Genomic DNA, 57,671 nt, shown 5'->3' on the forward strand with positions numbered 1-57,671 from the left:
GGCCAGCACATCCGCGTAAGTGGTGTCGCCCATTGGCCGGGGGTGGGGAGTGTAACTACCATCTCCGTAGATATACGGCCAGCCGTAGAAAGCCCCCTGCTTGATCTGGTTCAGTTCTTCTTTTTGCTGATCATCGCCCAGCCAGTCGATACCGTGGTCGAGGCCCCAGAGTTCTTTCGTTTCCGGATGCCAGCCAAAGCCGATGGTGTTGCGCAGACCGCTGGCGTAGACAATCCGTCCACTGCCGTCGGGATTGGCCCGCAGGATGGTGGCGTGTTCGGCGTTCGGTTCGGCACAGGCATTACAGGTACTGCCTACGGTAATGTACATCAACCCGTCGGGACCAAACCCGATGGTCCGGTTGGGGTGCTGCCCGCCGTCGGGCAGGTCGTTGATCAGCTGCTGCGGGGTTCCCAGCGTCCCGTCCGAATTGATATCGGCCCGGTAAAGTTCTTTCACCGCCACCAAGTACATTTTATCCTGATGGATCGTCAGACCGTGTACGGCTTTGATGTTGGCAACTACCTGACTGGCATCGGCTTTTCCGTCGCCGTTGGTATCACGCAACAGGGTTACCGTGCCCGCTTCCCGGCTGGTTACGTACACATTCCCGGACGCACTAACTGTCAGCATACGGGGTTTCCGGAGCTGATCGGCGAATTTGGCAATTCTGAAACCCGCCGGAAGTTTGAGCTGGGCCACCCGCTCGTCGGTAGCGTCGACGAGGGCAGGTTCAAATACATTTCCCTGGATGCTGGCTGATGTCGGCTCCTTATTGGTTTCGGGGATTTTAGCACCAACCAGGTGGTCTTTCGTGCACGAACTCACTGCACCCAAACCCGCTAAACCCACCAGCAGGGACGTCATGCGTAATTTTTTCATTAACAGAATAGTAGATAGGTGTGAGACTAAATTGTGGCAAGCGATTCTCTGCGGAGAGTCGATCGAACGAAGTCTATAACGCTGTAAGCCGTCGAGGGTTTAGGCAAAATCAGCAAGCAGGAAATTATTTCTGTTAAAACTATCTCGTGGTCCAAACAAAGGCTTGGGAGTCTGTTGACAAGGAATAATGGATGGTCTGGCGGCTTGTGTTCAGGGAAAGCGATTACGGCCTAGCGCTGATTTTAATTTCACCAGTTCGCCCAGTAAGTTTGTTTCCGCGACTAAATGCTCCAGGTGCAGGTTTCTGGCAATCCGGACAATCTCAGCGTTTAAGGTTTCTATTTCGGTGGGCCGCTGATTACGAATGTCCTGCAAGGTCGAAATGAGTTGCCCGTCCGACGTCCGGCTGATCAGCAAAAGGCTTTCCAGAACCTCTTCCGGCTCCAGCAAAATGCCCTTCTGGCAGGCAACAGCGGTGCATTCCCGAATGATACGCCAGGCCATTGCAAGCGCAGGCTCTTCCCGGTGAAAAATGCCGTTGTCCACTTCCAGCAGCGGACAGATGGAATTGAAAACGCTGTTGATGATGGCTTTCTTCCAGATGACGGGTTGAATATCCGCTTCGGCTCTGAATGGAAAGAGGGGAGTGGTGAGGTGGTCGACCAGCGAAAGCAAGTGGGTGTTGTTTCTCCGGATCACACCGATGGGCGAAACCGATACGGGTTTGAACCGGACGGTGTGGGCCGCAACCGGCTGGCTGGTAACAAAAAGTACACCCCGGTAAATTTCGGGAAAGGCATTGTCCAGAAAAGCCTGCTCGACGCCCAAACCGTTTTGCAGAATGACCAAAGGGGAGTTGCCAGCCTTATCTTTCAGGCTTTGGGCCAGCTTTTCGTTGCCGTATGATTTGCTGGTCAAAACGACACTACCGTTCAGTGCGGAGAAGCTGCGCAGGGAGCGAACCTCAATTTTCGCTTCCAGTTCGGTTTGCTCATCAGCGATGACCTTAATTGTTTCGGTGTACGGAGGCTGGTCATCTATGCTTCCGCGCAACAGCAGGACGTTTTTGTTGTCCTGCTTCAGCGCAACGGCCAGCGCTTTGCCGATGGCGCCCACACCAATGATATAAACCGCATCGTTCATTGTCTTCCGGTCTTGCTTTGTCGAGAAATCAGCGGGCGATACCGCGCTATCAGGGCGCTTCTCCGCCTTCGGGGCCGTAGAAAATCACCCAGGTTGCAAAGTCGTCGGTGAATTGCTGAAACCGGTGTTGGGCGCGGGCAGGTACAAAAAAGAAATCACCGGGCCGGAAGGGGTACGTCGTTCCTGCCAGGTCAAAAATCCCTGAACCGGAAATGATGAAATAAACTTCGTCCCGCTCGTGGGGCAGTTGACGGTCCTGCCCCACGGGTTTGTAGACCTCCAGCGAAAGCGTGCCGTACCCGAACAGCTCCAGAAATTCTTTTCCGGACGCCTGTAATTGCCGCAGTGCCTGTTCAGCCGGTTGGTGCATGGTTTACGGAATTTTTAATTCAAACAAACTGAACGAACCCTGGTGGTAATGGGCGGGTAATTCAAAGACGTTCTCGAGCTGAAATACGCCCAAATGCATAAAGCCGCAACTGACGTAGTAAGCATTGAGCTTTTCGTTGCCGCTGTGGGTGTCGAGCCGGACAAATTGTTTGCCGTTCGCTTTAGCGTATTGCTGCGCCCAGGCCACAATGTGTTTGACGTACTGCCCACCCCGAAACCGTGGGTTGGTAGCGATGCGGTGGAGGTAAACGGCCGGGTCGCGATCTTTTTCCTGCCAGATAAGCGGGTCTTGCCAGGCAATGACAAATACGCAGGCGATTTCACCGTTTTCTAGAATCTTCCATTGCCGGTTTTCCCGGATTTCGGATTCAACCAGGCTACGTTCAAAGCCCAGCCAGTGTCTGGCCCCCATCTCTTTCTGATAGGAGGTGGCCACGTCGTAAAGGTGGAATAAAGTCGGAATGTCTGCTTCCGTACAGGTGACGATTTGCATTGGTATTGAAGTAATGTTGTTACCGTTTGCCGGTAGCGGACCGGCGCACAAAACTCCGCTTAAATTCAACAGCAATACAGATACAATTTTGTAAATAAGAAGGGGTACAGTGGGTGGAAATATTATCGGCCACCGCCCAGGTCAATGAAGGTACCCGTGCAGTAAGACGCTTCATCGGACAAGAGCCAGAGAATGGCGTGGGCAACCTCCTTGGGCGTGCCACCCCGTTTCATCGGAATACCGTCTTTCAGACGATCTACGCGGTTGGGTTCACCCCCGCTGGCGTGAATATCGGTATAAATAAAGCCGGGTCGGACGGCATTGACCCGGATGCCTTCGTCGGCAACCTCCTTCGCCAACCCGAGCGTGAAGGCGTCAACGGCTCCTTTGGAAGCGGCATAATCGACGTATTCACCCGGCGAACCGGTGCGGGCCGCCACCGACGATACGTTGACGATGCTTCCGCCGATTCCGCCCCGTTTCATCGACATCCGGCTAACGGCTTCCCGGCAGCACAAAAAGCAACTGATGACGTTGCTGGTCAGTACCCGCTGCCAGCGGTCCACGCTCATTTGCTCCACGCGCATCTGATGCTCCAGAATACCGGCGTTGTTGACCAGCGCCGTGAGTGGACCCAACTGCCGGTCGATGGTTTGAAAGAGCGTAATCACATCGGATTCGGAAGATACATCCGCCTGCTGACAGATGGCTTTTCCGCCGTTCCGGTTAATGTCGTCAACTAGTTCCAAAGCTGCCTGCTGGTTCACGAGATAATTAACCACGACCCGATACCCCTGGTGGGCGGCCAGTCGGGCGGTTGCAGCGCCAATGCCCCGGCTGGAACCGGTAATTAAAACGGTTTTTTGCATTGCTTGGTAAGATATGGGTGTACGGACATTATGATGACACACGATTGGAAACCGCTCTTTTACAAGTATCGGTGTAATTTTGGTAGCTATACAGATACAGTTCTGCAAAATTCGATGGATACAGTCAAGCCAAATCAATTGACCGTTCAGCAGCCTGAACATTTGTACCTCCGGATTGCCCGGGGCATTGAACAGCAGATCCGGGATGAGGTCTTGCGGGTGGGCGACAAGCTCCCGTCGATCCGGACCATCTGCCGCGAGCAGGGCGTCAGCATGAGTACGGCCACTCAGGCCTATTTTGAACTGGAAAGCCGTTCGCTGATCGAATCCCGACCCCAATCGGGGTATTATGTCAGCCGCTCTCCCCGCAAACAACTCGCTGTTCCGCAAACCAGCCAGCCTCCGGAGGAAGCCACCCAGGAAAGTCAGGAGGTTATTATTCAGCGGGTTTACAGCAACATCAACAACAGCGCCATTGTTCGGCTTTCGTTGGGCGTCCCCGCCGACGAACTACTGCCCATCGCCAAACTCAACAAAGGGCTGGTGCAGGCCATGCGCGAACTGCCGGCCAGCGGAACGGCTTACGAGGAGATTCAGGGCAACGAAAAGCTTCGGCGCCAGATTGCCCACCGGTCGTTTACGTGGGAGGGTCGTTTATCGGATAAGGATGTGGTAACAACGGCGGGTTGCATGAGTGCGCTGTCCTTTAGCCTGATGGCGCTTACCCAGCGCGGAGACACCATTGCCGTGGAAAGCCCCGTGTATTTTGCGGTCCTGCAACTAGCCAAAAGTCTAGGATTAAACATTCTGGAATTGCCCACCAATCCGCAGACCGGTGTGGAGATGGAAGCTTTTCAGAAGGCATTACCCAAGGTTAAACTGGCAATCCTGGTGAGTAACTTCAACAACCCAATTGGAAGTTGTATGCCCGATGAGCACAAACGGCAAGTGGTACAATGGCTACAACACTACCATGTTCCCCTGATCGAAGACGATTTGTACGGCGATGTCTATTTTTCCGAAAGTCGCCCAAAATCCTGCAAAACGTACGACGAGAGCGGGCTGGTTCTGTGGTGTGGATCGGTTTCCAAAACGCTGGCCCCCGGCTACCGGGTCGGGTGGGTGGCCCCGGGGCGGTTTACCGAGCAGATTACCCGCATGAAGCTGATGCACTCGGTTTCGTCTACCACCCTTACGCAGGAAGTTATTGCCAATTTTCTGGAAAATGGCCGGTACGAAAACCACCTGCGAAAGCTACGCCGGACGTTACACACCAACAGTCTGCAATACAGCCGGGCCATCGCCGACTACTTTCCGGAAGGAACCCGCGTCAGCCAGCCGCAGGGCGGTTTTTTTCTGTGGGTAGAACTCGACAAGCGCATCAATACCGTTGAACTGTACAACAGGGCGCTCAGACACGGAATCAGCATTGCGCCCGGGCGCATGTTTACGTTACAAAATCAGTTTGACAACTGCATGCGCCTGAGTTATGGTCTTCCCTGGAACGAAAAATTGGATCAGACCCTCAAAACCCTCGGAACACTGGCAAAATCCATCTAATAAGATTGGAACGGAAAGCTTGTGAACCGCCAGGAAACTGATTTTCGTCAGTTTCCTGAAGAAATGAACACTTAAGGCATTTTTGAAAATTGCTGGCACTAAGATTGTTACTAGTAATGTAAAATCGCTAAAAGGCTACACAACCCCAAAGCGTTTTTTTAGACTCACCGTAACGAATACTTACTTACCGTAACAAAGAAAGCCTGAAGAGCCGGGCAAATTAGAGAGACAATGTGTATGCTTTGAGAAAGATACATCTTTGGTTGAATGTGAATGAACTGGTTAACAACAACGGCCCGGTAGCGAAACTACCGGGCCGTTGTTGTTGAAACCTGCTAGCGAAATCCGGTTCAATAACGGGATTGCCGCAAAAAAGCAAGCCCGCTGATTCATGATGAACCAGCGGGCTACACGTGTTGTCAGTTGCCGGAGAAGGATTCGAACCCTCACAAACAGAACCAAAATCTGTCGTCCTACCCTTAGACGATCCGGCAATTGCGAGTGCAAAGGTAGCGGTTTCCTGAACAAAAAAGCAAGAAAGCTCAAAAAAAATTAAGATTTAATCAGCAAGCGTGAAGAATTAAAAGCGCTGCGTCAGCTAACTCTTCACGCTTAATTCTTCATTCCTAATTATTTACGCCCTGCGTTTCGGCCGTAGGAAGAATTTTTTTGACCAGCCCCTGCAGCACCTTGCCCGGTCCGCATTCGATGAATACCGTTGCGCCGTCGGCACCCATGGCTTCTACCGATTGCGTCCAGCGGACGGGGGCGGTGAGTTGGGCAATCAGGTTGGCTTTGATGGTATCCACGTCCGTCGACGGTTTGGCGTTTACGTTCTGGTAGATGGGGCAGCGCGGCTGGCTAAACGGTGTTGTGGAAATGGCCTGCGCCAGTTCGGCCCGCGCGGGCTCCATCAGCGGGGAGTGAAACGCTCCACCGACCTGCAAAGGCAACACCCGTTTCGCACCGGCTTCTTTTAATTTTTCGCCCGCCAGCCGAACTCCTTCGAGCGACCCCGAAATCACGACCTGGCCCGGGCAATTGTAGTTGGCCGGAATAACCACTTCCTTGAAACCGGATTCAGCGGCTACCTGAAGGCAAATCTGTTCGATGGTTTCGTCGGGCAGACCCAGCACGGCAGCCATCGTTGAAGGATTCAGCTCGCAGGCTTTCTGCATGGCGCTGGCTCGCTGCGCCACCAGCCGCAGACCGTCTTCGAACGACAAGGCACCAGCCGCCACCAGGGCCGAGAACTCGCCGAGTGAGTGACCGGCGACCATGGCAGCATCGAACCGGTTAGCTGCAAAGTCCTCAACGCTTTGGGCCAGAATGACGGAGTGCAGAAAGATGGCCGGTTGGGTAACGTTCGTTTGCTTCAGCTCCTCGTCGGTGCCTTCAAACATTACCTTCGTGATTTCGAAACCCAGGATATGGTTGGCCTGCTCGAAGAGGTAGTTGGCTTTTTCAGATTGCTGATACAGTCCCAGGCCCATGCCGGTAAACTGCGCCCCCTGACCGGGGAAGATATAGGCTTTTTTCATGATCAAACATAAGGTCCAGAAGCAGAATTAAGCGGCTAAAAAAGGCACCGGAATCTAATTTGTGCAGCCTTCCGGCTAAACCTTGGGTCCGCCTGATTCCTGTTCAGAACAGGGTCAGTTCAGGACAAAGAAAGGGGCTACCGTCAATTATTCCAAAAACACGCTTTTAACGCCGGAAAGAGAGCCGGTATTACCTATTGGTTTTTACTTGAAATAATACCATTCAATGGGTAGCAAAAAGAACAAAATCATTCAGCAATATGTTGCTTAATAGGGATAAACCTTCACCTTTTATTGATTCCAAATAAGCGTAAAAAAATAGGGTTTTTTTGGTTCGAATTGCTTTGTGCAGTAGTTTTGACGTCTACGAATCGGTTAATTTTCAAGCCGGTTTACTAAACAAAATTTTCTGATTTTAGAATATGTCTTGGGTAACAACATCACTTTCCAGCTCCCTTGGCCGCAAGGTTGTTATGTCGCTGACGGGGTTGTTTTTGTGCACGTTTCTCGTTGTCCACTTAGTTGGAAACCTGCAATTGTTTAAAGGAGATGAAGGACAGTCCTTCAATGAGTACAGCTACTTTATGACTCACAACCCGCTCATAAAGACGATTTCTTACCTGCTGTATGCTTCTATTATCGCTCACGCTGTGATGGCGCTGGTCCTGACCCGCCAAAATCAGGCTTCGCGTCCCATCAAATACGCGTATGCCAGACCGGAAGCCAATAGCCACTGGACTTCACGGAACATGGGAATCCTGGGAACGATCATTCTGATCTTCATCGTGATTCACATGCGGACGTTCTGGTACACGATGCACTTTGGACCCATCACGCTGGCCGGGGAGGAAATTCAGGCGGGATCCATTCCGGAAGTAACCTACGACGGCGAACCGATCAAGAACCTGTACGCAGTTACGACCTTTGCCTTCTCGTACCTGTGGTATGTGTTGCTGTACGTAGCTTCTATGGCGGCTTTGTCCTTCCACCTGGTGCACGGTTTCCAGAGTGGTTTCCAGACCTTGGGGCTTCGTCACAAGAAATACTCTCCGCTGATCGAAAAGGTGGGGACGTATGTGTTTGGCATCCTTATTCCGGCGCTGTTTGCGGCTATGCCGGTATACATCTACCTGAAAGTGCATCATATTCTTTTTTAATCAGAACAGGGTTTATCACTGAGCATTGAACCGCATCTGTCTATGATCGACGTACTAGAAGAACAAGAAACCGGAATCAAACTAGAGTCAAAGAGTCCGGAAGGCCCGCTGGCAGAAAAGTGGGCAAAACATAAATTTAATCTGAAGCTGGTTAACCCGGCTAACAAGCGGAAATACGAAGTTATCGTTGTTGGAACGGGTTTGGCGGGCGCTTCGGCGGCTGCTACGCTGGCGGAGTTGGGGTACAATGTTAAGGCGTTTTGCTTCCAGGATAGCCCCCGCCGGGCACACAGTATTGCGGCCCAGGGCGGTATCAACGCAGCTAAAAATTACCAAAACGACGGCGACAGCATTTTTCGGCTGTTTTACGATACCATCAAAGGGGGCGACTACCGGGCTCGTGAAGCCAACGTACACCGGCTGGCCGAGGTGAGTGTCAACATCATCGACCAGTGTGTGGCGCAGGGCGTACCGTTTGCCCGTGAGTACGGCGGGGCACTGGCCAACCGCTCCTTCGGGGGGGCGCAGGTTTCCCGGACGTTCTACGCGCGGGGCCAGACGGGTCAGCAGTTGCTGCTGGGTGCCTACAGCTCCCTGAGTCGGCAGGTGGCCAACGGAAAAGTGAAGCTGTTCCCGCGGACCGAAATGCTGGACCTGGTGGTGGAGGGCGGAAAAGCCCGCGGCATCATCACCCGCAACCTGATTACCGGTAAGATCGAATCACATTCTGCCCACGCCGTTCTGCTTTGTACGGGAGGATACGGAAATGTATTTTACCTGTCAACCAACGCGATGGGCTCGAATACGACGGCCATCTGGCGGGCGCACAAGAAAGGTGCCCTGTTTGGAAATCCGTGTTTTACCCAGATTCACCCGACCTGTATCCCGGTGAAAGGCAACTACCAGTCGAAGCTGACCCTGATGTCGGAATCGCTGCGGAATGACGGACGGGTGTGGGTGCCGAAAACGAAAGAGCTGGCTGAGAAAGTCCGTAAGGGCGAAATCAAGGCGAAAGATATTAAGGAGGAAGACCGCGATTACTTCCTGGAGCGCCGGTATCCATCCTTCGGTAACCTGGTACCGCGCGACGTGGCTTCCCGGAACGCCAAGATGGTTTGCGACGAAGGCCGCGGTGTAGCACCGACAGGACTGGCGGTTTACCTTGATTTTGCCGACGCCATCAAACGCGACGGACGCAAGGTGATTGAAGCCAAATATGGTAACCTGTTCGAGATGTACGAAAAAATCGTAGATGATGATCCGTACGAAACGCCGATGAAAATCTACCCGGCTGTTCACTACACGATGGGCGGTTTGTGGGTTGATTACAACCTGATGACGAACATTCCGGGCTTGTACGCCCTGGGTGAAGCGAATTTCTCCGACCACGGTGCTAACCGGTTGGGTGCTTCGGCGCTGATGCAGGGATTGGCCGACGGGTATTTCGTTATTCCTTACACCCTGGGCGATTACCTGGCGACCATTGGTCCGTCAGACCGGCTGCCGGTCGATCACGCAGCCTTTAAAGAAGCCGAAAAAGGTGTTAATGATACCATCAACCGGATGCTGTCGATCAAAGGGGAGAAAACCGCTGAAGAACTGCACCGGCAACTGGGACACATCATGTGGGAATACTGCGGTATGGCCCGGAATGAACAGGGGCTGATCAAGGCCCGGAAATTGATTCAGGACTTAAAAGAGGAGTTCTGGAGCAATCTTCGAATTACGGGCACCGACCAGGAACTGAACCCGGCTCTGGAGCAGGCATCCCGCGTGGCCGACTTTATTGAACTGGGCGCGCTGATGGTTGAAGATGCCCTGAACCGGAACGAATCCTGCGGAGGACACTACCGGGAGGAATATTCAACCGAAGACGGCGAAGCCAGACGTGACGATGAAAATTACACGTACGTGGCCGCCTGGGAATTCCGAGGGCATAATCAGCCAGAAAAACTGCACAAGGAAAATCTGGTTTTCGAAACCGTTAAGCTGACGCAACGGAGTTATAAATAAGGTTTAAAGGTAAAGTGGGCGGTGTCATACGTTGTGCTGTCCACTCAGACGCCAAACGAAATGAATGTTACACTGAAAGTCTGGAGACAAAAAAATAGCCAAACACCGGGCCAAATGGTGGAATATAAACTGTCGGATATCTCCCCGGATATGTCTTTCCTGGAAATGTTCGACGTGTTGAACGAACAACTGGCGCACAAAGGCGATGAGCCCGTTGCGTTCGATCACGACTGTCGGGAGGGGATCTGCGGGATGTGCTCAATGTACATCAACGGCCGCCCCCACGGCCCGCAGACGGGTACAACCACCTGTCAGCTGCACATGCGGAGCTTCAACGACGGCGAAACCATTGTTGTAGAGCCCTGGCGGGCCTTGGCTTTTCCGGTCATTAAAGACCTGGTGGTGGATCGGGACGCCCTGGACCGCATCGTACAGGCCGGTGGATATGTGTCGGTCAACACCGGTTCGGCACCGGATGCCAACGAAATGCTGATTCCGCGGGAGGTGGCCGAAGAAGCCATGGACGCAGCCCAGTGTATTGCCTGCGGGGCCTGCGTGGCCGCTTGTAAAAACGCGTCGGCGATGTTGTTCACGGCCGCTAAAGTTTCGCACCTGGCGGTATTACCGCAAGGGAAAGCCGAGCAGAAACTGCGGGCCGAACGGATGGTTGCTCAGATGGACGCTGAAGGATTCGGAGCCTGTTCGTTTACGGGAGCCTGTTCGGTAGAGTGTCCGAAATCAATTTCGCTCGACCATATCGCCCGCCTGAACCGCGAGTATCTGGGGGCTAAATTGACATCGAATAACGTCTAAGTGTTTTGCAAATTGATCAACGAACGCCCGGCCCGACAGGTCGGGCGTTTTTTATGACGTTCAACCTCAGAAATATTGGTACTTTTACGAAAAAATCCTGCTTAGCTGGCGGTGAGTTCTACCGTACCAGTTTGCATTTGGCAGCAATATGAAGATTGATTTTAATAAAAATACCGATGGCCTGGTGCCCGCCCTCATTCAGGACGCCGAAACTGGCAAAGTGCTGATGCTCGGTTACATGAATCAGGAAGCCTACGACAAAACCCAGCAGGAAGGTGTGGTTACGTTTTACAGCCGCAGTAAACAACGGCTTTGGACCAAGGGAGAAACCTCCAATAATTTTCTGCACGTGAAGGAAATTCTGGTGGATTGTGACGGCGATACCCTGCTGATCAAAGCGCAGCCGGCGGGACCAACCTGTCATACCGGGGCGGATACTTGCTTCAACGAAGTAAATCAGGGCAAGGGGCTGTTTCTCAATTATCTACAGGGCGTCATCCACGACCGCCGGCAAAATCCGACCGAAGGCTCTTACACGGCTTCACTTTTCAAAAAAGGCGTTAATAAGATTGCTCAGAAGGTAGGAGAGGAGGCTGTTGAACTGGTTATCGAAGCCAAAGATTCCAACGACGAGCTGTTCAAGAACGAAGCAGCTGACCTGCTCTACCACTACCTGATCCTACTCGAGCAGAGAAATATGGGTCTGGACGACATCATTGCGGTATTGCAGCAACGACACGCAAAGTAAGATGCCAAACAATGCGCAGAGGTTTCCGGTTTGAAGATTGAAGTTGCCTGTTTTTTCATACAACTTTAATCCTCAAACATTAAACACAAAACGCATTATGGGCCTTATCATACGCATTCTTATTAGTGCCGTGGCAGTACTGATCGCCAGCTATGTCCTGAGATCATTCGGCGTGTATGTCGACGGTTTTGGCACAGCAGTCATCGTCGCCATTGTACTGGGTTTATTGAACGCCGTCCTCAAGCCAATTTTAGTTGTCCTGACGATCCCTATCACCATTCTTACCCTAGGTTTGTTTTACCTGGTCATCAACGTTCTGATGGTCTATCTGGCGGCTTCACTGGTGGGTGGTTTCCGGGTCGACAACTTTCTTGGGGCGTTGTTATTCAGTGTCATTGTGTCGGTGGTCAGCAGCATCATCGGTTCCATTGTTGACTAAACAACACCGGATGGATTGAGCAAAGCCAGGCCCCTGTGGTCTGGCTTTTTACATGAGTCACAAACCGTATTTTAATAACCTTTTACAGAACAACGGGTTTATTTCTCAAAAACCGCTCTCACGATGAAACGTCTTCTTGTTCCAATATTTGCTTTATCACATGGCCTTACAACCGCTTTCGGGCAATGTAATCCGCCAACTCCGGCGCAAAATGCCGCCTACGAAAAGGTGGTGAAAGAACTACAAAACCAATTCCGGAATAATCCTCCGGCGGGCGATTGGCAGGTATTCGATGAGCGCAGTTCCTTGGGCAAACTGGAGTTGAGCGACGAGTACGGCAAGATTTTTCGAATCTGTGGCGATCGCTACGACCTGACGTTCCAGCGGACTTCGGCGGCCAACCAGCAGAAAGCCCGTGCCGACAGCGCCAAGGCCATTGGCGACACCACCACCCAGCAGCAGCGTTCGCTGGTGATGAGTACGGATTCGGTTTATCGCGAAGCCGATCCAAGCCGGGCCAGCGATCTGTCGAAATCAACTGTCGATATAAATGTGGAGATGAACGCGGGCAATTACCGGCTGGAAGAACCCATCAGCAACCGGTTTGTAGATTCGTACAAAACCATTGCTGTCAACGGTGCCCCGCTGGCTCTCCAGATTACGCTGAAACCCGGTGAAAATGGTGTAGCCGCCCGGCCTGAAACCGTTGTGTTGCTGGGCAATTGGAAGAACAACCTTCAGAAGAATCCGAAAGGGGATAAGCTGTACCACTACTCGTACAAAAAAGGCGGTACGATGATCGAAAACCTGGTGGTTACCATAAAAGCGCCTTTCGACGTTGCGAGCGAAATTGTGAAGAAAATTGATTGGAAAGCCATCAATGCCACGTTGGCCAAATAGATAAATTGAAATGCAGATTTGCCATCGTATTTTAGCAGTATGAAAAGTATCGTCGTCTATTGCGGTTCGAGTCCCGGATTCAACCCGGTTTATAAAGAAGCTGCTCAGGAATTGGGCGAAAAATTTGCGGAGAAAGAGATCCGGCTCATTTACGGGGGCGGCAACATTGGCTTGATGGGCGCCATCGCCGATGCTGTGCTGTCGAACGGCGGGGAAGTAACCGGTGTGATCCCGAACTTCCTGGCCGCGCTGGAAGTAGCTCACAACACCCTGACGGAACTTCACTTTGTGGAAACCATGCACGAGCGGAAGTTCAAAATGGTGCAGCTGGCCAAAGCCGTGATTGCCCTGCCCGGTGGATACGGTACATTTGACGAGCTATTTGAAATCCTGACCTGGAGTCAGCTCCGGCTTTACGAAGGCCCCATCGGACTGCTTAACGTCAACGGCTTTTATGATTTATTGCTTCAGCAACTGGATCGAATGGTGGATGATGGTTTCCTGAAAGCTGAAAATCGGGAATTACTTATAGTCGGGGAGACAAGTGAAGAGCTGCTGGCGAAGATTGAAGCGTATTGGGAGCAGGAAGTTTAGATGTCGTAATCGGTTGGGCTGGCAAACTGTACGAAGAGAAAAAACAGAAAAACAGCCAGGAATAACCACCCTAGAATCAGGCCCTTGGTCAGGTAATCGAACCCAACCACCAGCCCGAGCAGGCACAGAAGAACGTTAACGACCCGATGAATCAAATCGCGGTAGGAAGACACGGCAGGAAGCGAAAGTGGCTTCTTCTTCCTTTTTCTGAACGGGACCATTGTAGTAGCAAAAATTACGGATATAAATTTGGCGAAATTATTTGTATATAAAGGGCTTGCCTGACCAATTATAGAAATATTTTGTAGCAAAAAATAGGCCGATTTGCGAGTGTGGCATCCGAATTGAACGCATTTCTGGTAAATAATCCGTAGTACTTCTACGTTCTTACTCTATTAACCTCTACGCCGTTGTCAATGAACCTTCGGATTTGTACGCTGACCGGATTTTTGGGGCTGATTATGCCATTAGCCTTTGCTCAGCAGAACGCTCCGTCCAAAGTCGAAAACCTGGGAAACCAGATTAACTCGGAATACAACGAAGTCAATCCCGTTATCTCGCCCGACGGACGGACTTTATATTTTGCCCGTATTAGCCACCCGCAGAATACGCACGGGAACAAAGGCAGCCAGGACATCTGGTATTCCGAATTACTCCAGGGAGATCGATGGAGCCCGGCCCGCCGGATGGGCGCTCCCCTCAATAAAGACGAGTACAACTGCGCCTACAGCATTACGCCCGATGGCAACACGATGCTCATCAAGGGTGCCTATACCAACGGTAACTACGAAACGCGCGGCTTTTCGACCAGTAAACGAACCGCCGGAGGGTGGTCAGCCCCGCAGAAACTGAACATTCCCAATTACGAGCGTCTAAGCAAAGGGCAGTACGACTGCGGTTACCTGTCGGCCGACGGAAAAGTGCTCGTCATGGCGTTCAGTGAAAAAAAGAACAGCAAGGAAGATGATATTTACGTCAGCTTTCGGCAGAAAGACGGTTCCTGGAGCAAACCGCTGAGCCTGGGGCCGGAAGTAAATACCGATGCTACCGAAACAACGCCTTTTCTGGCGGCTGACGGCGCGACCCTGTACTTTTCGAGTGATCGGCCCGGCGGCTCCGGCAGCAACGATATTTACGTTTGCAAACGGGTTGATAAAACCTGGAAGCACTGGTCGAAGCCGGTCAACTTGGGCCCCGCCATCAACACCGACGGCTATGACGCCTATTACTCGGTGGCAGCTTCGGGTGAATATGCCTACATGACAAGCTTCAAGAATACGCTCGGCAAGGGAGATATTGTGCGAGTCAAACTCCGCGACGAATCAAACCCGGATGATAAAACTGTTCCCGAGGAAGTGCGCCCCGATCCGGTGGTGCTAGTGAGCGGTAAAGTTATCGATCAGAAAACCGGCAAACCCATTGAAGCCCGGGTGGTGTATCAAACCCTACCCGACGGTTCCGAAGCCGGTGAGGCCACGTCGGACCCGGTAACCGGTGAATACAAAATCGTTTTGCCCTACGGTAAGAAGTACAGCATGCGGGCCGTTGCGCCCAATTTCATTGCGGAAGGAGGCAATATCGACCTTACCGAAACCAAAGGTTTTCAGGAAATCAAAGGCAAAGAGCTGAATCTGATTCCGATTGAAGTCGGACGGGCTGTGCGGCTGAACAACATTTTCTTCGATGTGGGTAAAGCCACGCTGCGCGATGAATCGTTCCCCGAGCTGGATCGGATGGTGAACACGTTCAACGAAAATCCCAAAATGACCGTTGAAGTGGGCGGGCATACGGATAATACCGGATCAAACGAAATCAACCTGAAATTGTCGCAGGACCGCGCCGATGCCGTTCGTGAGTATTTTATCGGCAAGGGCATCGAGCCCGACCGGGTGGGCAGCAAAGGGTACGGTGAGGCCCGGCCCGTGGCAACCAACGACACCGATGAAGGGCGGCAGACAAACCGGCGCGTGGAGTTTGTTATCAAGAAGAAATAGCTTAAGTCTTCTGTAATCGCTACTACTGAAAACAGAATTGCCCGGTTTGCCGGGCAATTCTGTTTATGATGAAGCTATGAGGATCAATCCAGTCCCGGCCGCTGAAAATTTCGGGCTTCCGGAAACGTTTCTTCCATGTGCCGCCGGATGCGATCGAGCAGTACCAGCATATCGAGCACATCATCGGTCTTTTCGGGGTAATTCTCCAGCAGCGTGTGCCAGGCCAGCAGCGACTGATCGACGCTCACCAGAACCAGTTTGGCTTTTCCGTTGAAATAGGCTTCCAGGGTCGGAGTGCGGTTCAGGCCGTTGTTGATCTGCAATGCCGATACCACTTTAACCGGGATCAGCGTACGGTACCATTTAATGATTTCCCAGGCATTTTTCAGGTTATTGAGCAGCGAAATGGCTTCCTCTTCCGTACGCACGCCCAGATTCGTTTCGAAGGCTTGTTGGTGACCGGCCTGCTCCAGAAGGTCTTTTTCCTGCTTCAGCCAGGCCGCCGTTTGACGGAGGTAGTCATCGCACAACGTCGTCAGCGGATTCCGGGCGGAATCTTCGGCGGGGGCAACGGCTTTTGTTTCTTCTTCGATGGCCCGGTGCTCCGGTAACAAACGTTGCTGGCGGGCTTTTTCAACGTAGTTTTTCGTTAATTCCAGCGTTTCCATCAACCGGCTTACCAGCGTTTCCGCATCCATACTCGATTGCTTTAAACCCTCCGGATGCTGCATGGCAAAGTTCTGGCACCGTTTGGTAAAAGGACAGCGTTCACACCAAGAATCGCAATAATTGTAAATGTTCGGGATCGGCTCCACTTCCTCTTTCATGATTTACAGGTAGTTACGGTTTTTTGTGAATATGCTAAGACGCTAATTGAATATGGTCGAGTCATATCTGTCTGTGAATTTACGATTTTTGATATAAAACACAAATAGTGGGCCAGTTTTGTGGTTTTATATTCTGTTGCTGAGATTAAATTTTGATAAAAGTTTGGTGTGAGATTCAGAGGTGTTCCACGTGCAAATGGAACTTTGCCAAGGTCTGAGTGATAAACAGCCAGATGGGCTGGCAGGGGTAGTATTAATAAGGGAGAAAAGCTATTTTTGAGAACCCCAATTCCACCTCTATGAACTACTTGACCTTCCTGCTGCTGCTGATTGCGTTTTCGACAGTGGCTCAAACTCCGGAGACCGTCCCGCTTGATTCGTTAACAGAAACTTCCAGGCAGTATTTTAATCGTCAGCAAAACGACTCGCTCTACGCCCTGATGGGCGATGCCTTTCACGCCCAGCTCTCGGCAGCTCAGTTTTCCCAGATTTCACAGGGCTTGAAAGCACAGCTGGGAACCTGGCAGTCGGCCGAGCACCGAAGTATCAAAGACGGAGTGGCCCGTTACAAGGCAACATTCGAAAAAGGCTTGATTGACTTTTTCATCAGCCGCGATAAAGCCGGTAAAGTCCATACATTCCTGTTTAGGCCCTACGAGGCCGATGTGCCCAACAAAACCGAGGCTGTTCCAACCAGCAATCCGCTCAAAACGGCATTCGACAAGCAGGTCGACGCGGTAGCACAGGCGTACATCAAAAAGGCGAATACCGTCGGGCTCAGCATTGGAATCCTCCGCAACGACAGCCTGTTTACGTATGGCTACGGCGAAACCGCCCGGGGCAACGGACGCCTACCAGATGCCAACACTTTGTTTGAAATTGGTTCGATCAGTAAGACGTTCACGGCAACGCTGCTGGCCGATGCCATTCAGCGCGGGCTGGTCAAACTGGAGGATCCGGTTAACAAGTATTTGCCCGATTCCATACCTGCTTTACAAAAAGACGGCATTCCCGTCACGCTGAAGACGCTGGCCAATCACACCTCCGGATTGCCCCGACTACCGACTAACCTCTTCACGGCGGCCACCGATATGAACAACCCGTACAAACACTACGACCGCCCGTTGCTGTATGCCTACCTCAAAAAAGCCACGTTGGCGCGCCAGCCGGGGAAGGAATACGAATACTCCAATCTGGCGGTGGGGCTGCTGGGTACTATTCTGGAAACGGTAAACAAAAAAACGTACGAAGAACTTATAAAAGAGCGCATTGCGAAACCGCTGGGAATGACGCATACCGTACTGGTCCTGAATGAGCAGGACAAAAAACGCTTTGCGCAGGGGAATGACGCTAAAGGTAATCCGGCTTCGTCCTGGGAGTTTCAGGCGTTGGCGGGTGCGGGCGCGCTGCGGTCTTCGGTCAACGACCTGGTTCCGTACCTGAAAGCCGAGTTGGGGAAGGGACCCAAAAAACTGGTTGAAGCCATGAAAACCACCCAGCAAACCACCTTTACAAACGGCAACACCGCCATTGGCTTAGGCTGGCACCGACGCTCGGAGGAGGTACGGCCGTGGCTCTGGCACCAGGGCGGCACGGGCGGTTTTGTCACGTACGTTGCCTTTAATCCATCGCGGCAGACGGCGGTTGTTCTGCTGACCAATAGCCAGAATTCCATTGAAGATTTGATTGCCGGATCGCATAAACTCGCTGAAGCATACACCAAATGAAGATAGAAACCGTCAGTATTTTAGGATGCGGCTGGCTGGGTTTTCCGCTGGCTGAGCGGCTGCTGGACAGCGGCTACGGGGTTAAAGGAAGCACGACCTCCAAAGAAAAGCTTCCCATTTTCTGGAAACGGGGACTAAAACCCTACGAACTTCACCTGACCCCAGGGCTGGAGGGTGACGATTGGACGGATTTTCTGACGACCGACGCCCTGATCATCAACGTTCCCCCCAAAGCTGGACAACAAGGTGACGACTTTCATCCCCAACAGATTCGGGCCGTGGCTTACGCGCTGCGGCAAACCGGAGCGAAGCTGCCGTACACGATTTACGTTAGCTCGACGTCCATTTACCCCGATTTAAACCGGGAAGTGGTCGAGGACGACGTTGTGACGCCGGATCAGTCGATCTCGCCGGCGTTTGTTGAAGCGGAGCAAACCGTGCTGGGGCTGGGCAATTCAACCATCTTGCGTTTTGGCGGTTTGCTGGGCTATAATCGGATTCCCGGGCGCTACGTGGCCGGGAAGCAGGGGTTAACCACCGGTTCCATTCCGGTCAATTACATTCACCGCGACGACGGCGTTGGAATCATCACGGCTTTGCTGAGCAATCCGCAGCCGGGCCAGACCTTCAACGTGGTGGCCCCCGGACATCCGACCCGCCAAGCCGTGTACCGGAAGAATTGCGCTGACTTTGGGTACGAAACTCCGACGTTTACGGAGCCGTCGGAACCTGCCCCTTTCAAAATTGTCAGCCCGGAGAAACTGATCAGAACCATCGACTACACGTTTCAATACGCCGATCCTCTGGAATTTTACTACACTCCCTAGAACGTCCACTTCAGCCGTACGGAGGCATTGCGGCCCGGGTCGTCGGCGTAGTACCGGAAGCGGTTCAGGTAATCGCGGTATACCGTATTGAACAGATTCGTAACGGTGAGCCCCACGTCAATCTGGCGTTTTTCCGAAACCGGAATGGCAAAGCCCGCGGTTAGGTTCCAGAGCGAATAAGCGGGTGGGGGCGGAACAAAGTCGCTGTTGGCCGGAACCCGGTTTTGCCGGGCCACCCACAGATTACCCGCACCCACAAACACATCCTGTAAACCGGCCCACTCGCCCAGGTCGTAGCGCAGGCTGTTTTCCCAGCGGTTGGGCGGAGTCATCACAATGGGTTGGTTAAGAATTTGGTCCTGCACGTGCAGCAGCGACAGTTTGGAAGTTCCGCTGAGTTTAGGCAACAGAAGCGCCGTCAGGCTGGCATCCAGCCCCGCGTAAAGCGCGTCGGTTTGCGTGTATTTAAAAGCCGGAAAGGCCCCCCGGATGGTCAGAACCGGTTCAGCCTGAGGCTTCAGGTAGATGTAATCCCGAATGGTGTTGTAAAACAAGCCAAGCTCTGCCTGTACCCTCTTGCCCGTATATTCGGTGTTCAGGCTCAGATTGAAGGCCATTTCGGGTTGCAGCGTCCGGTCGCCGAGTTCGTAAGCCGCGGCACCGTGGTGAACTCCGTCGCTGAACAGCTCGCTCACGTTGGGGGCGCGCCAGGAGGTTCCGGCGTTGAAGCGCGTTGTCCACTGGTCGCTCATTGAATACATGGTGCCGACGGTTCCCGAAAAGTTCTGAAACACAAACAACGGTTTTTCCAGCACCCGGTTTTCATACCGGAAGACCTGCATATGCCGGTAATCGTAGCGCAGCCCGGCTTCGTATTCCCAGCGGTTGAGTCTGAGTTTTTCAATCCAGAAAATGCCGCCGTTGTACGTCCGGAAATTGGGGATCAACGGGCGGCCGTTCATGATATTAAACTGGTAAAAACCACTGACGCCCACGCTGCCGGTTAACCGGTTGGCAACGGGCTTGTGTTCGAAGATCAGGTCGCCGGTATAGGTGGTGAGCCGGAAGCGGAGTTCCGGGCGGTTCAGAGCCGCCAGCGAATCGTTCCGGGGGCGGTGCAGGTCATATTCCATCCGGTCGTCAAACTGCCGGGCCAGCGTCAGGCTCCAGGTGCCGCCCGATGCCGGTTTCCAGTCGGTTTTCCACTTCAGTAAGTCGTGGGCAGTTTGTTGGTAAGGCCGGTTGATGGCGTATGAGAAACCGGACTTGATCATCGGTTCGCCCTGTTCAAGCACGGCCTGTAGGTCGCTCAGGCTGCCAATATGAGAGCCCGAAAAGATGCCCAGCCGGGTCGCAAAACGGCTGTAGTAGAGCTCCGAGTGAATCCGTGACGACCGGTAACCTAGCGAAGCCGAAAAATTCTGCTCCGCAATACCGGTATTGTCCAGAAAATACCGGGGAGTACGGATGTTACCGCCCCGTTTGAGCGTTCCCTGCACCCGCCAGCCGAATCCTTTCCCGAAGCCGCCTTCCGTTTGCAGCGATGCCACACCCTGCCGACCATTGGTGAAGCCCACCAGATTCAGTTCACCGTGAACGGCTTTGGCCGTGGGAAGCGGAGCCGGTTCCACCAGAATAACCCCGCCGATGGCATCAGAGCCGAAACGAACGCCCGCGGCCCCCTTGATGACGGTAATGCGGCTAGCAACGAACGGATCGATTTCGGGCGCATGTTCAGAACCCCACTGCTGGCCTTCCTGCCGGATACCGTTGTTCAGGATCAGGACGCGGTTGCTGTGCATACCGTGAATGACGGGTTTGGCAATTGATGAACCGGTTTGCAGCGTGGTTACCCCCGTCACGTTCCGCAGGGCGTCGCCCAGCGACTGGCCACGGGTTTGGTCGAGTGCCTTGCCTTCCAGTTGCGAAACCGCCTGGCTGTTGAGCGCCGTAGTCCGTTGTGCCGTTACGTTCACATCCTGCAAATGAATATCGTCTTCGGTCAGCAGCACATTTTGTTCGGCGGTGTGAACTAACTTAACGGATTGGGAAACCTCTTTATAACCTAAAATGCTGCTAACCACCGTATATTGGCCTTGGCACAGTTGATCGATGCGGTAATTCCCATTAGCGTCAGTCAGGGTTCCTTTTTGCAGCTCTTTAATAAATACGGCTGCACCAGGGATGGGTTGACGGTTATCCTTATCCAGTACCACCCCTTTTATAAAACAGTCGCAGGGATTCTGGGCAGAAGTGGGGAACAAGATTCCCACTACCAGTAAAAGAAGAACGAATAAAGAAAAGAATAAATGATCAGGCTTCACTTTCAAGCAGTTACAAAATTTCTGAGTGAACAAAGTTACATTATTTTGCAACGTGGTTGCAGATTATTTCAGTTTAATTCTGGGAATTATAAACCTGAAAAGCCTCAATAAAGCCGTCAAAAAGCTTGTTTTCGATGTTTGTTTAACTAAATTTGGCCAAAGCTTAAACAAAGTGTGGCGTGTGGTTCCACACATTGTAGAAAAAAGACCACAAATTGCTCTTTGATATCATCTGGCACACGTGTTCCACTTTCTCATTTATAAAATTGCAAACTCCTGTAAGTGAGCAGTTTAAGGCGAGTTATGACGGAAGTAATTAATTAAGTCGCGGTTTTGGTTGCATTGTTGTCTAATAGGTAAGCAGACTTGGTTCAACAATAACGACTTAACGACTTATAGATCATGACAGCTCTTGAATTTACCTACAACATTGGCAAAGTTTCTAAGTCGCTAAAGCCATTTGCGCTGCGTTTGACGAAAGATGTTGAAGATGCAAATGACTTATTACAAGATACTTTGTTGAAGGCTTTCACAAATCGTGATAAATATACGGATGGTACGAACCTCAAAGCGTGGTTGTATACCATCATGAAAAATACGTTCATCACCAACTACCAACGGATGGTGAGAAAAAACACTTTCATCGATACAACGGATAACCTGCACTACATCAACTCGACGGAAAGCAGCACCGACAACCTGGCGTACTCATCCTTCGCTCAGGATGATATCAACCGGGCCGTTAATGCCCTGGAAGATACCTACCGGACTCCGTTCATGATGCACTTCCGGGGCTTCAAATACCACGAAATTGCAGCCCGCTTGGACATCCCCATCGGGACGGTTAAAAACAGAATCCACATCGCCCGCAAAGAGCTGAAAGACAAATTGAAAGTCTACGCTTACCAGGGTTAATAATAAAGATACTAGAGGATAGACAAGAGATGAAAATATAAGTCTAATACTAGTCTTTTATCTCTTGTCTCCTTCTAACATCTTGAAAGATATTTGATTGAGTAGTTTTTGGTTAAAAAAGAGGAAGGTTCCGAAAAGTTAGATGGTTTCCGTCTAACTTTTTTGGTTTGGACAGGAGACGGATTTTTCAATCCGTCTTTTTTGTGTGTAAGGACTCGTCAACACTTCCGGACTTGCAGAAGGGGTAGAAATCATCACTTAAAATCCTCTAAGAGATTAGGGGTTAATATGTCAAAAAAAGTCATTGTTATTGGAGCCGGATTCGCGGGCTTGTCGGCAGCTACTAGCTTGGCCGATAAGGGATTCGACGTGACGATTCTGGAAAAAAACGATCAGGCTGGGGGACGGGCGCGGGTGTTTCGACACAACGGCTTCACCTTCGACATGGGACCGAGCTGGTACTGGATGCCCGACGTTTTTGAAACATATTTCGGCCGTTTCGGTAAGAAACCGTCGGATTATTACAAGCTGGTTCGGCTTGACCCGTCGTACAACGTCATTTTTGGCCCTGATGATGCTGTAAGCCTACCCGCGGGTCTCGACAAATTGCAGGCGGTTTTTGAAACGATGGAGCCCGGCGCCAGTCGACGACTGCTCGATTTTCTGAAACAGGCGGCTTACAAATACGACGTGGGCATCAACCAGTTTGTCTGGAAGCCCAGTCGACGCGTAACCGAATTCATGAGTTTGAAACTGCTACAGGATGTGATGCGGCTGGATGTGTTTCAATCATTTGCGACCCACATCCGCAAATATTTCAGCAATGAGCGCCTGTTGCAACTGATGGAATTCCCGATTCTGTTTCTGGGTGCGACGCCCCAGAACACCCCGGCGTTGTACAGTCTGATGAACTACGCCGAGATTTCGCTGGGCACCTGGTATCCAATGGGCGGTATGCACGAGATCGTGAAAGGCATGGTGAGACTGGCGGAAGAGAAGGGGGTGAAAATAGTATTAAACCATCCGGTCAAACAAATTGGTGTAACAAATGGTATAGCCAACAAGGTCGAAACGTACCAGGGAACTTTTGAAGCCGATATCGTGGTAGCCGGGGCCGATTACCAGCACGTTGACAGCAAATTATTGGCTCCTGAATACCGTAATTACGACGATCGTTATTGGAACAGCCGGGTGATGGCACCGTCGTCGCTGTTATTTTACCTGGGCATACGAAAGCGGGTGCCCCGTTTGCAGCACCATAATTTGTTTTTTGACGAGGATTTCGGACGGCACGCGTTTGAGATTTACGAAAAGCCGCAGTGGCCCACCAAGCCGCTATTTTACGTGTCGGCCCCGTCGAAAACCGACCCGACTGTGGCACCGGGCGGTATGGAGAATCTGTTCATTCTAATTCCAGTAGCGCCGGATCTGAATGATCCGGAAGAAACACGGGAACATTATTACAACATCGTGATGGACCGGCTGGAAGCTTACGTAGGCGAAAGTATCCGTAATCACGTGATTTTCAAACGAAGTTACGCCCATAGCAATTTTGTTGCGGATTACCACGCCTTTCGGGGCAATGCCTACGGGCTGGCCAACACGCTACGGCAAACCGCAATCTTAAAGCCGGGATTAAAGAACAAACGGGTAAACAACTTGTTTTACACGGGCCAATTGACCGTTCCGGGTCCGGGTGTACCGCCCTCGCTGATTTCCGGATTGGTGGTGGCCGATGAAGTGAAAAAAGAATTTGGATAAGAGACGTGTTGTATAAATGGAATTACTAATTGCTGTATCCGACCTCGTTGGGAAGGAGCAGCTCAGCCACTAACCCAATGATCGAACTATTCAATCGCACCTCGGTAGAATGCAGCAAACTGGTCACAGAATACTACAGCACCTCGTTTACGCTGGGTATTAAAACGTTAGACCGAAAATTCCATTACCCCATCTATGCCATCTATGGTTTTGTTCGCTATGCCGACGAAATTGTGGACACATTTTACGATTACGACCAGAAATATTTGCTGGAGAAGTTCAAGGCCGATACGTACGAGGCTCTCAGGGAGGGAATCAGCTTAAACCCAATTCTGCACGCGTTCCAGCGGGTCGTTAAGGAATACAACATTGAGCAGAAGCTGATCGATTCGTTTCTGAAAAGCATGGAAATGGATCTGTATTATAACGAATACAGCGAAAACCGTTACCAGGAGTATATTTACGGCTCGGCGGAAGTCGTGGGGCTGATGTGTCTGCGGGTGTTCTGCGAAGGTGACGCGGCCATGTTCGACCGGCTGAAAGAACCGGCCTGCAAACTGGGAGCGGCTTTCCAGAAGGTAAATTTCCTGCGCGATCTGAAAAGCGATTTTGTGGACCGGGGCCGCGTTTATTTCCCGGGAGTTGATTTCAGCGACTTCAGCCGGGACGCCAAACGGTTAATTGAAGAAGACATTCAGCGGGATTTCGACGACGCGTACGTTGGCATCATGAACCTGCCGCGCGGGGCCCGGATGGGCGTGCATCTGGCTTACACGTATTACCGGACGCTGTTCAACAAAATCAAACAGGTACCGGCTTCCCGGATTCAGGAAGAGCGGGTGCGCGTGCCGGACGTGAAAAAGATTGCCCTGTTGGCCCAGACGTACGTACGGTTTCGCTGGAGCAGCATTTAAGCGGGTCAATCGGCGGTGACAATGGTCATCTGCAGATTAGAATCGTAAACGCTAGCAAGAACCAGCAGGTATAAGTCCTGATCAGCTTCAAAAACGGCTGTTTTTACAAACGTTGTTTAAATACAGGTAGCTCCACAAAGTCCAAAAAAACGGCCAGATGATCAGCATCCGACCGTTTCTGCTTTTCTTTTCCTCAATTGCGGTCCAGAATCACCCTTTTGAATTTGGTTCTAATATCAAACTGCTGCGACACCCGGGTTGTGCCCGAGCGCACCACAAAGCTGTAGGTGCCATCCTGTAAAGTGGAAAGGTCAAACGTAGTAACGCGCAATTCGTGATGCGAATATTTGTTGGCGTACAGAATTTGCTGATCGTTGCTGATGATAAAAACATCAATGTTCCCGTGTAGAAGCATCAGGGGCTCAGTTACTTCCAGTCGGAATTTAAGATTGCTGATTTCGTGAAACGATAATTGAAGACCGGGTGTATCCTTCGTATTTTTCAGGTCTTCTTCCGGCGTTTGAGCATCCGCCGGACCCGCCAGCAACAACCCGCCCAGCACCATCGCCAGCCAGCCTGGTTTCCATTTCCCGTGCGTGTAAATTTTCCTTTTCATGGTTGTATTAAATTTTGATAACTAGACAGAGTACAATTTAATAATTGCTATTTCGGGGTTTTTAGTTACCGTTTATAGCGACAATTAAATTTATAACTTGTTTTCGTACAAAGTATTACCGTTTACTAGCCTTCCCAAAATTTGTTTTTTTAGTGACGGTTTGTGTTAGAATCTTTCAATAAAAACCGCTTTTTTACAAGGAGTCCCTAGAATAGTGAAATGAGATTTTAACCCTATCTTTGCAGCTTAGTAACTTCATTTCTAATACAATACAGGTTCATGGTTTCTGAAACAGCTGAAAAGACGGTATCCGCGGAGGTGCTGGCCAAATACGAGCTGGTGATTGGTCTGGAAGTACATTGCCAACTCCTGACGGCGACGAAGATTTTTGCCGCCGATTCCAATCAGTTCGGCAGCGAACCAAATACAAATATCAGCGTCATTACGCTGGGGCACCCGGGCACCCTGCCCAAGCTCAACCGCAAAGCCGTTGAACTGGCGGTCCGGATGGGGCTGGCCTGCCGTTCGTCCATCACGCAGTACACGGTTTTTGCCCGTAAAAATTATTTTTACCCCGACCTGCCCAAAGGCTACCAGCTTTCCCAGGATAAAACTCCGATTTGCGTTGGGGGCGAAATACCGGTCAAGTTCAAGGATGCCAGCGGACAAACCGTTGAGCGGGCGGTTCAACTGCACCACATCCACCTGGAGGAAGATGCGGGCAAAAGCATTCACGACAGCGACTGGAACACCCTGCTGGATTATAACCGGGCCGGAACGCCCCTGATTGAAATGGTAACCGATCCGGTTATTCAGAGTGCCGAAGAAGCCGCGGCCTACCTGACCGAAGTTCGGCGGCTCGTGCGCTACCTGGATATCTGCGACGGGAACATGGAAGAAGGCTCGCTGCGTTGCGACGTCAACATCTCGGTGCGCCTGTGGGGGGCTAGGGAGTTCGGGACCAAGGTGGAAATTAAAAACATGAACTCCATCCGGAACGTACAGCGGGCGATTGAAACCGAACTACGGCGGCAGGTTGAGACCATCGAAAAGGGCGGAACGATTATCCAGGAAACCCGGATGTTCGACGCCAACACGGGCCTGACGCACGGGATGCGGGTGAAAGAAACCATGAACGACTACCGGTATTTCCCCGATCCGGACCTGAGCCCGGTCGTGATTTCCGACGAATGGCTGGCCGGGATTCGCGCCCAAATGCCCGCCCTGCCGAAAGAGCGGTACGAGACACTACTAAACCAATACGGTTTGCCCGAGTACGATGCCGCTTTACTGGCCGATGCCAAAGAACTGGCCGATTATTTTGAAGCGGTTAGCCAGAAAACAACGCATTATAAAGCCGTTTCCAACTGGATTATGGGGCCGGTCAAAGCGCAGTTGACCGAAAAAGCGCTGCGGGACGGGCAGTTTCCGGTTCCGGCCGAAACACTGGCCGACCTCATCAACCTGGTGGATTCCGGAAAAGTGAGCTTTTCGACGGCCAGCCAGCGGATTTTCCCGGTGCTGATTGATCAACCCGGCAAATCGGCGGAGCAGGTGGCGCAGGAGCAGAATTTGTTGCAGAACAGCAATACCGATACGTTGCAAACGTTGGTAGATGAGGTGCTGGCAGCGTGGCCCGATAAAGTAAAAGAATACAAAAAGGGCAAGAAAGGACTGCTGGGCTTGTTTGTGGGTGAGGTGATGAAAAAGTCAAAAGGCAGCGCCGACCCCAAGCTAACGAATGAGCTGCTTCAAAAATCGTTATCTTCTCCGTTATAACTGTACAGGTAAGATGAAAAAAAATCGGATTGGTTTCGCCGTTTTGATGGCTTTGGCCCTGCCGTGGTCGGCTTCGGCGCAGGAAGCCGGCAAAGAGTTTACGGTTAGCGGTACGGTACAGAACTTTAAGCCGGGCAGCAAGGCCTACCTGGAAACGAATGAGCAGCTTCCCAAAAAGCTGGATTCGGCCCAGATCGACGCGGAAGGCAAGTTTGCCCTGAAAGGGCGCGAACTCAACGGCGGGAGTTTTTACAAACTGAATCTGGCTAACGAACAGGTATCAAGCTTGCTGGTCGATGGCGGAGAAAAACTGACTGTTACGGCTGACGCCAAAGACAAAAGTAAGTTGCAGGTGACGGGCTCCGTCAACATGGAGTTTTACCCGAAAATTGTGGCCATTGACGTCATGATGCGGGAAAAACACAAGGCTTGGCAGAAGCGGGCGGCTGCGGCTGCTTCAAAAAACGACTTCAAAGCGGGGCAGGCTATTGATCAGGAAGTGGTTACCGAAAACCAGAAGATCATCGAAACCGTCAAAGCGATGATTCCGCAGATGGGTACTTCGACGGTTGCCATGATCTCGCTCAAGTACCTCGATCCGAAAGAGCATTTCGCCATGTACGAATCGCTGGCCCAGAAAATGCAACAAGAAGGGGTGAAGGGCAAACAGGTTCAGGCGTTCATCAACTTCGTGAACATGACCAAGGCCGAAATGTCGGCCCAGGCCAATCAGGTAGCCATTGTAGAAGGAGCCCTGGCGCCGGACGTTACACTGGAAAATGCGGAGGGCCAGTCGGTTAGTCTTTCGTCGTTGCGGGGAAAATACGTTCTGATCGATTTCTGGGCGTCGTGGTGCGGTCCGTGTCGCCAGGAAAATCCGAATGTAGTTCGGGTATACAACAGATACAAGGACAAAGGTTTTGAAATTTACAGCATCTCGCTCGACGACAGCCGGGATAAGTGGCTGAAAGCCGTGCAGGCCGATGGCATGGTCTGGACCAACGTGCTGGGTAAAAAGAATGGAAGTTCGCCCGTCGCTCAGCAGTACGCCATTCAGATGATTCCCACGACGTATCTGCTCGATAAGGAAGGGAAAATCATAGCGAAAAACCTGCGGGGGCAGGCGCTGGAACAAAAGCTAAGCCAAATTCTGGACAAATAAATCACGCGTTTACGGTATTCGGTAACCGGGGCCCGCAAAAGCCTGACCTGCCGGATACCGTACATTTTTAAACCCACCAAGGACACATGAAGATTGCTATCGTCGGTTGCGGCAACATGGGAATGGCGTTTGCCAAGTCTTTTTTGCAGTATGATCTGGTAAAAAAAGAAGACCTGTTGCTCATCGAAAAAAGTGCGAACCGCTGCGAATCCCTGAAAGCTGAGAAAACAGGCGTGGTGGTCGATACCATCAGCTCCCGGATTTCCGAAGTTGATCTAATTATTCTTTCCGTCAAACCGCAGGATTTCAACAGCTTGCAGGACGCGTTGCGGGAAGCTATTCAACCGCAGCAAATGATTTTGTCCATCATGGCCGGTATTCCGATTGCAACCATTCAGGAAAAGCTGAACCACCGGCTGGTAATCCGCGCCATGCCAAACACGCCCGCCATGCTGGGCATGGGCATTACCGGTTTTACGGCGGCCAAGGAAATTGACCTGACCAATTTACGGAAAGTAGAAAACCTGATCAATGCCACGGGTCGGTCGATCTTCCTGGAAGACGAAGCCCTGCTGGATGCCGTGACGGCGCTCAGCGGCAGCGGGCCGGCTTATTTCTACTACCTCGTCAAAGCGATGGTCGAAGCGGGCAAGCAAATGGGCTTTGATGAATCCGTTGCTTCGCTGCTGGTCAAACAAACAATGCTCGGTGCTTTTCACCTGATCAACACCGCCGACAAGTCGCTGGACGAGCTGATTCAAGCTGTCGCGTCCAAAGGCGGTACGACCGAAGCGGCCCTGAAACGGTTTGAAGATGGAGAGTTGGCCGATACCCTGATTGCGGGCATCAAAGCCGCCCAGACCCGGGCTACGGAACTCTCGAAAGCCTAGGAACTCCACAAATAAAAAGTCCGGTCCACTTCACGCGGACCGGACTTTTTGCTTTACAGGCCCGTGTAATTGTAGGGTGTAATGGCTCGTAATTCTTTTTTGACCGCTTCCGAAACGTTCAGCCCGTCGATAAACCGGGCAATGGCCTCGGCGGTGATTTTCTCGTTCGTGCGCGTCAAATCTTTCAGTGCTTCGTACGGTTTGGGGTACCCCTCGCGCCGGAGAATGGTCTGAATTCCTTCCGCAACGACGGCCCAGTTTTCCTCCAGATCGGCCTGGATGGCGGCTTCGTTGAGTTGAATTTTGCCCAATCCTTTCAGGAGCGACTTCAATGCAATAATCGAGTGGGCAAACGGTACGCCGAGGTTGCGCAAAACTGTGGAGTCGGTCAAATCCCGTTGCAGCCGCGAAATAGGCAATTTGGCAGCCAGGTGTTCGAACAATGCGTTGGCAATCCCCAGGTTCCCTTCCGAATTTTCAAAATCAATGGGATTAACTTTGTGCGGCATTGCCGATGAGCCCACTTCGCCCGCTTTGATCTGCTGTTTAAAGTAGTTCATCGAAATGTAGGCCCACATATCGCGGTTCAGATCGATCAGGATCGTGTTCAGGCGCTTGAAAGCGTCGAGGGTGGCCGCCAGCATATCGTAGTGCTCAATCTGGGTCGTATGTTGGCTGCGTTCCAATCCCAGTTTTCGCACAAATCCGTTCCCGAAGGAATTCCAGTCAATATCCGGGTAGGCAACGTTGTGCGCGTTGAAGTTGCCGGTCGCTCCGCCGAATTTGGCCGCTGCCGGAATGTCGGTCAGCATGTAAAGCTGCTTTTCAATCCGTTCGCAGAACACCAGAATTTCCTTGCCCAGCCGGGTCGGAGAAGCGGGTTGACCGTGGGTGCGGGCCAGCATCGGGACGGTTTTCCATTGCTCGGCCAGCTCCTGCAATTTGACGTAAACCGCCCGGTACTGCGGTTCAATCTCCATGTCGAGCGCATCGCTCAGGAGCAACGGCGTAGCCGTGTTGTTGATGTCCTGCGACGTCAGCCCGAAGTGGATGAATTCCAGGTGATCCGCAATGTTCAGATCAGCCAGTTTTTCTTTGATAAAATATTCGACGGCTTTAACGTCGTGGTTGGTTTCCCGCTCAATTTCTTTGATGCGCAGCGCGTCGGCTTCCGAGAAGTTTTCGTAGAGGGCCCGCAGCTTCGGAAAAACCTGTGGATCGATGTCTTTCAACTGGGGCAGGGGGAGCTCGCAGAGATCGATAAAGTACTCAATTTCAATTCGAATGCGGTACCGGATCAGCCCCCATTCCGAGAAGTAAGAGGCCAGCGATTCAACTTGACGGCGGTAGCGGCCATCAATCGGCGAAATTGCGGAAAGCGCAGAAAGTTGCATAAGCTTAAAAACGAAAACGCAAAGGTAATCGAACCGCCCGAATCCGCTCTTTATAAATCCACTACAGAATGAATATTTTGCATCGGACGCGAATATTCGCTCTGTCGATGAATGCTAATAAATATTGCTTTATATTGGCAACTTTGTAACAGAACGAATATTTTATTGGCTTTTACGCTTTACTCCTAAACCCACCTCTTTGCTATGCAACTGTCTCCCTTCCTCGGTGAACTGGTAGGAACGTTGGTCTTGATCTTGTTAGGCGACGGTGTAGTCGCGAATGTTATCCTGAAACAAACCAAGGGCGAAGCCGCCGGCTGGATTGTGATCACCACGGGTTGGGCTTTTGCCGTTACCATGGGTGTGTTCATCGCCAAAGCGTTTGGCAGCATCGACGCGCACCTGAACCCGGCCGTCACCATTGCCTTTGCCGTGGCTACGAGCGATTACAGCAACCTGGCAAGTTACATTCCGGCGCAGTTAATTGGTGCTTTTCTGGGCGCGGTGCTGGTCTGGCTGCATTACCTGCCACATTGGGCCGCCACGCCCGACCCTGGAACCAAACTGGGAGTTTTTGCCACGGGTCCGGCCATTCGCCAGCCCGCGGGCAACGTGATCAGTGAATTCATCGGGACATTGGCATTAATCATCGGAATTGCGGGCATTTCAGCGAAAGCCCTCGGAACCATTGCCATCGGGTTGGGGCCGTATCTGGTTGGGGTGCTGGTCTGGAGCATTGGCCTTTCGCTGGGCGGCACCACCGGCTACGCCATCAATCCCGCCCGCGATCTGGGCCCGCGAATTGCCCACGCCTTGTTGCCCATCCCCGGCAAAGGTTCGTCGGACTGGAGTTACGCGTGGGTTCCCATCGCCGGGCCCGTGATCGGCGCTGTGGTGGGCGGACTGCTGATCAAATGGTACGCACTATAGACTGCTGGCGGGTTGTTGATCAAGGTATTTCAGCAATTTTTCGACGGCTGCGTACACCGTATCCAATTGCTCGTCGGTGATGCAGTAAGGCGGGAAAATGTACAGGACATTGCCCAGCGGCCGCATCAGTACGCCCTCGTTAAGCAGAAAATTGTAGGCAACATCCCGAATCGTACTGAAGTAAGAACTGGTTTGGCCGTCCGCCCCCAGATCGAACGCCAGGATGGTGCCGCGTTGCCGCATGTTTTTAATTCCCGGTTTCTGCCTTAACGCTTCGGCAAACGCTGCGTGTCGCTGGACAATGCGTTGAATTGCCGCCTGGGTTTCGTCGGCGAGCAGCAGATCAAGGCTGGCAAGCGCGGCTGTACACGCCAGCGGATTGGCCGTAAACGAGTGTCCGTGAAACAGCGTTTTGTACCGGTCTTCCGACAGAAAGGCGTCGTAAATTTCCTGCGTACAGGTCGTAACGCCCAAAGCCATCGTGCCGCCGGTCAAGCCTTTCGACAGGCTGATCAGGTCGGGCTGTTCCCGCAGGTGATAGGACGCAAACAGTTTGCCGGTCCGGCCAAAACCCGTCATAACTTCGTCGGCAATGATCAACACACCGTGACGGCGGGCCAGGCTGATGAATTGATCCAGCACGTCCGGTTCGTACATGACCATTCCGCCCGACCCCTGCACCAAAGGCTCTACGATGAAAGCCGCAACCTCATCGCTCAACCGCGCCTGCAGTTGGTCCAGGGCGGTTTGCTCCTGTCCTGCAACCGGAGTCGGGATGTATTCAACATCGAACAGAAACGGCACAAACGGAGCCGTGAAGGCACTGCGCCCGCTTACGGCCATCGCTCCGAATGTATCGCCGTGGTAAGCCCCTTCCAGCGCAATCACTTTCCGGCGCGGTTGGCCGATATTGTGCCAGTACTGAAAGGCCATTTTGAGAGCCACTTCAACCGCTGTCGAGCCGTTGTCGGAGTAAAAAACCTTGCGCTGGTTGTTTGGTAAAAGCGGTAACAGCCGTTCGGCCAGCTCAATGGCGGGCTGGTGGGTAAAACCCGCAAAAATGACGTGCTCAAGCGTTTGAAGCTGCTTGTAAATCCGCTCGGCAATGTACGGATGGCTGTGCCCGTGAATGGTAACCCACCACGACGAAACCGCATCAATGTAGGCGTTTCCGTCTTCACTGAACAGCACCGCCCCTTCGCCCCGAACAATCGGGATGGGCAGCGGAGCCGTCTGCATTTGCGTGAACGGATGCCAGATTACGGCCTGGTCGCGCTCCCTCAGACTGGTTTCAACACCGACCGACCGGTCGGGCTCGTTATTTGGATAAGCTTGCATCATGTTCTTCCAATAAATGTTTTACCTGAGCCGCATTCCGGCTTACAAATTCCCGGTTGACTTCTCCACCCCATTCTATTCGTCCGAAACTCTTCAAACCGGTGTACTGGAGGATGAAGTCCTCCGATGCCGGGGTTTCGGGACCGTTGAAAATAAGTCCCAGAACAGGAATGCCGCGCCGTTGCAGGGCTTCCACCGACAACAGGGTGTGGTTAATGCTGCCCAGATAATGTTTGGAAACCAGCAAAACCGGTAACTGGAGTTGCTGCACCAGGTCAATGTTTAGATCGCGGTCGTTCAGCGGAACCATCAAACCGCCCGCCAGTTCGATCACCAGATGGTTGTCGGTTTGGGGAACGGAAAACGCAGAAAGGGCGATCTGGACCCCATCAATGGCCGCGGCTGCGTGGGGCGACAACGGCTCCCGCAGCCGGTAAGCTTCGGGATGGAATCGGGAGACGGTGTTGGAAATCAGCCGCCGGACGGTTTCAGTATCCGAATCTTCCAGCGCGCCGGACTGCACCGGTTTCCAGTAGTCGGCCTGCAGCGCTTCCACAACGATGGACGACACCACGGTTTTGCCGATTTCGGTACCGACACCGGCAAGAATAAATTGCAAAGGATTACTCATGAACATACATAATTTCCTGTAAGGTCTGCACCAGCCGATCAATGTCGCTTTCGGAGTTGAACGCGTGCAGACAGATTCGCAGCCGTTCGCGACCCGCCGGAACCGTCGGACTCAGGATGGGCCGGATGTCGAAACCGGCTTGCTGAAGTTGCGTGGCGGTGGCCCGGCAAGCGTCATTTCCCGGAACAACCAGCCCTAAAATCGGGCTCTGGTCGGAGGTCCATTCCGTCTGGGGCAAGTGCACCCCGATCTGCTCCTGAAAATAGGCGCGTAATGCGTGCAGTTGCCGAATGAGCGCCTGACACTGCGGTAAAAACCGGTAAACGCTCCGAATCGCCAGCAGGCTGTGCGGGGGCAAAGCCGTCGAATACACGAACGGGCGGGCAAAATTAATCAGAAACTCCCGTAGGACCGCCGAACCCACGACCGTTGCACCGTGAACGCCGAGGGCTTTCCCAAAGGTATGCACCCGCGCAAACACCCGTTTTTCCAAACCGAGCGCCTGCACCAGCCCTTCGCCGTTTGTTCCAAAAACGCCCGTTGCGTGGGCTTCATCCACGATCAAAGCGGCTTCGTAGCGTTCGCAAAGGTGAACGAGTTCAGGCAGCGGTGCCAGGTCGCCGTCCATCGAGTAAACCGATTCAATGGCTACGTAAACCGCACCGGTCGCGCTTTTCAGACGGTTTTCCAGATCGGACAGATCGTTATGACGGAATTTAAAGCGGTTTGCCAGGCTTAGCCGGGCGCCATCGATCATGCTGGCGTGAATCAGTTCGTCGGTGAGCAGGGTATCCCCGCGTTGGGGCAGACTGGCCAGTAAACCAACGTTGGCGTCGTAGCCGGAATTAAAAACGAGGGCCGCTTCGGCGCCGTGGAAGTGGGCAATTTCACTTTCCAGTTCTTCGGCCAGGGCTGAATTCCCGGCCAGTAGCCGGGAGCCGGTCGATCCGTTCAGCAGTGCCGGGTACTGGAAAACGGCCTGTTGAATCTGCTGGCGCAATGCGGGTGAGCGGGCCAGACCCAGGTAATCGTTGGAACAAAAATCAATCAGGTCGGTCGGTTTTTTCAACGAGCGGAGCAAACCGGCCGAACGGCGTTTTTCCAGTAATTTCTGGAGGGTATTATCAGCTTTTGTCACCTCTCTGTTGGCTAATTAGCAAGGCCGTTTGAGTATCCGGTCATAGCACATAATGTGGAAAAATGGTATTAAAATAAGGAGTTATCCACAGTGTAATGTGGATAACTCACTCTGTTTTAGCTTTTTTATGGTTTAAAAAGTTAGTAAATGGTCCTAGCTGCTGAATAGCTATTCATCTATGTCCACAAAAGCCGTTATCAGTTTGTCGGCCAATTGCTTTTTTCTTTACATCTTACCGAGTTTATCCGGAGCTTTTTCGTTGGTCAGCAGACTGGCCGCGGCTTCGTCCAGGTACAACTGGCAGTTCGGATGCGACCGTAAAATGCTGGCCGGAAACAGATTACTGATTGGCTGCTCCAGCGTATCCTTAACAGCCTGCGCCTTGCGTTCGTCGGGAACTGAGCAGATGATGTGCCGTGATTTCATGATTTGCCGAACTGACATACTGATGGCCTGCTTCGGTACATCCTCCAGCGTCGGAAACCAGCCTTCATTGAACTGCTGACGCCGACAGGCGGCATCCAGGTCAACAATCAGGTAAGGTTTTTCGGTGTCAAAATCGGCCGGGGGATCGTTGAAAGCCAGGTGACCGTTTTCGCCAACGCCAACCAGCGCCACGTCGATGGGGTGTGCCTGGATGAGTGTTCCAAGCCGTTGAGTTTCTGCCCGAGCATCTACTTCGCCGTTGATGAGGTAACTGGCTTTCAGGGGTGGAACCTGATCCAGAAAGCGCTCCTGCAGGTATTTGCGGAAACTGGCCGGATGCGAAAGCGGCAGACCGATGTACTCGTCCAGGTGAAACATCACCACCCGGCTCCAGTCAACATCTTCCCGAATAAGCTGCTGCAAGGTGGCAAACTGGCTTGTTCCGGTGGCCAGAATAACATTGGCTTGTCCGCGTTCGGCAATGGCTTGCTGGATGAGGGCTGCCGTTGCCTGGCCCGCGCTCTGGCCGAGTTGTTCAACGGTTTTTGAAATCAGAATCGTCATAATAAGTTTCGTAAGAGCAAAGGCGGTTGAATCGTTGGTTACAGGTTTTTAATTCGGGTGGTGCCACCGGCTGCCAGGCTGATGTCTACCGGTTTGTTGGTTTTCCAGGAGCCGTTGGTAAAGTCCGGCACGTCGATGGAATTCGAGCGATGGGCCACCGACCACTCGCTGAGCGGGCCAACGCTGCTCCACAGGGCCGCGTCATAAACGTCCTGATCCAGTGGCAAACCGTTGCGCAGGCAGTCGATAAGCCGCCAGTCCATCAGAAAATCCATGCCGCCGTGGCCGCCCACCTGTTTGGCCAGTTCGCCCACCCGTTTGACGATTTCGGGCTGGTATTTCTTTTCGAGTTCCTGGTAATCCTGTTCCGAGAGCCATTCGTGGCCCGTCGCAATCCGGCCGGGCAGCGGGTATTTCTGCGCCACGGCTTTCGTGCCGCTGATAAGGTGAATCCGGGAATAGGGTCGGGGAGAGCTGACGTCGTGCTGAAGCATCATCGTCCGGCCTTTTTTCGTCCGGATGGTGGTTGTGTTCATGTTACCCCGAAACGATTTGCCCTGAAACTGCTTAAAGTAGGTGTTCTGCGCGGCCAGTTCGTCCACTTTTTTCCCAATCATGAAATCCTGACTGGAGGTGGCAACCAGGTAATCCATCTGGTCTCCGCGGTTGATATCGAGGACCTGCGCAATCGGCCCCAGGCCGTGCGTAGGGTAGAGGTTACCGTTGCGCTGGTTTTCCTTTAATCGCCACAGTTCGTAACGTTTGCTCTGATCAAACAGGGACTCGAAAATGTCGTGAATGTAAGCGCCTTCTGCGTGAATCAACTCACCAAAAAAGCCCTGGCGCGCCATATTCAGCGTCATTAATTCGAAGAAATCGTAGCAGCAGTTTTCCAGCATCATGCAATGCCGACGCGTCCGCTCGGAGGTTTCGACCAGCTTCCAGCAGTCTTCAACGGTTGTTGCCACCGGAATTTCGCAGGCGACGTGTTTGCCCTGTTCCATCGCGTACAGGGCCATCGGAGCGTGCAGGTTCCAGGGTGTGCAGATATAAATCAGGTCGATATCGCTCCGATCGCAGAGGGCTTTCCAGGCGTCGGCTTTTCCGCTGTAGTAAGTGGGTTTATGAGCGGTTTTTTCCAGGACCTTCTTGGCCTCCTCAATGCGCTCCGGCCGAACGTCGCAAATGGCCTGAACCGCCACATTTTCGAGATAAACGATCCGTTTCAACGCGCCGGTTCCCCGGTTGCCAACCCCGATGTAGCCGATCCGAACGGTATCAATTTTAGGGGCGCTGTAACCGCACATATTGAAGGTCTGCCTGGGAGGGCGTGGAGCGGGGGTTACGGCGGGTAAACCGTTGCTCAATCCTGTGGTACTGAGTCCGGCACCGGCTAATCCGGTCAATTTCAAGAAATCTCGGCGTTTCGTGTTCATGGGTTTCGGGTTATGATTCGAAACTCGCTTGGTTTTCCGGAAAAAGCAACTCACGAAGCCAAGAAATCTGTTCAGGAAACCCGCAGAACCACCTTGCCGAACTGTTGGCCGCTTTCAATTTTCCGCAGAGCCTGCTCCGCTTCCGCCAGCGGAAGCACGTCGTCGATGACCGGTACGATTTGTTTTCCCGCGACGAACCGAACCATCTCCGCAAATTCCGCGTCCGTTCCCATCGTCGTGCCGTGGATGTTTAATTGCTTGAAAAAGATTTTGGAAGGGGCCACATCCGTGATGGTACCGGTGGTGCCACCGTAGAAAACAATCCGGCCCCCCGGTGCGGCAACGTCCACCAGTTTAGCGAATCCCGGCCCGGCGGCACTATCAATGATGACGTCGAAATAACCGCCTTTGCCACCAGTTTGAGCCAGCAGGTTTTTAGACCAATCGGCTTCCCGGTAGCTTACTGCGCCGGTGGCGCCCAGTTCTTTGGCCCGCTGAAGTTTTTCGTCGGAGCCGGACGTAACCCACACCTCCGACCCGGCGGCCCGGGCGATCTGCAGGGCAATCAGGGCCGCTCCTCCGCCAATGCCGGTAATCAGAACCCGCTCCGGATGGTTGATCAGCAACCGGGCGCGGGTCATCAAGGCGCGCCAGGCAGTTACCCCGGTTAATGGCAGAGCGGCCGCCTGCTCAAACGAAAGGTGGTTGGGTTTGTGATGCAGGTATTTCGCCTGAATTTTGATGTACTCAGCGAAGGTGCCGTTATCGGGCATGCCCAGGATCCGGAAATCCGGGCCAAAGAAGTTAGGATTTGGCCCCCAGTCGAGCGCCGGATTGATAATGACCTCCTGCTTTTTCCAGACTTTATCCACCCCCTCGCCGGTTTCTACCACCACCCCGGCCCCGTCGGAACCCAAAACAACCGGCAATTTCATTTTGGGGTACAAGCCGTGTTGAACGTACACATCCCGGTGGTTGATGGCCGCAGCTTTCAATTGCACGATAACCTCGCCTGGTCCGGCAACGGGCGTCTCAGTATCAACGTATTGGGCGGGTTGGTGCAGCTCGGATTGGATGATCGCTTTCATTCTTCCAGATTGTAATTGACGTTCAGGATGGCGCTCCGTACGTTACCAAATCTGGCCAGGAGGTCCTCCGCCCGTTTCTGCGAAACGCCCGTTTCACTCATAACCATGTTGGTCGCCCGGATCTTGAGTTTATGATTAGTTAATTGCATATCGACCATTTTGTTGCCTTTGACCCGGCCCAGTTGAATCATAACCGAGGTCGAAACCATGTTGAGAACCAGCTTTTGAGCGGTGCCGGATTTCATGCGTGTGCTGCCCGTTACAAACTCAGGCCCCACAACGACCTCGACCGGAAATTCGGCCGCCTGAGCCACCGCTGAACCGGGGTTGCAGACGATGCATCCCGTCAGAATACCGGCTTCACGGGCTTTCTGCAAACCGCCGATGACGTAAGGAGTCCGGCCCGACGCAGCAATGCCGATCAGCGTATCCAGCGGTTCAATGTGATAGGCCTGCAAATCTTTCCACGCCTGCTCCGAATCGTCTTCCGCATTTTCGACAGCACTCCGGATGGCGCGGTCGCCCCCGGCAATGATGCCCACGACCAGATCGGGCGAAACGCCGTACGTCGGTGGACATTCCGAGGCATCAACTACGCCCAGACGACCGCTGGTACCCGCACCGATGTAAAACAGGCGTCCCCCTTCTTTCATGCGTTTTACAATCTCCGTCACCAGGGCTTCAATTTGCGGGATGGCTCTCTCAACGGCCAGCGGAACGGTTTTGTCTTCCTGGTTGATATTGGTCAGCAACTCACGAACGGACATTCGCTCCAGATGGTCGTAATGCGATGCGTTTTCTGTAATCATAGTATAATGCTATTTCCTATACATCAAAAGTACAATGTATTCCATACGAACTACGCATAATGAAAAAAATACTAAAAAATCGTGGTCAAATTCTTGCGTAATTTAGTTCGATTTTTTTCCTTTGAAACAAATTACGCTTTCAGCGAATTTTCGCTAACTGGATTTATGACAACTATAGCAACCGAAAAAAATCAACTAAACCGGTACAGTTCCACCCTTACCCAGGAAGTCAGTAACCCGGCCGCTCAGGCCATGCTTTACGGCATTGGTTTGAAGGAAGAGGACATGAACAAACCTCAGATCGGAATTGCCAGTGCTGGTTACGATGGCAACCCCTGCAACATTCACCTGAATGGCTTGGCGGCTTACGTAAAAAAAGGAGTCAATGAAAGCGGGTTAGTTGGGTTGGTATTTAACACAATCGGTGTTTCGGACGGGATGACCAACGGAAACGATGGAATGTCGTATTCTTTGCCGTCGCGGGATATTATTGCGGATTCGATTGAAACGGTTGTCCACGCGCAGTGGTACGACGGTGTGATTGCGGTGGTGGGTTGTGATAAAAATATGCCCGGGGCGCTCATGGCAGTGGGCCGGTTAAACCGTCCTGCCATTCTCGTATACGGCGGCACCATCCGCTCGGGAAGCTACAAGGGCCAGAAATTAGATATTGTATCGGCGTTTGAAGCTTACGGCAAAAAAGTTGCCAACAGCATCAGCGAAGAAGATTATAAAGGTGTTATCCAGAATTCAATCCCCGGCGCGGGAGCCTGTGGGGGCATGTACACGGCCAACACAATGGCGTCGTCGATGGAAGCGATGGGCATGAGCCTGCCGTATAGCTCGACGTTCCCGGCAACGCACGAAGGCAAACAGGCCGAATGCCGGAAAATTGGGGAAGCCATGATGAACCTGCTGGAAAAGAATATTCTGCCCAGCGAAATCATGACCAAAAAGGCTTTCGAAAACGCTATGACGGTGGTAATGGCACTGGGCGGATCGACCAATGCCGTGCTGCACTACATCGCCATTGCTAAATCCGTTGGGGTATCGCTGACGCTGAAAGATATTCAGGACATCAGCGACCGGACGCCGTATCTGGGCGATCTGAAGCCGAGCGGGAAATACTACATGGAAGACATGCTGGCCATTGGCGGGGTCCCGGCGGTGATGAAATACCTTCACAAAGAAGGCTATATCCACGGCGACTGCCTGACCGTAACCGGCAAAACCGTGGCTGAGAACCTGGAAGGAGCACCGGATCTGGATTTCGAAACGCAAAACATCATCCGTCCGCTGTCGAATCCGATGAAGAAAAGCGGCCACATCCAGATTCTGTACGGTAATCTGGCGACGCAGGGTGCCGTTGCCAAAATTACGGGCAAAGAAGGCGAGCGGTTTGAAGGAATCGCCAAAGTTTGCGAGCGCGAAGAACAGCTGCTGGAGTTTATTCAGAACCGGGAGATTCAGGAAGGCCACGTCATCGTTATCCGCTACGAAGGACCGAAAGGCGGACCGGGTATGCCGGAAATGCTGAAACCGACCTCGGCCATTATGGGGCTGGGCCTGGGCGATAAAGTGGCCCTGATCACGGACGGACGGTTTTCGGGAGGAACCCACGGTTTTGTGGTGGGGCACATCACACCGGAAGCGCAGGAAGGGGGTAACATCGCCCTGGTTCGCGACGGCGATAAAATCACCATCGACGCCGTTAACAACGTGATTCACATGCACGTATCGGATGAAGAACTGGCCGAGCGCCGGGCCAACTGGACGGTTCCACCCTTGGAAAAAGCGGCTGATCATGGTATTTTGCGGAAATACGTGAAGCTGGTCAGTTCCGCCAGTGAAGGCTGCGTGACGGATGCTTAGTAACGAATGAAATCAACGAACGCCGATCGGCGGTACGGATCGCTAAAACAGACAATACAATGAATACAACAGTCAGTGAAATAACGGCAGAAGAACCGCAACCGGCTGTTCCGGCTGCCCAATTGATCAAGCCCCTGACGGGGGCCGAAGCGCTCATGCAGGCTTTGGTGGAAGAGGGCGTGGAAACCATTTTTGGCTACCCGGGCGGAGCCATCATGCCGGTTTATGACGCACTCTATGATTATCAGGATCGCCTGAACCACATTCTGGTGCGTCACGAGCAGGGCGCGGCCCACGCAGCCGAAGGCTACGCCCGGGTGACGGGCCGGGCCGGGGTTTGTCTGGTGACTTCAGGGCCGGGGGCCACCAACCTGGTGACGGGAATTGCCGACGCCATGATCGACTCAACGCCGATGGTGTGTCTGGTCGGTCAGGTGGCAACGAAGCTGTTAGGAACTGACGCATTTCAGGAAACCGACGTGATTGGCGTTACGATGCCGATTACCAAATGGAATTACCAGGTGACGAGCGCCGACGAAATTCCGGAAATTGTAGCCAAGGCCTTTTTCCTGGCACAGACGGGCCGGCCGGGTCCGGTCGTGATTGATATTACGAGGAGTGCTCAGCTGGAATTGATGACCAAACCTTTCGAGTACGCCAAGTGCGAAAAGGTCATCAGCTATCGTCCGCGTCTGGTCCCCAAGCAGGATCAACTGGAGAAAGCCGCTGAAATGATCAACAAGGCCAAAAAACCGTATATGCTGGTGGGCCACGGCGTCTTGATCTCTAAAGCGGAGAAGGAACTGCTGGCGTTTGTCGAAAAAACCGGTATCCCGGTGGCTACCACGTTGCTGGGGCAGTCGGCTCTTTCGGTCGATCACCCGCTCTACACGGGTTGGCTGGGTATGCACGGCAACTACGGATCCAACGTCATGACGGACCAGTGCGACCTGCTGATTGGAGTTGGAATGCGCTTCGACGACCGTGTGACTGGAAATAAGGAATTGTTTGCCCGGCAGGCGAAAGTCGTACACATTGAAATTGATCCGGCTGAAATTGATAAAATTATCAAAGTTGATGCCCCGGTGATTGGTGACGCTAAAGAGGTTTTAACGCGCTTAATGCCGCTGGTGAATCAGAATGACCACACCGCCTGGCGCAACGAATTTCGGAAATACGACGACATTGAAGAGGAAAAAGTAACGCAACCCGCCATTGCGCCGACGACCGAAAAAATTAAAATGGCGGAAGCCATCAATTTGCTGTCGAAAAAAACGCGCGGAGAAGCCGTCATGGTGGCCGACGTGGGCCAACACCAGATGATGACATCGGCTTACTACGAATTCAAGAAACCACACAGCCTGGTTACATCGGGTGGTTTGGGAACGATGGGCTTTGCACTTCCGGCAGCCTTCGGGGCCAAAGTGGGTGATCCAAGCCGTGAGGTCATTGCGATCATCGGCGACGGTTGTTTCCAGATGACCATTCAGGAGCTGGGAACGATCGCCCAGAATAAGCTCCCGGTGAAAATCATCATTCTGAACAACAACTTCCTAGGAATGGTACGGCAGTGGCAGCAATTGTTCTTCGAACGTCGGTATTCGTTCGTGGAGCTGCAGAATCCGGATTTTATCACCATCGGTAAAGGTTTCGGAATCGACGGCCATACGTGTGCCAACCGCGAGGATCTGTCGGCGTCGCTGGATACGTTGCTGGCATCAGACAAGCCGTATCTGCTGGAAATTATCGTCGAGAAAGAAGAGAACGTATTCCCGATGGTTCCGGCCGGAACCAGCGTCGCATCCATCCGGCTGGAATAACGTACCCTCGGATTAAGTCCGTGAGCGGTTTACATAAAAATTACAAACAACACCGACTGAAGCCGGTGTAGCTCGAGCTACACGGCTCAGTCCCTGGGTACGAATACAAAGATGAATACTTACACCATTTGCATATTCACCGAAAATACGATTGGTCTGCTCAATCGGATCACGATTATTTTCACCCGTCGGCGCATTAATATTGAAAGCCTGACGGTTTCCGAAACCGAGCGGAAAGGTGTTTCCCGGTTTACCATTGTAATCAAGCACGAATCGCGGGAAGAAGTTGAAAAACTGGTTCGTCAAATTCGTAGAATTATTGAAGTCATGGCGGTTTTCGGGTACCTGAACGACGAAATCGTGTCGAACGAAATTGCGCTGTTCAAAATTGCTACTCCGTTGGGTTCCAAGCCGTTGGATATTGAATACATCAACAAGCACTTCAACGCCTGGGTGGTATACTGGCAACTGGATTACGTGGTAATTGAGAAGACCGGTTCGGAGAAGGAAATTTTCGAGTTTTTCAGTTACATCAAACCCCACGGAATTCTGGAGTTTGTTCGTTCGGGCCGGGTTGCGGTTGGCAAAACCGAGAAGGGGCTGGTTGAATACTTGCCTGAATATGAGTGGGAATATTATTTGTAAAGGCGATATTTGCGGCCGGATTCAAATAATTACATGCAACAACCGTCTTTAGCCGCACCAATCTATCAATTTGAGCAATGGCTGTCCGCTTTCTTCGACTCTCGATTCTGGAAGGCTCGGCTGATCGGGCTTGCCATTCTGATTTCGATCGGTAGTCTGCTGGCGCTCAACAGCGTTTTTATCGACCGCGGATTTCGCTATTTATACGAAGAAATAAGGCAACCGGGCCGGCTGGACGGCTTTTTCTGGGATGACATCATCCGGCAGAGCGATCGCATGTTTGAGCCTAATACCTACGAACCAGGTACGCACGAGGCCAATCAGACCTTCCGACTGACTATTCCGATGATGGTTCATTTTTTCCGGTTGGGCGTTGCAAAATTATATTTGCTTCAGCTGGTGCTGGGAGTAGTCTTTCTGTGGGCGGTTACGAGTATTGCAAACCGGGTGTTGCAGGATAAAGTACTGACGTTCTATTTCCTGACGGGTTTTACGGCAATCTATGCCGGAGCCGCTTTTGTCATTAATTACTTTGGCCACTGCGATGCCTACGTGTATTGTTTCATGGCCTTGGCGCTGTATTTTCGGAATCCGCTGTTGGTGATTTTGTTTTCGCAGCTGGCATTCTGGTGCGACGAACGGGCGTTGATCAACTCAACTTACATCGGGCTATGGTATTTATTACCCCTAATTCAGACCGTTGTAAAAACCCGTAAGTTTGAGTTACGACTGATTCCCGCACCATTGGTGGCCCTGGTAGTCAGTGTCATGTTGTACGGAGCGACCCGGAAATGGCTGGAACTGACCTACGGGATGACGGTTGGACACGATGCATCCTGGTCGGCCCGGACGCTGGCCTGGAGCATGAGTTACGTAGGGGATAAAATGGCGCGCGGACTGGAAGGAATGTGGCTGATTCTGCTGGCGGCTTTCTGGGCGCTGGCCGTTCGGCGGCAGTGGCTGGAGCTGGTCCTGCTGGGCGGGGCCTGGGCACTGACGATGCTGGTCTCGGTGCTGGTTGCCGACGGAACGCGGTCGCTTTCGTTTGGCTTTATGGCGTTCTTTTTCGCGCTGGCCATCCTGAAGCGCTACCTGTCGGCTGGGCAGCTACGGTTTTTGTTGTTGAGCAGCGTGGTAATTTCACTGATGTATTCGATTAATTTTCCATAAATCTGTAATCAATTTCAGTTCAAATAAACTAGTCAAACAATGGCAAAAATTAACTTCGGCGGAGTTGAAGAAGAAGTCGTAACCCGCGAAGAATTTCCTCTCGAAAAAGCCAGAGAAACTCTCCAAGATGAAGTCATCGCCGTCATCGGTTACGGTGTGCAGGGTCCGGGCCAGTCGCTGAACATGCGCGACAATGGTTTCAATGTTATCGTTGGCCAACGCAAAGGCAAAACCTACGACAAAGCCGTGAGCGATGGATGGGTGCCGGGCGAAACCTTGTTTGAAATTGAAGAAGCCCTCGAAAAAGGAACCATTATCTGCTTCCTGCTGTCGGATGCCGCTCAAATTGAGCTGTGGCCGACCGTGAAAAAATACCTGACCGCCGGCAAATCGCTGTATTTCTCACACGGCTTCGGGGTTACGTACAAAGACCAGACCGGTATTGTGCCGCCCGCCGAGGTAGATGTATTCCTGGTGGCTCCGAAAGGCTCTGGAACGTCGCTGCGCCGGTTGTTCGTGGAAGGCAAGGGCTTGAACTCGAGCTTTGCGATCTACCAGGATGCCAGCGGTAAAGCCCGTCAGAAAGCCATTGCAATGGGCATTGGCGTGGGTTCAGGGTACCTGTTCGAAACCGATTTCTATAAAGAAGTAACTTCTGACCTGACCGGCGAACGCGGTACGCTGATGGGCGCCATTCAGGGAATTTTTGCTGCTCAGTATGAAGTGCTGCGCGCCAACGGTCACTCCCCGTCGGAAGCCTTCAACGAAACCGTCGAAGAACTGACGCAGTCGCTGATGCCGCTCGTTGCCGAGAACGGAATGGACTGGATGTACGCCAACTGTTCGACAACTGCCCAACGCGGAGCCCTCGACTGGTGGAAACCGTTCCGGGATGCCACGAAGCCGGTTTTCGAACAACTTTACAATTCGGTGAAAGCCGGTGAGCAGGCCAATATCTCGATCACCCGCAACTCGCAGGCTGATTACCGTGAAAAACTGGAAGAAGAACTGAAAGAACTTCGGGAATCAGAAATGTGGCGGGCCGGAACGGCAGTTCGCAGTCTGCGTCCGGAGCGCAACTAAAGTTTAGGGCAGGGCTCCCTGCATCATCGGGGCAGTTTAGGAACTCGTTGTTAAAGTTTGCCGTAATTTGAGTAACTTTAACATCCCATCAGGGCTCCTGAACTCCCCGATTCTTAAACTTAAAATCTTGAATAACGTGGTTGAAGCGGAGAAAAAAATCACCTTTCCGGACGTAGACAACATCTATCTGGCGGCTGATCGGTTGCGGGGCGTTGCCGTGCACACACCGTTGCAGGAAAATCTAAACCTGTCGGACAAATACGGGGCCAATATTTTTCTGAAACGGGAAGATTTACAGGTTGTACGCTCCTACAAAATTCGGGGCGCTTACAACAAAATGGCCAGTCTGCCCGCTGAAGCGCTGGCTAAAGGTGTGGTTTGCGCCAGTGCCGGTAACCACGCGCAGGGCATGGCATATGCCTGTCGGAAGATGGCAGTCAAAGGGATTATTTTCATGCCGACCACCACGCCCAATCAGAAAGTCAAGCAGGTCAAACTGTTTGGGAAAGAATTTGTGGAGGTGATCCTGACCGGCGATACCTACGATGATGCTTTCCATGCGGCCATCGACTACGTGAATGCCCACGACAGCACATTTGTGCATCCGTTCGACGACATGCAGGTCATTGAAGGACAGGGGACCGTTGGCCTGGAGATTTTTAAAGACTCCAACTTTCGGATTGACTACCTGCTGATGGCCATCGGCGGGGGCGGTTTGGCATCGGGCGTTTCGACGGTGTTTCGGCAACTGAGTCCGAGAACAAAGCTGATTGGGGTAGAACCGCTGGGTGCGCCCTCCATGAAAATAGCGATGGATCAGGGGCATGTCGTAACCCTGGATGAAATTGACAAGTTTGTAGACGGAGCCGCCGTCAAGCGCGTTGGCGCAACAACGTTCGAAATCTGTCGGCAAAATCTTGATCAGCTCATCCTGGTGCCCGAAGGCAAAGTCTGTACGACCATTCTGCAACTCTACAACGAAGACGCCATCGTGGCCGAACCGGCCGGGGCGCTGACGATTGCCGCCCTGGATTTTCTGAAAGATGAGATCAAAGGCAAAAATGTGGTTTGCCTCGTCAGCGGAGGAAATAACGACATTACCCGTACGGAAGAAATCAAAGAGTTGTCGCTGCTGTACGAAGGACTAAAGCATTACTTCATCATCCGGTTTCCGCAGCGGGCCGGGGCCATGCGTGAATTCCTGAGCGGTGTGCTGGGTGAAACCGACGACATTACGCTGTTTGAATATTCCAAGAAAACCAATCGGGAGCGCGGTCCGGCTCTGGTCGGTATCGAGTTGAAAAACAAATCGGATTTTGAACCGCTGCTGAACCGCATGCGTGAAGCCAAAATCCATTTTGAATACCTGAACGACAAGCCGGACCTGTTTGAGTTTTTGATTTAAACAATTGCGGACGTTTCTCAGAGCAGATTGAGTAGTTTTCTCCGCCGTCGATCTGATAAGGGGGAAATGTAAAATAAGTAAGAACTATAGCCATGAGTCAGCCTAGAACACTTTTCGATAAAATCTGGGATGCCCACGTCGTCAAGGCGATGGACGGCGGACCGGATGCCGTCTTTATCGATCGCCATTTTATTCACGAAGTGACCAGTCCGCAGGCGTTTGACGGGTTGCGGAAGCGGGGCATCGGTGTTTTCAACATTGCGCGTACGACGGCGACGGCTGATCACAACGTACCGACGAAAGATCAGCACTTGCCCATCAAAGAAGCCCTATCGCGGCATCAGGTAGAAACCTTACGGAAAAACTGCGCCGAATTTGGTATTGAACTCTACGATCTCGGACACCCTTTTCAGGGCATTGTCCATATTATCGGTCCCGAACTGGGCGTGACCCTGCCGGGCATGACCATCGTTTGCGGAGATAGCCACACCAGTACCCACGGCGCGCTCGGCAACATCGCATTCGGCATCGGGACCAGCGAAGTAGAGCAGGTGCTGGCTACCCAGTGCATTCTGCAATACAAGCCGAAGCGGATGCGCATCAACATCAACGGGCAATTGACGAAAGGCGTTAGCTCGAAGGATATTATTCTTTACATCATTTCCCAGATCTCAGCCAGCGGAGCGACGGGCTATTTCGTCGAATACGCGGGGGATACCATTCGCGGCTTGTCGATGGAAGCCCGGATGACCATCTGCAACATGAGCATCGAAATGGGTGCGCGCGGGGGCCTGATTGCGCCCGACGAAACTACGTTTGAATACATTCGCGGCCGTCGGTTTGCCCCGCAGGGTGAAGCGTTTGATCAAGCCGTTGAACACTGGCGGACGCTGAAAACCGACGAAGACGCCGAGTTCGATCTGGAACTGAACTACAATGCCGAAGATATTGGGCCGATGATTACCTACGGTACTAACCCCGGAATGGGCATCAGCGTAGACAGTCACGTTCCCAACCTGAGCGAAATACCGCAAAGCGAACTGGCTTCCTACACGAAGTCACTGGCCTACATGGGGCTGGAGCCGGGTATGGAACTGGTCGGCAAACCGGTTGATTACGTGTTTATTGGCTCCTGCACCAACGCCCGGATTGAAGATCTGCGGACGGTGGCTGATTTCGTGAAAGGCAAGAAAAAAGCCGAGGGCGTGGAGGTCTGGATTGTACCGGGCTCCGTTCAGGTTTCCCAACAGGCTAAAGCCGAAGGACTGGATCAGGTGTTTCTGGAAGCCGGTTTTGAACTGCGCGAACCGGGTTGCTCGGCGTGTCTGGGTATGAACGAAGACAAAGTTCCGGCGGGTAAGTACTGCATTTCGACATCCAACCGTAATTTCGAAGGTCGTCAGGGACCCGGTGCGCGAACGTTCCTGGCCAGTCCGATCATGGCGGCAGCCGCTGCGGTGACCGGCAAAGTGACGGACGTTCGGCAATTGGTGTAAACAGATCATTAGAATGAGCAAAGAAACCTTCCATAAACTGGTCTCAACGGCGGCACCGTTGCCGATTGAGAATATTGATACCGATCAGATTATTCCGGCGCGATTCCTGAAAGCCACCACGCGCGAAGGCTTCGGCGATAACCTGTTCCGGGACTGGCGGTACAACGGCGACGATACGCCAAAAGCGGATTTCGTCCTGAACGATCCGACGTATGCGGGTTCCCGAATTCTGGTTGCGGGCAAAAACTTCGGGATGGGTTCCAGCCGGGAACATGCCGCCTGGGCGCTGCACGATTACGGTTTTAAGGTGGTTATTTCGAGCTTCTTCGCGGATATTTTCCGGAATAATGCTCTGAATAACTTTGTGTTGCCTGCTCAGGTTTCGGACGCCTTCCTCGCCGAGATTTTCAAGGCCATTGAAGCCAATCCGAAAACAGAAATAACGGTCGATCTGGTCAGCCAGGAGATTGTGCTGGAAAACGGGTTGAAAGAACCATTCGCCATCAACGCCTACAAAAAGCAGTGCTTGATGAATGGATACGATGACATTGATTACCTGTTGAGCTTACAAGAAGAAATCAAACAATACGATCTAGCCCACGCTAATGTCCAGTGAGTGAATGCGTGATGAGTGAATAGCTCTGCCGGATTCATGCTTACTGCGGAGCTATTCACTCATTCGCTCATTCGCTCATTCACTCATTGAAGAGGAATGAAGAAACACATTGTAGTCATCGCCGGCGACGGCATCGGTCAGGAAGTAACAACCGTTGGGAAACAGGTTCTGGACCGCATCGCGGAGAAATTTGGCCACGAATTTACGTACGACGAAGCCCTGATTGGTCACGCGGCCATTGAAGCAACGGGTAATCCGCTGCCGGACGAAACCGTTACCAAATCGAAGCAGTCGGACGCTATTCTATTCGGAGCCGTTGGGCACCCGAAGTACGACAACGACCCCTCGGCGAAAGTACGGCCCGAACAAGGTTTGCTGGGCATCCGGAAAGCCCTGGGCTTGTATGCCAACCTGCGTCCCATCAAGCTGTTCGACGAGCTTTTACAGGCATCAAGCATCAAGCCGGAATTTCTGCAAGGTGCCGACATTCTATTTTTCCGTGAGCTGACGGGCGACGTGTATTTTGGCGAAAAAGGCCGCAAAGACGACGGCGATACGGCGTATGACCTGATGATCTACAGCCGCTACGAGGTAGAACGGATTGCCGTTAAAGCGTTTGAAGCCGCCATGACCCGCCGGAAAAAGCTGTGCTCGGTGGATAAAGCCAACGTGCTGGAATCATCCCGGCTCTGGCGTGAAGTGGTGCAGGAAGTGGCCAAACGGTATCCCGAAGTGGAAGTGGAACACCAGTTTATTGATGCCGCTGCCATGCTGCTGATCAAAGATCCGCGCCGGTTCGACGTGGTCGTAACGGGCAACCTGTTCGGGGATATTTTAACGGACGAAGCTTCGCAGATCGCCGGCTCCATGGGCATGCTGGCGTCGGCTTCAATCGGTGATACCACGGGGCTCTATGAACCCATTCACGGTTCGGCCCACGATATCACGGGCAAAGGCGTTGCCAACCCGCTGGCGTCGGTGCTGTCGGCCGCTTTGATGCTCGATATTTCGTTTGGCATGAAAGCCGAATCCGAGGCCGTTGTCAACGCCGTTGATCAGGTTTTGAAAGCCGGATTCCGGACGCGCGATATTGCCGATGCCACCACACCCGCAAACCTGATTTTGGGAACGCAGGAAATGGGACAGCAGTTGATTTCTAAACTTTGATCAAGCGAGAAAACTCTACTCAATTTATTCTTTATCAACCATGAGCCAACGGATTTATATTTTCGACACCACCCTGCGCGACGGCGAACAAGTGCCGGGTAGCCAGCTGACCACAGAAGAGAAAATCGTGGTGGCGAAAGAACTGGAACGTCTCGGCGTCGACATCATCGAAGCGGGTTTCCCGATTTCCAGCCCCGGTGATTTTCAGTCGGTCGTTGCCATTTCAAAAGCCGTTTCCGAACCAGTTATCTGTGCGCTTTCACGGGCCAAAAAAGAAGACATTGATGCCGCTGGCGAAGCGTTGAAATACGCCAAGCGGGGACGGATTCACACCGGAATCGGTTCGTCGGATATTCACATCCGGAATAAATTCAACAGCACCCGCGAGCAGATTCTGGAACAGGCCGTTGCCGCCGTAAAACACGCCCGCAACTACGTGGAAGATGTGGAGTTTTACGCCGAAGACGCCGGGCGGGCCGACCTTCAGTTTCTGGCGCAACTGACCCAGGCCGTGATTGCCGCCGGTGCCACGGTAGTCAACCTGCCGGATACGACCGGTTACTGCCTGCCCGACGAATACGGGAAGAAAATAAAATACATCTACGAAAACGTTTCCAACGTTCATCAGGCCACTATTTCCATTCACTGCCACAACGACCTCGGGCTGGCAACCGCCAATACGCTGGCCGGTATTCAGAACGGCGCGCGGCAGGTGGAGGTAACCATCAACGGGATTGGCGAACGGGCGGGTAACACCTCGCTGGAAGAAATCGTGATGGCCCTGAAGGTGCATAAAGAACTAGGTTTTGAAACCGGTATCGACGCCAAACGCCTGTATCCGATCAGCCAGCTGGTGTCCGAAATGATGCGGATGCCGGTGCAGGCCAATAAAGCCATTGTGGGCCGGAATGCGTTCGCGCACTCGTCGGGTATTCACCAGGACGGCTTCCTGAAACACGCCGAGAACTACGAAATCATGACCCCGCAGGAAGTGGGCGTTCCCCAATCGTCGATCGTGCTGACGGCCCGCAGCGGTCGTCACGCGCTGAAACACCGGTTGGAATTGCTCGGTTATCGTTACGACAAGCCCACGCTGGATACGCTCTACAAACGCTTCCTCGACATGGCCGACATTCGCAAAGAAGTAAATGATAAGGATTTGATGGAGTTAATTCGCTAATCCAAATACCGTCAGGTTCACCAGCCGGACGGCGTTTTTAGGCGATACGAATAAAAAGGACGGTCGAAAGGCTTGTCCTTTTTTTGTTTCTTTACGGGATGAACTACACAGAGATACAATTGACGGTTTCGGCCGATTACACCGATATTCTGATGGCCGAGCTGGCGGATCTGGGCTTTGAGTCCTTTGTCGAAACCGATGAAGGGTTGAATGCTTACATCCTGGAACCTGATTTTGATGAAGCTGCCATTCAGTCCATTGTCGATAAATACGGTGATCAAACCGCAATAGCCTACCAGATCAATTCGTTAGAAAAAAAGAATTGGAACGAAGAGTGGGAACGGAATTACCAACCCATCGAGGTGCAAAGTCGGATTAAGGTCCGCGCTTCGTTTCACGAGCAGGATCCGGGGTTTCAATACGATATTGTGATCAACCCGAAAATGTCGTTTGGAACGGGGCACCACGAAACCACGGCCATGATGCTCGAACACCAGTTGGGCGTTGATGCCGCCGGAAAAACCGTGCTGGATGTCGGTTCGGGAACCGGTATTCTGGCGATTTTGGCGGCTTTGCAGGGCGCCAGCCGGGTGGTGGCTTTCGACATTGAAGAATGGGCCGTTGAGAATGCCCGGGAAAACGCCGAATTAAACGGTTGTTCGTCCATTGAAGTTTTTCAGGGCACGATTCATGATGTGAATCCCAACGAGAAGTTTGATATTGTGCTGGCCAACATCAACCGGAATGTGTTGTTGGCAGATATACCGGTTTACGTCCGGCTGATGAATCCGGGCGGCACCCTGTTGGTGAGCGGTTTCTACGAACAGGATGCGCCGGATATCGAAGAAAAGGGAGTGGCTGAAGGCTTAACCAAGACCAGTAAGTTAACTCAAAACAACTGGGTTTCAATACAATTCAGTACTGCCGGGCAGTAGTCCGTGTTCTAGCTTATAGTTACCTTGTATTGGGAAAACCGTAGCCAGACACAGACTAGCGTTCGGCAATACATTAGGAAATTATGAGCAAGATATACAGTGTTCTGGCTGCTTTGCTGCTGTTGACAACGGTGGCAAAAGCGCAAAATGTGAAACTGTCGGACAATCCGGAGCAGTTTCTGACGGATTTGCAGAAGCTGATGGGTTCGGGCGGGGCTTACGCGCAAAAAGCGGAGAAAAACCTCGAAATGCTGTTTACGGAAAACCGGCTGTCGGCCCCGCAGAAAGAGCGCGTGATGGCCCTGAGCCGGAAAATGAACGCCAAACGGTATCAGCCGGCACAGCAGTTTGCGCCGTTGTACGAATCGCTGTATCACCTGCTCGTTACCCAACAGGCTAGTGCGGGCGAGGTGGACAACGCTCTGATGATTGCCGAGAAATCCTTTGAAAAATATGACGCCAAAACGCTGGCGAAGATTCTAGAAACCGTGCGGTTGTTTGCCGAAAAGCGGTTTTTGTACACCAATAACTACAACAAGCTTTACGCTAATGGCGGAACCTTCACGCTGCGTTTGGCCGACCAGACGGGTACTACCGCCACGCCCGCAACCGATAGTGTTACTTCCGGCAAAAAGCCGCAGACTGCCAAACCGGTAGAATCCGACGGGTGGGACCTGCCGCTGGATTCTACCGGCAGGGTCATTCCGGGAGCGTGGTCGGGAACCCGGAAACCGATTCCGGCGCTGACCGGACCGGTGCTGGAGGTGAAAGGGGCCGACTTGGTTATGATCACGGCGAATGATTCCGTAGCCGTGAAAAAGACGGACGGCGCGCTGATGCTCAAAGACGGTATCTGGGTCGGGAAGGGCGGCTCGTTTTCGTGGGAATCGGCGGGGCAGCCCGAAACGCTGGTCACCCTGGCCGATTACTCGTTTGCCGTGGCAAATCCCAAAATCAGCGCCGATGACGTGACGTTGACGTTCAAGCCGCTTGCCAAACCCGTTATAGGCAAGTTTGAATTCGACAGCAAGAAGCGGGCGCCCAACCAGCCGCCCACTTATCCGCGGTTTATTTCATGGAACAACGATGTAACGCTGACAAACCTGGGCAACGGCATTACGTACCGGGGTGGTATTGCCCTGTATGGTACCCGGCTCTACGGTTCGTCGGCGAGCGGTCAGCCGTCGTTTTTGCAGGTCACTTTTAAAGGGAAGCCGGCGTTTAAAGCCAGCAGCCAACGGTTCGAATTTGCTGATTCGGTAATTTCGAGTCCCCTGGCTGCCTTTACCGGCTACATCGATGCGGCCGATACTTTGTACCATCCCGGTGTGGCCTTCCGATACGATCATGCTGCCGGTATTGCCCGGTTGAGCAAGGCCGAAAAGTCGGGCTATTCAGATACGTATTTCAGCGACAGTTACCACAAGTTTTACATTCAGCCCGAAGTGGTTCGCTGGGATTTACCCCGGCAGAAAGTTGATTTTTACCAATTGGCCGCCAAAAAGGAGGTGCCGGTCCGGTTTGAATCCTTCGATTTTTTCTATCCGGAACGGTACGCGGGAATGTCGGCCGACTTCGGTTTTCACCCCTTGCAGGTAGCCGCTAACTACGTCACGGTGAAGAAAACACAGACGTTTTTTGCCGATGATCTGGCGACGTTTGCCAAAATCAACCCCTCCGTCATGCGCAATGTGCTGCAACGGATGGTTGCACTGGGCTATGTGGACCTGGATGCCCGCTCGGAGGAGATGCGGCTGAGTCGCAAAGGCGTACTGTATGTGCTGGCCAACGCTCACAAGAAGGATTACGATAACTTCCTGATTCGCTCAACTTATCCGTCAAACGACAGCACGACCAACGCAACGATCAACCTGAACGACAAATTTCTGACCATCCGGGGCGTTGAGCGGTTCAGCATCAGTGATTCCCTGAAGATTACCGCCGTGCCCACGGATAAAACCCTGCGGATTGGCAAAAACCGGGCGTTTTCATTGACGGGACAATTGAGGTCTGGTAACATGCGGTATACGGGCCGGGATCTGGGCTTTGATTACGATCAGTTTTCGATGAACATGACCAAAATCGACTCCATCACGTTCACCCCCCAGGGCAAGAACCAGGAGATCGGTGGTGACATTCAATACGAAAAGCCGGGAACGGTTTTTCTGGCCGATAAAGGCAACAAATCCGGCCAGCAGAAAGGCAAGAAGAACACGCAGCGGCTGACGATGCCGGAAGGAATGACTGTCTACTTCAACCAACCAAACCGTGGTAGCCTGATTTACAACAAAAATGTCTATTTCAAAGTCCCGGCGGTGGATAACGACAGTCTGGGGAAGGGCGACATTGCGTTTGACGGTACCTTCCACTCCGACGGTATTTTCCCGCCCATCAAAACCACGCTGAAGTCGATGCCCGACAACTCATTGGGTTTTGAGCACACGGCTCCGGCGGCTGGTTACCCGCTTTACGGTGGTAAAGGAAACCTGAAGTTTACCGGCAAACTGATCATGGACCGCAAAGGACTCCGGGCCGAAGGAGTCATTTCCCACATGAACGCCGTACTGCCGGCCAAAAATATTCTGATGACGCCCGACTCGGTGGTAACATCGGGCGAGTCGGGGCAGATCAGGGAAGGGCTTGTGGGGAAAGCGTATTTCCCGGCGGTCGATATCAAGAATTACACCATGAAGTGGTATCCGAAAGCCGACAGCATGAAGATTTCCACCAAAGCCGACCATTTCAGTTTTTACAACGGCAGCACGAATCTAAAAGGGGATTTGTTGGTCCGCTCGGGCGGTTTGTTTGGGAAAGGCACCGTTAAACGGTCAGATTCGGAAGCGCAGTCGGATAACATCAAGTTTAACAAAGAAGGCTTTACGGCCGGAAACGCCCAGTTCCGGGTGGTGGCCGATAAGCAGGGCAATACCACAAAGCCCATGTTGCTGGGAACGAAGGTGGACGTAGACTTCAACCAGGTTAAGGGCGTTGTAACCATTGCTACGGATGCGAAATCGGCAACGTCGATTGACGACACCCTGGCGTCTAGCCTTGAGTTCCCGAATGCCGCTTATAAAACCTCGATTAGTAAGGCACAGTGGAATATTGCGGCCAAAACCATCACGATGAAGTCCGCCAAGACTTCCACGTTCACGTCGACGGCGGAGGAGCAGGAGGGCCTGACGTTCAACGGTGCTTCGGCGGTTTATGATGTGGAAAAAGCCACGCTCAACGTCAGTGGAGTGCCGTATGTTACCTCTGCCGACGCCCGGATTTATCCGGACAAGGGCTTGATCACCATCAAGCGGAACGGGGAAATGCTGCCGCTCAAAAACGCCCGGCTGGAGCTGGACACGACCAGTCTTTTCCATAAACTTAAAGGGGGTAACATTCAGGTTCAATCGCGGACGCGGTTTGCCGGGGATGCCGTTTACCAGTTTGCCGCTGCCAAGGGAGATACCGCCAGCATCAAAATGGGTAGTTTCGAACTGAAAGAAGCTGCGCCGGTAGCCCTGGCATCGAATAGCCGGAGTGCGGGTCGGCGGGGTAAAAACGGAAATGAGCTGGCGAAAACCTACTACACCGTGGCCCGCGCCGATGTCGACGAACGGGATAACGTGATGCTGGCGCCCAAAGTGCAGTTCAAGGGGAGCGTTACGATGATGGCCCCCGAGCAGGACCTGAAGCTGGAAGGAGCCATTAAAATGGCCTTGAAAAAGCGGCCCAAGCTGGTCAGCGACTGGATTCCGATGAAGGAAAAAATTGGCGAAACATTCAGTATAAAAGTGGATGAAACGCTCAAGAACGACGGCAATCAACTGTTAACCGCCGGTTTGCACTTCCGGGGTGGGGGCGCGGTCGGCCTTTATCCAACGTTTTTATCGACTAAAGAAAACGACAAGGACGACGATCTGTTCCGGGCTACGGGGGTGATGACCTACGACGAAAAAGACAAGGTTTTCCGGATCCTGAAAAAAGACGAAGGCGGTCTGGATGATGTGGAAGGGGCTTTTACGTTCAACGATGCCACGGGCGTTATGAACTTCAAGGGCGCAGTTAACCTTATGAATACCGGTTCATCGTCGAACAACCTGGTTTTTGCCGCCGGAACGGGTCGGGCCAATGTCGACAGTGCCACCCTGCGTCTGAATGCGCTGGTCGGTTTTGCCCTGCCGATTCCCCCGCCGATCAATGCGGCCATTGCCGACAAAGTGGTGAAGGCGAACCTGGACGAAAAGAACGACGAAGCCGCCGATGACGATCTGGACCGGTTAACGGCTAAGCTGGCGGCTCTGATTGGTCAGAAGACAACGGATGTGTACCGTACCAAAGCGCAGAACCAGCACGTTTCGATTACCCAGGCCGCTCCCAAATTTGTGGCTTCGCTGGTGCTGTCGAACGTTAACCTGCGCTGGTCGGACAAACACAACACCCTGTACAGCGTTGGGCCCATCGGGGTGTCGAACATCGACAATGTAGACATCAACGCCCAGATGGAAGGGTTTGTGGAAATCCGGAAAACCGACGGCGGTGACGAAGCGACCATCTACCTGGAGTCTTCGCCGGATATCTGGTTTTACTGGGATTACAAGTCCGGCGGGGGAGCTACGGCGCAACTGGCCCTGCTGACATCCGATCAGGAACTGAACGACCGGATTATGGCGGGCAGCAAAGGCGGAAGTAAAAACATGGCCATTGTGGCTGCCGACGCTTTCGAGAAAGAGCAGTTTACCAACCGGTATCTGGATCAGTACAAAACCAAGGAAAAGCCCAAGCCGCAGCCCAAAACCGCCGGAGCCAAAGAAGCGCCGAAAAAGGTGGTGGAGAAGAAAAAAGAGAAAGAAAAAGAAGACGATAAGAAGGAAGGCTTCTGATCAGATTTTCTCGCCAAACGCCAGATCGCCCGCGTCGCCCAGACCCGGAACGATGTAGTAATGGGCGTCAAGCCGTTCGTCGACGGCACCCAGCCAGAGGTGGCACTGGGGCATTTTTTCCTGAACGTAGCGGATGCCTTCCGGACTGGCCAGCACCGCAGCAATGTGGGTTCTGGCCGGGGTGCCAAACCGCAGCAGGGCGTGGTATACCTTTTCCAGCGACCGGCCCGTTGCCAGCATCGGGTCCATCAGAATAACGGTTTTTCCGCTTAGGTCCGGGCTGGAAATGTAATCCATGGCTACTTCAAACTCTTCGCTGACAGACTGATAACCGCGGTAAGCGCCAATAAAAGCGTTTTCCGCTCGGTCGAAATAG

At 52.6% G+C, this 57,671-nt stretch carries 49 protein-coding genes and 1 tRNA gene (2 of these 50 cut by a window edge); 30 read left to right on the plus strand and 20 right to left on the minus strand.

Going from position 1 to position 57,671, the window contains the following annotated elements:
* The 5 genes from OQ371_RS09385 to OQ371_RS09405 form a co-directional block, all read right to left on the minus strand.
* A protein-coding gene (locus OQ371_RS09385) for a PQQ-dependent sugar dehydrogenase (RefSeq protein ID WP_265993510.1) crosses the window boundary here: on the minus strand, nucleotides 1-882 show its 5' portion. Its footprint begins 351 nt before the window's first position; only the first 882 of its 1,233 coding nucleotides appear in the window; it begins with the start codon at nucleotides 880-882; the stop codon falls past the left edge of the window.
* Nucleotides 883-1,092: 210 nt separating this feature from the next.
* Nucleotides 1,093-2,025 carry a ketopantoate reductase family protein gene (locus OQ371_RS09390; RefSeq protein ID WP_265993511.1) on the minus strand — a complete coding sequence of 311 codons (933 nt, stop codon included), beginning with the start codon at nucleotides 2,023-2,025 and terminating at the stop codon, nucleotides 1,093-1,095.
* A gap of 49 nt (nucleotides 2,026-2,074) precedes the next feature.
* Nucleotides 2,075-2,395: a cupin domain-containing protein gene (locus tag OQ371_RS09395; protein WP_265993512.1), complete on the minus strand. Its 321-nt coding sequence runs from the start codon at nucleotides 2,393-2,395 to the stop codon at nucleotides 2,075-2,077.
* A 3-nt stretch (nucleotides 2,396-2,398) separates the two neighbouring features.
* Nucleotides 2,399-2,908: a GNAT family N-acetyltransferase gene (locus OQ371_RS09400; RefSeq protein WP_265993513.1), complete on the minus strand. Its 510-nt coding sequence runs from the start codon at nucleotides 2,906-2,908 to the stop codon at nucleotides 2,399-2,401.
* A gap of 122 nt (nucleotides 2,909-3,030) precedes the next feature.
* A complete protein-coding gene (locus OQ371_RS09405) occupies nucleotides 3,031-3,777 on the minus strand; it encodes an SDR family oxidoreductase (RefSeq protein WP_265993514.1) in 747 nt (248 codons plus the stop codon).
* A gap of 114 nt (nucleotides 3,778-3,891) precedes the next feature.
* Here OQ371_RS09405 and OQ371_RS09410 point away from each other — a divergent pair, with 114 nt between their 5' ends.
* Nucleotides 3,892-5,337 (plus strand): aminotransferase-like domain-containing protein, encoded by a 1,446-nt coding sequence (locus tag OQ371_RS09410; RefSeq protein ID WP_265993515.1) that lies wholly within the window; start codon nucleotides 3,892-3,894, stop codon nucleotides 5,335-5,337.
* Between the two features lie 423 nt (nucleotides 5,338-5,760).
* Here the strand turns inward: OQ371_RS09410 and OQ371_RS09415 are convergent.
* Together OQ371_RS09415 and fabD are read right to left on the minus strand one after the other, a co-directional pair.
* Nucleotides 5,761-5,831: transfer RNA gene (locus tag OQ371_RS09415), tRNA-Gln, on the minus strand.
* 132 nt (nucleotides 5,832-5,963) lie between these two features.
* Nucleotides 5,964-6,878: an ACP S-malonyltransferase gene (fabD, locus tag OQ371_RS09420; protein ID WP_265993516.1), complete on the minus strand. Its 915-nt coding sequence runs from the start codon at nucleotides 6,876-6,878 to the stop codon at nucleotides 5,964-5,966.
* Between the two features lie 422 nt (nucleotides 6,879-7,300).
* Here fabD and OQ371_RS09425 point away from each other — a divergent pair, with 422 nt between their 5' ends.
* From OQ371_RS09425 to OQ371_RS09455, 7 genes are all read left to right on the plus strand, one after another.
* Nucleotides 7,301-8,035 carry a succinate dehydrogenase cytochrome b subunit gene (locus OQ371_RS09425; RefSeq protein ID WP_265993517.1) on the plus strand — a complete coding sequence of 245 codons (735 nt, stop codon included), beginning with the start codon at nucleotides 7,301-7,303 and terminating at the stop codon, nucleotides 8,033-8,035.
* Nucleotides 8,036-8,110: 75 nt separating this feature from the next.
* A complete protein-coding gene (locus OQ371_RS09430) occupies nucleotides 8,111-10,048 on the plus strand; it encodes a fumarate reductase/succinate dehydrogenase flavoprotein subunit (protein WP_265994291.1) in 1,938 nt (645 codons plus the stop codon).
* Nucleotides 10,049-10,108: 60 nt separating this feature from the next.
* Nucleotides 10,109-10,861, plus strand: coding sequence for a succinate dehydrogenase/fumarate reductase iron-sulfur subunit (locus tag OQ371_RS09435; RefSeq protein WP_265993518.1), 753 nt, complete (start codon nucleotides 10,109-10,111; stop codon nucleotides 10,859-10,861).
* Nucleotides 10,862-11,009: 148 nt separating this feature from the next.
* Nucleotides 11,010-11,609 (plus strand): bifunctional phosphoribosyl-AMP cyclohydrolase/phosphoribosyl-ATP diphosphatase HisIE, encoded by a 600-nt coding sequence (gene hisIE, locus OQ371_RS09440; RefSeq protein ID WP_265993519.1) that lies wholly within the window; start codon nucleotides 11,010-11,012, stop codon nucleotides 11,607-11,609.
* 97 nt (nucleotides 11,610-11,706) lie between these two features.
* Complete coding sequence (locus tag OQ371_RS09445; protein ID WP_265993520.1) at nucleotides 11,707-12,048, plus strand: phage holin family protein; 342 nt, start codon at nucleotides 11,707-11,709, stop codon at nucleotides 12,046-12,048.
* Between the two features lie 123 nt (nucleotides 12,049-12,171).
* A complete protein-coding gene (locus OQ371_RS09450) occupies nucleotides 12,172-12,948 on the plus strand; it encodes a hypothetical protein (protein WP_265993521.1) in 777 nt (258 codons plus the stop codon).
* Nucleotides 12,949-12,987: 39 nt separating this feature from the next.
* Nucleotides 12,988-13,542 (plus strand): LOG family protein, encoded by a 555-nt coding sequence (locus OQ371_RS09455; protein WP_265993522.1) that lies wholly within the window; start codon nucleotides 12,988-12,990, stop codon nucleotides 13,540-13,542.
* Here the strand turns inward: OQ371_RS09455 and OQ371_RS09460 are convergent.
* A complete protein-coding gene (locus tag OQ371_RS09460) occupies nucleotides 13,539-13,715 on the minus strand; it encodes a hypothetical protein (protein ID WP_265993523.1) in 177 nt (58 codons plus the stop codon). The genes OQ371_RS09455 and OQ371_RS09460 overlap by 4 nt on opposite strands.
* A gap of 243 nt (nucleotides 13,716-13,958) precedes the next feature.
* Here OQ371_RS09460 and OQ371_RS09465 point away from each other — a divergent pair, with 243 nt between their 5' ends.
* Nucleotides 13,959-15,536, plus strand: coding sequence for an OmpA family protein (locus tag OQ371_RS09465; RefSeq protein ID WP_374761441.1), 1,578 nt, complete (start codon nucleotides 13,959-13,961; stop codon nucleotides 15,534-15,536).
* An 83-nt stretch (nucleotides 15,537-15,619) separates the two neighbouring features.
* On the opposite strand, the gene OQ371_RS09470 is transcribed toward OQ371_RS09465, so the two are convergent.
* Nucleotides 15,620-16,363 (minus strand): hypothetical protein, encoded by a 744-nt coding sequence (locus tag OQ371_RS09470; RefSeq protein ID WP_265993524.1) that lies wholly within the window; start codon nucleotides 16,361-16,363, stop codon nucleotides 15,620-15,622.
* 299 nt (nucleotides 16,364-16,662) lie between these two features.
* Between OQ371_RS09470 and OQ371_RS09475 the strand changes: the two genes are divergently transcribed.
* Nucleotides 16,663-18,090 (plus strand): serine hydrolase, encoded by a 1,428-nt coding sequence (locus OQ371_RS09475; RefSeq protein WP_265993525.1) that lies wholly within the window; start codon nucleotides 16,663-16,665, stop codon nucleotides 18,088-18,090.
* Nucleotides 18,087-18,917 (plus strand): SDR family oxidoreductase, encoded by an 831-nt coding sequence (locus tag OQ371_RS09480; protein ID WP_265993526.1) that lies wholly within the window; start codon nucleotides 18,087-18,089, stop codon nucleotides 18,915-18,917. Before OQ371_RS09475 ends, OQ371_RS09480 begins: the two co-directional genes overlap by 4 nt.
* Here the strand turns inward: OQ371_RS09480 and OQ371_RS09485 are convergent.
* Complete coding sequence (locus tag OQ371_RS09485) at nucleotides 18,914-21,190, minus strand: TonB-dependent receptor (RefSeq protein ID WP_265993527.1); 2,277 nt, start codon at nucleotides 21,188-21,190, stop codon at nucleotides 18,914-18,916. The two genes, OQ371_RS09480 and OQ371_RS09485, sit on opposite strands and share 4 nt — an antisense overlap.
* A 453-nt stretch (nucleotides 21,191-21,643) precedes the next feature.
* On the opposite strand from OQ371_RS09485, the gene OQ371_RS09490 reads away from it, so the two are divergent.
* From OQ371_RS09490 to OQ371_RS09500, 3 genes are all read left to right on the plus strand, one after another.
* Entirely contained in the window at nucleotides 21,644-22,156 is a 513-nt protein-coding gene (locus OQ371_RS09490) for an RNA polymerase sigma factor (protein ID WP_265993528.1), read from the plus strand.
* Between the two features lie 288 nt (nucleotides 22,157-22,444).
* Nucleotides 22,445-23,917 (plus strand): bifunctional phytoene desaturase/3,4-desaturase, encoded by a 1,473-nt coding sequence (gene crtID / locus OQ371_RS09495; protein ID WP_265993529.1) that lies wholly within the window; start codon nucleotides 22,445-22,447, stop codon nucleotides 23,915-23,917.
* 77 nt (nucleotides 23,918-23,994) lie between these two features.
* A complete protein-coding gene (locus OQ371_RS09500; RefSeq protein WP_265993530.1) occupies nucleotides 23,995-24,831 on the plus strand; it encodes a phytoene/squalene synthase family protein in 837 nt (278 codons plus the stop codon).
* Nucleotides 24,832-25,024: 193 nt separating this feature from the next.
* On the opposite strand, the gene OQ371_RS09505 is transcribed toward OQ371_RS09500, so the two are convergent.
* Nucleotides 25,025-25,447, minus strand: coding sequence for a hypothetical protein (locus OQ371_RS09505; RefSeq protein ID WP_265993531.1), 423 nt, complete (start codon nucleotides 25,445-25,447; stop codon nucleotides 25,025-25,027).
* A 279-nt stretch (nucleotides 25,448-25,726) separates the two neighbouring features.
* Here OQ371_RS09505 and gatB point away from each other — a divergent pair, with 279 nt between their 5' ends.
* The 3 genes from gatB to proC all read left to right on the plus strand — a co-directional run bounded on the left by gatB (nucleotide 25,727) and on the right by proC (nucleotide 29,278).
* Complete coding sequence (gene gatB / locus OQ371_RS09510; protein WP_265993532.1) at nucleotides 25,727-27,226, plus strand: Asp-tRNA(Asn)/Glu-tRNA(Gln) amidotransferase subunit GatB; 1,500 nt, start codon at nucleotides 25,727-25,729, stop codon at nucleotides 27,224-27,226.
* Nucleotides 27,227-27,239: 13 nt separating this feature from the next.
* Nucleotides 27,240-28,388, plus strand: coding sequence for a TlpA disulfide reductase family protein (locus OQ371_RS09515; RefSeq protein ID WP_265993533.1), 1,149 nt, complete (start codon nucleotides 27,240-27,242; stop codon nucleotides 28,386-28,388).
* A gap of 86 nt (nucleotides 28,389-28,474) precedes the next feature.
* Entirely contained in the window at nucleotides 28,475-29,278 is an 804-nt protein-coding gene (gene proC, locus OQ371_RS09520) for a pyrroline-5-carboxylate reductase (RefSeq protein WP_265993534.1), read from the plus strand.
* A 53-nt stretch (nucleotides 29,279-29,331) separates the two neighbouring features.
* Here the strand turns inward: proC and purB are convergent, their stop codons facing one another.
* Nucleotides 29,332-30,672 (minus strand): adenylosuccinate lyase, encoded by a 1,341-nt coding sequence (gene purB, locus OQ371_RS09525; RefSeq protein WP_265993535.1) that lies wholly within the window; start codon nucleotides 30,670-30,672, stop codon nucleotides 29,332-29,334.
* 204 nt (nucleotides 30,673-30,876) lie between these two features.
* On the opposite strand from purB, the gene OQ371_RS09530 reads away from it, so the two are divergent.
* Nucleotides 30,877-31,602, plus strand: coding sequence for an MIP/aquaporin family protein (locus OQ371_RS09530; protein WP_265993536.1), 726 nt, complete (start codon nucleotides 30,877-30,879; stop codon nucleotides 31,600-31,602).
* On the opposite strand, the gene bioA is transcribed toward OQ371_RS09530, so the two are convergent.
* The 7 genes from bioA to murQ form a co-directional block, all read right to left on the minus strand.
* Entirely contained in the window at nucleotides 31,597-32,943 is a 1,347-nt protein-coding gene (gene bioA / locus OQ371_RS09535) for an adenosylmethionine--8-amino-7-oxononanoate transaminase (RefSeq protein ID WP_265993537.1), read from the minus strand. The two genes, OQ371_RS09530 and bioA, sit on opposite strands and share 6 nt — an antisense overlap.
* Nucleotides 32,921-33,571, minus strand: coding sequence for a dethiobiotin synthase (bioD, locus tag OQ371_RS09540; protein WP_265993538.1), 651 nt, complete (start codon nucleotides 33,569-33,571; stop codon nucleotides 32,921-32,923). Before bioD ends, bioA begins: the two co-directional genes overlap by 23 nt.
* A complete protein-coding gene (locus tag OQ371_RS09545) occupies nucleotides 33,564-34,709 on the minus strand; it encodes an aminotransferase class I/II-fold pyridoxal phosphate-dependent enzyme (protein WP_265993539.1) in 1,146 nt (381 codons plus the stop codon). Before OQ371_RS09545 ends, bioD begins: the two co-directional genes overlap by 8 nt.
* Nucleotides 34,710-34,934: 225 nt before the next feature.
* On the minus strand, nucleotides 34,935-35,699 hold the full coding sequence (locus OQ371_RS09550) for a glucosamine-6-phosphate deaminase (RefSeq protein ID WP_265993540.1): 765 nt from the start codon (nucleotides 35,697-35,699) through the stop codon (nucleotides 34,935-34,937).
* A 38-nt stretch (nucleotides 35,700-35,737) separates the two neighbouring features.
* Nucleotides 35,738-37,135, minus strand: coding sequence for a Gfo/Idh/MocA family protein (locus OQ371_RS09555; protein WP_265993541.1), 1,398 nt, complete (start codon nucleotides 37,133-37,135; stop codon nucleotides 35,738-35,740).
* A gap of 71 nt (nucleotides 37,136-37,206) precedes the next feature.
* Nucleotides 37,207-38,223: a zinc-binding dehydrogenase gene (locus tag OQ371_RS09560; RefSeq protein ID WP_265993542.1), complete on the minus strand. Its 1,017-nt coding sequence runs from the start codon at nucleotides 38,221-38,223 to the stop codon at nucleotides 37,207-37,209.
* A complete protein-coding gene (murQ, locus tag OQ371_RS09565; protein ID WP_265993543.1) occupies nucleotides 38,220-39,032 on the minus strand; it encodes an N-acetylmuramic acid 6-phosphate etherase in 813 nt (270 codons plus the stop codon). The genes OQ371_RS09560 and murQ overlap by 4 nt, the downstream gene beginning before the upstream one ends.
* 165 nt (nucleotides 39,033-39,197) lie before the next feature.
* On the opposite strand from murQ, the gene ilvD reads away from it, so the two are divergent.
* From ilvD to OQ371_RS09625, 12 genes are all read left to right on the plus strand, one after another.
* Nucleotides 39,198-40,904: a dihydroxy-acid dehydratase gene (gene ilvD / locus OQ371_RS09570; protein WP_265993544.1), complete on the plus strand. Its 1,707-nt coding sequence runs from the start codon at nucleotides 39,198-39,200 to the stop codon at nucleotides 40,902-40,904.
* 59 nt (nucleotides 40,905-40,963) lie between these two features.
* Entirely contained in the window at nucleotides 40,964-42,724 is a 1,761-nt protein-coding gene (ilvB, locus tag OQ371_RS09575; RefSeq protein WP_265993545.1) for a biosynthetic-type acetolactate synthase large subunit, read from the plus strand.
* A 111-nt stretch (nucleotides 42,725-42,835) separates the two neighbouring features.
* Nucleotides 42,836-43,369 carry an acetolactate synthase small subunit gene (ilvN, locus tag OQ371_RS09580; protein ID WP_265993546.1) on the plus strand — a complete coding sequence of 178 codons (534 nt, stop codon included), beginning with the start codon at nucleotides 42,836-42,838 and terminating at the stop codon, nucleotides 43,367-43,369.
* Between the two features lie 33 nt (nucleotides 43,370-43,402).
* Complete coding sequence (locus OQ371_RS09585; protein WP_265993547.1) at nucleotides 43,403-44,539, plus strand: hypothetical protein; 1,137 nt, start codon at nucleotides 43,403-43,405, stop codon at nucleotides 44,537-44,539.
* A gap of 39 nt (nucleotides 44,540-44,578) precedes the next feature.
* A complete protein-coding gene (gene ilvC, locus OQ371_RS09590) occupies nucleotides 44,579-45,622 on the plus strand; it encodes a ketol-acid reductoisomerase (protein ID WP_265993548.1) in 1,044 nt (347 codons plus the stop codon).
* A gap of 127 nt (nucleotides 45,623-45,749) precedes the next feature.
* Nucleotides 45,750-47,027: a threonine ammonia-lyase IlvA gene (gene ilvA, locus OQ371_RS09595; protein WP_265993549.1), complete on the plus strand. Its 1,278-nt coding sequence runs from the start codon at nucleotides 45,750-45,752 to the stop codon at nucleotides 47,025-47,027.
* A gap of 92 nt (nucleotides 47,028-47,119) precedes the next feature.
* The gene (gene leuC / locus OQ371_RS09600) at nucleotides 47,120-48,523 is read left to right on the plus strand and encodes a 3-isopropylmalate dehydratase large subunit (protein ID WP_265993550.1); all 1,404 of its coding nucleotides are present in this window, start codon (nucleotides 47,120-47,122) and stop codon (nucleotides 48,521-48,523) included.
* A 13-nt stretch (nucleotides 48,524-48,536) separates the two neighbouring features.
* Nucleotides 48,537-49,139, plus strand: a complete 603-nt coding sequence (gene leuD, locus OQ371_RS09605; RefSeq protein WP_265993551.1) for a 3-isopropylmalate dehydratase small subunit — start codon at nucleotides 48,537-48,539, stop codon at nucleotides 49,137-49,139.
* Nucleotides 49,140-49,235: 96 nt separating this feature from the next.
* Entirely contained in the window at nucleotides 49,236-50,306 is a 1,071-nt protein-coding gene (gene leuB, locus OQ371_RS09610; RefSeq protein WP_265993552.1) for a 3-isopropylmalate dehydrogenase, read from the plus strand.
* A gap of 40 nt (nucleotides 50,307-50,346) precedes the next feature.
* Complete coding sequence (locus tag OQ371_RS09615; RefSeq protein ID WP_265993553.1) at nucleotides 50,347-51,486, plus strand: 2-isopropylmalate synthase; 1,140 nt, start codon at nucleotides 50,347-50,349, stop codon at nucleotides 51,484-51,486.
* Between the two features lie 98 nt (nucleotides 51,487-51,584).
* The gene (gene prmA / locus OQ371_RS09620) at nucleotides 51,585-52,421 is read left to right on the plus strand and encodes a 50S ribosomal protein L11 methyltransferase (RefSeq protein ID WP_265993554.1); all 837 of its coding nucleotides are present in this window, start codon (nucleotides 51,585-51,587) and stop codon (nucleotides 52,419-52,421) included.
* A gap of 83 nt (nucleotides 52,422-52,504) precedes the next feature.
* Nucleotides 52,505-57,295: a hypothetical protein gene (locus OQ371_RS09625; RefSeq protein ID WP_265993555.1), complete on the plus strand. Its 4,791-nt coding sequence runs from the start codon at nucleotides 52,505-52,507 to the stop codon at nucleotides 57,293-57,295.
* On the opposite strand, the gene upp is transcribed toward OQ371_RS09625, so the two are convergent.
* A protein-coding gene (gene upp / locus OQ371_RS09630; protein WP_265993556.1) for a uracil phosphoribosyltransferase crosses the window boundary here: on the minus strand, nucleotides 57,296-57,671 show its 3' portion. 269 nt of this gene lie beyond the right edge of the window; the window shows 376 of its 645 coding nt (coding positions 270-645); the start codon falls outside the window, past its right edge — the gene reads right to left on this strand; the stop codon is at nucleotides 57,296-57,298. It abuts the gene before it with no gap.

Origin of the sequence: Larkinella insperata, from assembly GCF_026248825.1 — a bacterium.
Classification (GTDB): Bacteria; Bacteroidota; Bacteroidia; order Cytophagales; family Spirosomataceae; genus Larkinella; species Larkinella insperata.

Coding starts and splice junctions, on each gene's coding strand:
- OQ371_RS09390 (WP_265993511.1), bottom strand. CDS start 2,025: ATGAACGATGCGGTTTATATCATTGGTGTGGGCGCCATCGGCAAAGCG.
- OQ371_RS09395 (WP_265993512.1), bottom strand. CDS start 2,395: ATGCACCAACCGGCTGAACAGGCACTGCGGCAATTACAGGCGTCCGGA.
- OQ371_RS09400 (WP_265993513.1), bottom strand. CDS start 2,908: ATGCAAATCGTCACCTGTACGGAAGCAGACATTCCGACTTTATTCCAC.
- OQ371_RS09405 (WP_265993514.1), bottom strand. CDS start 3,777: ATGCAAAAAACCGTTTTAATTACCGGTTCCAGCCGGGGCATTGGCGCT.
- OQ371_RS09410 (WP_265993515.1), top strand. CDS start 3,892: ATGGATACAGTCAAGCCAAATCAATTGACCGTTCAGCAGCCTGAACAT.
- fabD (WP_265993516.1), bottom strand. CDS start 6,878: ATGAAAAAAGCCTATATCTTCCCCGGTCAGGGGGCGCAGTTTACCGGC.
- OQ371_RS09425 (WP_265993517.1), top strand. CDS start 7,301: ATGTCTTGGGTAACAACATCACTTTCCAGCTCCCTTGGCCGCAAGGTT.
- OQ371_RS09435 (WP_265993518.1), top strand. CDS start 10,109: ATGAATGTTACACTGAAAGTCTGGAGACAAAAAAATAGCCAAACACCG.
- hisIE (WP_265993519.1), top strand. CDS start 11,010: ATGAAGATTGATTTTAATAAAAATACCGATGGCCTGGTGCCCGCCCTC.
- OQ371_RS09445 (WP_265993520.1), top strand. CDS start 11,707: ATGGGCCTTATCATACGCATTCTTATTAGTGCCGTGGCAGTACTGATC.
- OQ371_RS09450 (WP_265993521.1), top strand. CDS start 12,172: ATGAAACGTCTTCTTGTTCCAATATTTGCTTTATCACATGGCCTTACA.
- OQ371_RS09455 (WP_265993522.1), top strand. CDS start 12,988: ATGAAAAGTATCGTCGTCTATTGCGGTTCGAGTCCCGGATTCAACCCG.
- OQ371_RS09465 (WP_374761441.1), top strand. CDS start 13,959: ATGAACCTTCGGATTTGTACGCTGACCGGATTTTTGGGGCTGATTATG.
- OQ371_RS09470 (WP_265993524.1), bottom strand. CDS start 16,363: ATGAAAGAGGAAGTGGAGCCGATCCCGAACATTTACAATTATTGCGAT.
- OQ371_RS09475 (WP_265993525.1), top strand. CDS start 16,663: ATGAACTACTTGACCTTCCTGCTGCTGCTGATTGCGTTTTCGACAGTG.
- OQ371_RS09480 (WP_265993526.1), top strand. CDS start 18,087: ATGAAGATAGAAACCGTCAGTATTTTAGGATGCGGCTGGCTGGGTTTT.
- OQ371_RS09490 (WP_265993528.1), top strand. CDS start 21,644: ATGACAGCTCTTGAATTTACCTACAACATTGGCAAAGTTTCTAAGTCG.
- crtID (WP_265993529.1), top strand. CDS start 22,445: ATGTCAAAAAAAGTCATTGTTATTGGAGCCGGATTCGCGGGCTTGTCG.
- OQ371_RS09500 (WP_265993530.1), top strand. CDS start 23,995: ATGATCGAACTATTCAATCGCACCTCGGTAGAATGCAGCAAACTGGTC.
- OQ371_RS09505 (WP_265993531.1), bottom strand. CDS start 25,447: ATGAAAAGGAAAATTTACACGCACGGGAAATGGAAACCAGGCTGGCTG.
- gatB (WP_265993532.1), top strand. CDS start 25,727: ATGGTTTCTGAAACAGCTGAAAAGACGGTATCCGCGGAGGTGCTGGCC.
- OQ371_RS09515 (WP_265993533.1), top strand. CDS start 27,240: ATGAAAAAAAATCGGATTGGTTTCGCCGTTTTGATGGCTTTGGCCCTG.
- proC (WP_265993534.1), top strand. CDS start 28,475: ATGAAGATTGCTATCGTCGGTTGCGGCAACATGGGAATGGCGTTTGCC.
- purB (WP_265993535.1), bottom strand. CDS start 30,672: ATGCAACTTTCTGCGCTTTCCGCAATTTCGCCGATTGATGGCCGCTAC.
- OQ371_RS09530 (WP_265993536.1), top strand. CDS start 30,877: ATGCAACTGTCTCCCTTCCTCGGTGAACTGGTAGGAACGTTGGTCTTG.
- bioA (WP_265993537.1), bottom strand. CDS start 32,943: ATGATGCAAGCTTATCCAAATAACGAGCCCGACCGGTCGGTCGGTGTT.
- bioD (WP_265993538.1), bottom strand. CDS start 33,571: ATGAGTAATCCTTTGCAATTTATTCTTGCCGGTGTCGGTACCGAAATC.
- OQ371_RS09550 (WP_265993540.1), bottom strand. CDS start 35,699: ATGACGATTCTGATTTCAAAAACCGTTGAACAACTCGGCCAGAGCGCG.
- OQ371_RS09555 (WP_265993541.1), bottom strand. CDS start 37,135: ATGAACACGAAACGCCGAGATTTCTTGAAATTGACCGGATTAGCCGGT.
- OQ371_RS09560 (WP_265993542.1), bottom strand. CDS start 38,223: ATGAAAGCGATCATCCAATCCGAGCTGCACCAACCCGCCCAATACGTT.
- murQ (WP_265993543.1), bottom strand. CDS start 39,032: ATGATTACAGAAAACGCATCGCATTACGACCATCTGGAGCGAATGTCC.
- ilvD (WP_265993544.1), top strand. CDS start 39,198: ATGACAACTATAGCAACCGAAAAAAATCAACTAAACCGGTACAGTTCC.
- ilvB (WP_265993545.1), top strand. CDS start 40,964: ATGAATACAACAGTCAGTGAAATAACGGCAGAAGAACCGCAACCGGCT.
- ilvN (WP_265993546.1), top strand. CDS start 42,836: ATGAATACTTACACCATTTGCATATTCACCGAAAATACGATTGGTCTG.
- OQ371_RS09585 (WP_265993547.1), top strand. CDS start 43,403: ATGCAACAACCGTCTTTAGCCGCACCAATCTATCAATTTGAGCAATGG.
- ilvC (WP_265993548.1), top strand. CDS start 44,579: ATGGCAAAAATTAACTTCGGCGGAGTTGAAGAAGAAGTCGTAACCCGC.
- leuC (WP_265993550.1), top strand. CDS start 47,120: ATGAGTCAGCCTAGAACACTTTTCGATAAAATCTGGGATGCCCACGTC.
- leuD (WP_265993551.1), top strand. CDS start 48,537: ATGAGCAAAGAAACCTTCCATAAACTGGTCTCAACGGCGGCACCGTTG.
- leuB (WP_265993552.1), top strand. CDS start 49,236: ATGAAGAAACACATTGTAGTCATCGCCGGCGACGGCATCGGTCAGGAA.
- OQ371_RS09615 (WP_265993553.1), top strand. CDS start 50,347: ATGAGCCAACGGATTTATATTTTCGACACCACCCTGCGCGACGGCGAA.
- prmA (WP_265993554.1), top strand. CDS start 51,585: ATGAACTACACAGAGATACAATTGACGGTTTCGGCCGATTACACCGAT.
- OQ371_RS09625 (WP_265993555.1), top strand. CDS start 52,505: ATGAGCAAGATATACAGTGTTCTGGCTGCTTTGCTGCTGTTGACAACG.